The sequence below is a fragment of the Kribbella sp. NPDC050470 genome, assembly GCF_044458365.1.
In the GTDB taxonomy this organism is placed as follows: Bacteria; Actinomycetota; Actinomycetes; order Propionibacteriales; family Kribbellaceae; genus Kribbella.
In genome coordinates, this window is sequence record NZ_JBITHV010000007.1 from 557,567 (window position 1) to 601,652 (window position 44,086).

Annotated in this window: 43 protein-coding genes (1 of these 43 only partly in view); 26 read left to right on the forward strand and 17 right to left on the reverse strand. The window is 69.7% G+C overall.

What is annotated here, in order from left to right; genetic code table 11:
* Together ACIBGM_RS23780 and ACIBGM_RS23785 are read right to left on the reverse strand one after the other, a co-directional pair.
* A protein-coding gene (locus ACIBGM_RS23780) for a serine protease (RefSeq protein ID WP_360534831.1) crosses the window boundary here: on the reverse strand, positions 1-760 show its 5' portion. Its footprint begins 53 nt before the window's first position; the window shows 760 of its 813 coding nt (coding positions 1-760); its start codon is at positions 758-760; its stop codon lies beyond the left edge, outside the window.
* Between the two features lie 145 nt (positions 761-905).
* Positions 906-1,697 (reverse strand): hypothetical protein, encoded by a 792-nt coding sequence (locus ACIBGM_RS23785; protein ID WP_360534829.1) that lies wholly within the window; start codon positions 1,695-1,697, stop codon positions 906-908.
* A gap of 246 nt (positions 1,698-1,943) precedes the next feature.
* Between ACIBGM_RS23785 and ACIBGM_RS23790 the strand changes: the two genes are divergently transcribed.
* The 10 genes from ACIBGM_RS23790 to ACIBGM_RS23835 all read left to right on the forward strand — a co-directional run bounded on the left by ACIBGM_RS23790 (position 1,944) and on the right by ACIBGM_RS23835 (position 16,081).
* Complete coding sequence (locus tag ACIBGM_RS23790) at positions 1,944-3,425, forward strand: BTAD domain-containing putative transcriptional regulator (protein WP_360534827.1); 1,482 nt, start codon at positions 1,944-1,946, stop codon at positions 3,423-3,425.
* Positions 3,426-3,518: 93 nt separating this feature from the next.
* The gene (locus ACIBGM_RS23795; RefSeq protein WP_360534867.1) at positions 3,519-4,685 is read left to right on the forward strand and encodes a DNA glycosylase AlkZ-like family protein; all 1,167 of its coding nucleotides are present in this window, start codon (positions 3,519-3,521) and stop codon (positions 4,683-4,685) included.
* 204 nt (positions 4,686-4,889) lie between these two features.
* Positions 4,890-7,808, forward strand: a complete 2,919-nt coding sequence (secA, locus tag ACIBGM_RS23800) for a preprotein translocase subunit SecA (protein ID WP_360534825.1) — start codon at positions 4,890-4,892, stop codon at positions 7,806-7,808.
* 170 nt (positions 7,809-7,978) lie between these two features.
* Positions 7,979-8,869 (forward strand): NAD(P)H-dependent flavin oxidoreductase, encoded by an 891-nt coding sequence (locus tag ACIBGM_RS23805; protein WP_396386789.1) that lies wholly within the window; start codon positions 7,979-7,981, stop codon positions 8,867-8,869.
* 128 nt (positions 8,870-8,997) lie between these two features.
* A complete protein-coding gene (locus tag ACIBGM_RS23810; protein ID WP_360534821.1) occupies positions 8,998-10,026 on the forward strand; it encodes a LacI family DNA-binding transcriptional regulator in 1,029 nt (342 codons plus the stop codon).
* A gap of 29 nt (positions 10,027-10,055) precedes the next feature.
* A complete protein-coding gene (locus ACIBGM_RS23815) occupies positions 10,056-11,345 on the forward strand; it encodes an extracellular solute-binding protein (RefSeq protein ID WP_396386790.1) in 1,290 nt (429 codons plus the stop codon).
* Positions 11,342-12,277, forward strand: a complete 936-nt coding sequence (locus ACIBGM_RS23820) for a sugar ABC transporter permease (RefSeq protein WP_360534817.1) — start codon at positions 11,342-11,344, stop codon at positions 12,275-12,277. The genes ACIBGM_RS23815 and ACIBGM_RS23820 overlap by 4 nt, the downstream gene beginning before the upstream one ends.
* The gene (locus ACIBGM_RS23825) at positions 12,277-13,095 is read left to right on the forward strand and encodes a carbohydrate ABC transporter permease (RefSeq protein WP_396386791.1); all 819 of its coding nucleotides are present in this window, start codon (positions 12,277-12,279) and stop codon (positions 13,093-13,095) included. The genes ACIBGM_RS23820 and ACIBGM_RS23825 overlap by 1 nt, the downstream gene beginning before the upstream one ends.
* Before the next feature lie 17 nt (positions 13,096-13,112).
* Positions 13,113-14,171 (forward strand): glycosidase, encoded by a 1,059-nt coding sequence (locus ACIBGM_RS23830; RefSeq protein ID WP_396386792.1) that lies wholly within the window; start codon positions 13,113-13,115, stop codon positions 14,169-14,171.
* A complete protein-coding gene (locus tag ACIBGM_RS23835; protein ID WP_396386793.1) occupies positions 14,168-16,081 on the forward strand; it encodes a hypothetical protein in 1,914 nt (637 codons plus the stop codon). The genes ACIBGM_RS23830 and ACIBGM_RS23835 overlap by 4 nt, the downstream gene beginning before the upstream one ends.
* On the opposite strand, the gene ACIBGM_RS23840 is transcribed toward ACIBGM_RS23835, so the two are convergent.
* Positions 16,065-17,090 (reverse strand): aminoglycoside phosphotransferase family protein, encoded by a 1,026-nt coding sequence (locus ACIBGM_RS23840; RefSeq protein ID WP_396386794.1) that lies wholly within the window; start codon positions 17,088-17,090, stop codon positions 16,065-16,067. The two genes, ACIBGM_RS23835 and ACIBGM_RS23840, sit on opposite strands and share 17 nt — an antisense overlap.
* Positions 17,091-17,111: 21 nt before the next feature.
* Complete coding sequence (locus ACIBGM_RS23845) at positions 17,112-17,816, reverse strand: helix-turn-helix domain-containing protein (protein WP_396386795.1); 705 nt, start codon at positions 17,814-17,816, stop codon at positions 17,112-17,114.
* A gap of 65 nt (positions 17,817-17,881) precedes the next feature.
* Between ACIBGM_RS23845 and ACIBGM_RS23850 the strand changes: the two genes are divergently transcribed.
* Positions 17,882-18,238: a YciI family protein gene (locus ACIBGM_RS23850; protein WP_396386796.1), complete on the forward strand. Its 357-nt coding sequence runs from the start codon at positions 17,882-17,884 to the stop codon at positions 18,236-18,238.
* Between the two features lie 464 nt (positions 18,239-18,702).
* Here the strand turns inward: ACIBGM_RS23850 and ACIBGM_RS23855 are convergent, their stop codons facing one another.
* Both ACIBGM_RS23855 and ACIBGM_RS23860 read right to left on the reverse strand, forming a co-directional pair.
* Positions 18,703-19,320, reverse strand: coding sequence for an Rv3235 family protein (locus ACIBGM_RS23855; RefSeq protein ID WP_360534802.1), 618 nt, complete (start codon positions 19,318-19,320; stop codon positions 18,703-18,705).
* 1 nt (position 19,321) lies between these two features.
* Positions 19,322-20,479 carry a LysM peptidoglycan-binding domain-containing protein gene (locus ACIBGM_RS23860; RefSeq protein ID WP_360534800.1) on the reverse strand — a complete coding sequence of 386 codons (1,158 nt, stop codon included), beginning with the start codon at positions 20,477-20,479 and terminating at the stop codon, positions 19,322-19,324.
* Positions 20,480-20,636: 157 nt separating this feature from the next.
* Here ACIBGM_RS23860 and ACIBGM_RS23865 point away from each other — a divergent pair, with 157 nt between their 5' ends.
* Complete coding sequence (locus ACIBGM_RS23865) at positions 20,637-21,182, forward strand: hypothetical protein (RefSeq protein WP_360534798.1); 546 nt, start codon at positions 20,637-20,639, stop codon at positions 21,180-21,182.
* A 12-nt stretch (positions 21,183-21,194) separates the two neighbouring features.
* On the opposite strand, the gene ACIBGM_RS23870 is transcribed toward ACIBGM_RS23865, so the two are convergent.
* A complete protein-coding gene (locus ACIBGM_RS23870; protein ID WP_360534796.1) occupies positions 21,195-21,443 on the reverse strand; it encodes a helix-turn-helix domain-containing protein in 249 nt (82 codons plus the stop codon).
* Between the two features lie 170 nt (positions 21,444-21,613).
* Between ACIBGM_RS23870 and ACIBGM_RS23875 the strand changes: the two genes are divergently transcribed.
* From ACIBGM_RS23875 to ACIBGM_RS23895, 5 genes are all read left to right on the forward strand, one after another.
* The gene (locus ACIBGM_RS23875; RefSeq protein ID WP_360534794.1) at positions 21,614-22,273 is read left to right on the forward strand and encodes an SAF domain-containing protein; all 660 of its coding nucleotides are present in this window, start codon (positions 21,614-21,616) and stop codon (positions 22,271-22,273) included.
* The gene (locus ACIBGM_RS23880; protein WP_360534792.1) at positions 22,273-23,532 is read left to right on the forward strand and encodes a hypothetical protein; all 1,260 of its coding nucleotides are present in this window, start codon (positions 22,273-22,275) and stop codon (positions 23,530-23,532) included. Before ACIBGM_RS23875 ends, ACIBGM_RS23880 begins: the two co-directional genes overlap by 1 nt.
* A 110-nt stretch (positions 23,533-23,642) precedes the next feature.
* Positions 23,643-24,431, forward strand: coding sequence for a DUF4097 family beta strand repeat-containing protein (locus tag ACIBGM_RS23885; protein WP_360534790.1), 789 nt, complete (start codon positions 23,643-23,645; stop codon positions 24,429-24,431).
* Between the two features lie 169 nt (positions 24,432-24,600).
* Entirely contained in the window at positions 24,601-25,272 is a 672-nt protein-coding gene (locus tag ACIBGM_RS23890) for an HAD family phosphatase (RefSeq protein ID WP_360534788.1), read from the forward strand.
* Between the two features lie 5 nt (positions 25,273-25,277).
* On the forward strand, positions 25,278-26,498 hold the full coding sequence (locus tag ACIBGM_RS23895) for a glycosyltransferase 87 family protein (RefSeq protein WP_396386797.1): 1,221 nt from the start codon (positions 25,278-25,280) through the stop codon (positions 26,496-26,498).
* Here the strand turns inward: ACIBGM_RS23895 and ACIBGM_RS23900 are convergent.
* From ACIBGM_RS23900 to ACIBGM_RS23910, 3 genes are read right to left on the reverse strand one after another with little or no spacing between them, the layout of a single operon-like run.
* The gene (locus ACIBGM_RS23900; protein WP_396386817.1) at positions 26,464-27,201 is read right to left on the reverse strand and encodes a nucleotidyltransferase domain-containing protein; all 738 of its coding nucleotides are present in this window, start codon (positions 27,199-27,201) and stop codon (positions 26,464-26,466) included. The genes ACIBGM_RS23895 and ACIBGM_RS23900 overlap by 35 nt on opposite strands.
* Complete coding sequence (locus tag ACIBGM_RS23905) at positions 27,201-28,532, reverse strand: hypothetical protein (protein ID WP_360534784.1); 1,332 nt, start codon at positions 28,530-28,532, stop codon at positions 27,201-27,203. The genes ACIBGM_RS23900 and ACIBGM_RS23905 overlap by 1 nt, the downstream gene beginning before the upstream one ends.
* The gene (locus ACIBGM_RS23910) at positions 28,529-29,020 is read right to left on the reverse strand and encodes a cupredoxin domain-containing protein (protein WP_360534782.1); all 492 of its coding nucleotides are present in this window, start codon (positions 29,018-29,020) and stop codon (positions 28,529-28,531) included. Before ACIBGM_RS23910 ends, ACIBGM_RS23905 begins: the two co-directional genes overlap by 4 nt.
* 172 nt (positions 29,021-29,192) lie before the next feature.
* Here ACIBGM_RS23910 and ACIBGM_RS23915 point away from each other — a divergent pair, with 172 nt between their 5' ends.
* Genes ACIBGM_RS23915 through ACIBGM_RS23930 form a run of 4 tightly spaced genes read left to right on the forward strand, consistent with a single transcriptional unit; the run spans position 29,193 to position 32,667 of the window.
* Complete coding sequence (locus tag ACIBGM_RS23915) at positions 29,193-30,653, forward strand: wax ester/triacylglycerol synthase family O-acyltransferase (RefSeq protein WP_396386798.1); 1,461 nt, start codon at positions 29,193-29,195, stop codon at positions 30,651-30,653.
* A complete protein-coding gene (locus tag ACIBGM_RS23920) occupies positions 30,650-31,180 on the forward strand; it encodes a DUF6912 family protein (RefSeq protein ID WP_396386799.1) in 531 nt (176 codons plus the stop codon). The genes ACIBGM_RS23915 and ACIBGM_RS23920 overlap by 4 nt, the downstream gene beginning before the upstream one ends.
* Positions 31,181-31,199: 19 nt before the next feature.
* A complete protein-coding gene (locus tag ACIBGM_RS23925) occupies positions 31,200-32,126 on the forward strand; it encodes a Ku protein (protein WP_360534863.1) in 927 nt (308 codons plus the stop codon).
* A gap of 55 nt (positions 32,127-32,181) precedes the next feature.
* On the forward strand, positions 32,182-32,667 hold the full coding sequence (locus tag ACIBGM_RS23930) for a VOC family protein (RefSeq protein WP_360534776.1): 486 nt from the start codon (positions 32,182-32,184) through the stop codon (positions 32,665-32,667).
* On the opposite strand, the gene ACIBGM_RS23935 is transcribed toward ACIBGM_RS23930, so the two are convergent.
* Positions 32,668-32,979 carry a hypothetical protein gene (locus tag ACIBGM_RS23935; protein WP_360534774.1) on the reverse strand — a complete coding sequence of 104 codons (312 nt, stop codon included), beginning with the start codon at positions 32,977-32,979 and terminating at the stop codon, positions 32,668-32,670.
* A gap of 139 nt (positions 32,980-33,118) precedes the next feature.
* On the opposite strand from ACIBGM_RS23935, the gene pruA reads away from it, so the two are divergent.
* Positions 33,119-34,846, forward strand: coding sequence for an L-glutamate gamma-semialdehyde dehydrogenase (gene pruA / locus ACIBGM_RS23940; protein ID WP_396386800.1), 1,728 nt, complete (start codon positions 33,119-33,121; stop codon positions 34,844-34,846).
* A gap of 74 nt (positions 34,847-34,920) precedes the next feature.
* Positions 34,921-35,988, forward strand: coding sequence for a hypothetical protein (locus tag ACIBGM_RS23945; RefSeq protein WP_396386801.1), 1,068 nt, complete (start codon positions 34,921-34,923; stop codon positions 35,986-35,988).
* Here the strand turns inward: ACIBGM_RS23945 and ACIBGM_RS23950 are convergent.
* The 4 genes from ACIBGM_RS23950 to ACIBGM_RS23965 all read right to left on the reverse strand — a co-directional run bounded on the left by ACIBGM_RS23950 (position 35,985) and on the right by ACIBGM_RS23965 (position 37,607).
* Entirely contained in the window at positions 35,985-36,128 is a 144-nt protein-coding gene (locus tag ACIBGM_RS23950) for a hypothetical protein (protein ID WP_396386802.1), read from the reverse strand. The two genes, ACIBGM_RS23945 and ACIBGM_RS23950, sit on opposite strands and share 4 nt — an antisense overlap.
* A 35-nt stretch (positions 36,129-36,163) precedes the next feature.
* Entirely contained in the window at positions 36,164-36,361 is a 198-nt protein-coding gene (locus tag ACIBGM_RS23955; RefSeq protein WP_360534766.1) for a hypothetical protein, read from the reverse strand.
* 122 nt (positions 36,362-36,483) lie between these two features.
* Positions 36,484-36,972, reverse strand: a complete 489-nt coding sequence (locus tag ACIBGM_RS23960; protein ID WP_360530772.1) for a DUF2505 domain-containing protein — start codon at positions 36,970-36,972, stop codon at positions 36,484-36,486.
* 35 nt (positions 36,973-37,007) lie between these two features.
* Positions 37,008-37,607 (reverse strand): hypothetical protein, encoded by a 600-nt coding sequence (locus ACIBGM_RS23965; protein WP_360530775.1) that lies wholly within the window; start codon positions 37,605-37,607, stop codon positions 37,008-37,010.
* Positions 37,608-37,779: 172 nt separating this feature from the next.
* On the opposite strand from ACIBGM_RS23965, the gene ACIBGM_RS23970 reads away from it, so the two are divergent.
* Together ACIBGM_RS23970 and ACIBGM_RS23975 are read left to right on the forward strand one after the other, a co-directional pair.
* Positions 37,780-39,516 carry a heparinase gene (locus ACIBGM_RS23970; RefSeq protein ID WP_396386803.1) on the forward strand — a complete coding sequence of 579 codons (1,737 nt, stop codon included), beginning with the start codon at positions 37,780-37,782 and terminating at the stop codon, positions 39,514-39,516.
* On the forward strand, positions 39,513-41,378 hold the full coding sequence (locus tag ACIBGM_RS23975; protein WP_396386804.1) for a DUF2264 domain-containing protein: 1,866 nt from the start codon (positions 39,513-39,515) through the stop codon (positions 41,376-41,378). The genes ACIBGM_RS23970 and ACIBGM_RS23975 overlap by 4 nt, the downstream gene beginning before the upstream one ends.
* A gap of 10 nt (positions 41,379-41,388) precedes the next feature.
* On the opposite strand, the gene ACIBGM_RS23980 is transcribed toward ACIBGM_RS23975, so the two are convergent.
* Positions 41,389-41,820 carry a PPOX class F420-dependent oxidoreductase gene (locus ACIBGM_RS23980; RefSeq protein WP_396386805.1) on the reverse strand — a complete coding sequence of 144 codons (432 nt, stop codon included), beginning with the start codon at positions 41,818-41,820 and terminating at the stop codon, positions 41,389-41,391.
* 99 nt (positions 41,821-41,919) lie between these two features.
* On the opposite strand from ACIBGM_RS23980, the gene ACIBGM_RS23985 reads away from it, so the two are divergent.
* A complete protein-coding gene (locus ACIBGM_RS23985) occupies positions 41,920-42,582 on the forward strand; it encodes a TetR/AcrR family transcriptional regulator (protein ID WP_360530787.1) in 663 nt (220 codons plus the stop codon).
* On the opposite strand, the gene ACIBGM_RS23990 is transcribed toward ACIBGM_RS23985, so the two are convergent.
* Positions 42,579-43,682, reverse strand: a complete 1,104-nt coding sequence (locus ACIBGM_RS23990; protein ID WP_396386806.1) for a substrate-binding domain-containing protein — start codon at positions 43,680-43,682, stop codon at positions 42,579-42,581. The genes ACIBGM_RS23985 and ACIBGM_RS23990 overlap by 4 nt on opposite strands.
* Positions 43,683-44,086: the final 404 nt, after the last annotated feature.

The following is a 44,086-nucleotide window of genomic DNA, read 5'->3' on the forward strand; positions in this document are numbered from 1 at the left end:
AGACGCCCGGGTCGCCGGCGTCGGCGCAGCCCACGCCCCAGGAGACGACGCCGAAGAGCCGGCCGTTGAGGACCAGCGGACCGCCGGAGTCACCCTGGCAGGAGTCCTTGCCGCCGTCCTCGAACCCGGCGCAGATCTCGCCGTCCGCGGTGTACCCCTCGCTCGCGTACGCCTGCTCGCAGTACGCGTCACCCAGCACCGGCACGTCGACCTTCTGGAAGGTGTCCGCCGGCCCGGTGCCCTCGGTCTCACCCCAGCCGTACACGACCGACGCCGCACCCGCCGCGTCCGCCGCCTTGTCGGTCTCCAGCGCCAGCGTCGGCACACCGTCGAACGGCGTGGCCAGCGTCATCACGGCGACATCATGACCAGGCTCCTTGCCGTACGCCGGGTCCACCCAGATGCTGCTGATCTTCGACTCCTTGCCACCGGACTCGGTCAGCACGTCCCGGCCCTGGATCGCCGTGTAGGTGCCGGCCGCCTCCTGCGCGCAGTGCGCGGCGGTGACGATCTTGTTCGCGGCGACCAGCGTCGACCCGCACCACTGGCCGCTCGGCGACGGCGAGCCGCTGTTGTTGAGGGCAATCGCCCAGGGGGTGTCCGCGGTCTTGGCGACCGTGCCGCCGACGATCCGGGTCTTCGGCCCGTCCGGCGACTGCGCGGCCGACGCGGAGCCGGCTACGGCCACCGCACCGAGGGACGCCACGGCCAGCACACCGGCCGCCAGGGCGGCTCGGACCAACTGCACTCTTCCTGTCATGCCTCACTCCAGGTTGATAGGGGCCACGCGGGCGGCGCGGCCTCTCTGGAGCGTCTCCCGAACACCGTTCGTAGCGCACCTCCCACTTGCGGTAACTCCCGAGTTATGGCCGCCGGCCGGTCCCCCGATCCGGCCGGCGTGCCGGTCAGAGCCCCATCGCCTTGCCGTCGAGCACCTGGCTCTTCGCGGGAGCCTTCGGCGTCGGCGCCGTGCCGTAGGCGCTGAAGCTGAACTGGTTCTTGCCATCGGTCATCCGGATCACCCGGGCGGTCTCGGTGTCGATCCACAGCGCGGCGCCGTCGTCGGTGAGCCCGACGCACCGGACACCGTCGACCATCCGCGCCGTGACCTTGCGGGGCAGGGCGGCCGTGGCCGTGTCGTCCTCGCCGAAGACCGTCGCGAAGAACCTGCCGGGGGTGACCAGGTCGACCATGTCCTGGGTGTCCTTGTCGACCTTCGACAACTTGATCCACTTGTTCTTCAGCAGCCGGACGGTCCGCGCGGTCTCGGCCGGGCTGCTCTTCTCGGCCTTCGCCTGCGCGCGGATCGCCGACTCGGACAACTGCAGGTAGACGGTCTTGCCGATCGCACGGACCCGGTACGACGCGCCCGCGACGGTGAAGTTGCCCTCGCCGCCGCCTTTGGTCAGGGTGATGTCGAAGGTCATCGGCCCGCTGGTGTCGTCGATGGTGCCGCGCATCCGCAGGTTGGTCGCCGCCAGCGACGCAGCCCGGGTCTTCTGCATGATCGTCCGGACCGGCAGGTTCTCCAGCCCTGCTGCGGTCGGCGACGCGACCGGGCTGGTGGGAGGCGCCGTCGCCGCGGCGGTGGCGGCAGGCTTGTTGTCGCCGGCGGAGTCGGCGCCGGGGCCGCAACTGGTGGTGACCAGCGCGATCATGGCGACCGCCGCGGCGGTGCGGATCCAGGGGAAGGACATGGCTCGGACTCACCTTTCGGTACGCCGGCCCAGCGGCCGGGGCTCGTTCTCGTTCGTCCAAGAGCCTGCGTGCGCGCACTGCCGTCCCGCGGCGGTTCGACTGCGCGCGACTGCGGTCCGCCTGCCGACCCGCTGCTGGATAGACTGCCGTCGGGCTGAGGGCAGCTCGGTCTGAGCGGATCGGGAGGGTGCAGACCAGTGCCAGGGGCGGTGAGCGACTCTGTCCGGTTTACGCTGCTCGGACCGGTGCGAGCCCATCGTGGGTCGCGCGAGCTGGATCTCGGTCCGGCCAAGCAGCGCGCCGTACTGGCGAGTCTTCTGCTCTCCGCCAACCGGCCGGTCCCACCGAGCCGGATCATCGATCTCGTCTGGGGCGACGACCCGCCGGAGAACGGCCCGAACGTCGTACAGAAGTACGTCGCCGGCCTGCGCCGGGTGCTGGAGCCGGAGCGGGAACCGAGATCGTCCGGCCGGCTGCTGACCCTGACCGATGGCGGCTACCGGCTCGCCGTCGCACCTGGCGACTCCGACGTCGACCTGTTCAGCCAGCACGTCCGCACGGCAGGCCGGCTGCGTGCCGAGGGGCGCCTGGCGGAGACCGCAGCGGAGCTTCAGACAGCGCTGTCGTTGTGGCAGGCGGAGCCGTTGGCCGGCCTGACCGGCGTGTACTTCGAGGCCACCCGCGCTCGGCTCGCTGACGACCGCGCCGCGGCTGTGGAGGAGTGGGCCGAGGTGGAGCTCGAACAGGGGCACCTGCAGAGCCTGCTGCCGGAGCTGTCCCGCCTGGTTGCCGAGTTCCCGCTGCGCGAGCGACTGCGCGGCGTGCAGATGCTTGCCCTGTACCGCGCCGGCCGCCAGGCCGAGGCCCTGGCCGCCTACCGCGAGATTCGCAGCCTGTTGGTCACCACCCACGGCGTGGACCCGAGCCGCCCCCTCCAAGACCTTCACCAGCGGATCCTTCAAAACGATCCCACTCTCACCGCCCCCGTCCCCGCCCCACCCGTCCCCGCCCCACCCGCAGCCGACCCCGCGCCGTGGTCGCCCACTCCCGCCGCGCCGTTCGTTCCGTCGGCGCCGCACGGGGAGGGGTTGCAGTTGCGGGACTGGGTGCTGAAGTTCCTGGTCGCGGCGGTCCCGATTCTGACGGTCGGGCTGCTGGGTGGTCCGGCGATGGGCGTCGTGGCGGTCCGGCGACGCAGTACCCGTCTCGGGCTGGCAGCCGCGGGGTATCTGGGTGCGACGATCGCCGGCGCCCTGATGATCGACACGAGCAGCGACGAGATCACCGGCACCAAGGACGGTCTCGGCGTCACGCTGGTGATCGTCTCCGCGCTGGTCTGCGCAGTGCACCTGGCGGTGATCGTGCCGAGGCAGACCCGGCAGGCTCCGGGGGACGAGACGCGCCGGCAGTACGGGCGTCAACTCGCAGCCGAGCACCCGGTGATCGCCCGCCAGCTCGGGATCGGGCGCCCCGACCTGCCGAACCAGTTCGAGGACGGCGGGCTGATCGACATCAACGATGCGCCCGAGGCGGTCCTGCGGACGCTGCCCGGCGTCTCCGCCGAGCACGCCGCGCTGATCGCCGCCGACCGGACCCACCGCGGCCCGTTCCGCTCTCTGGAGGATCTGGCCGCGCGCGGCCTGTTCCCGTGGCCGATCCCGCCGCAGGTGGCCGAGATCGTGCTGATCATCCGGGTCCAGGACACCGTTGACGGCGACCGGCGGTAATTGTCGGTGGGCCCCGGCAGAATCGCTGCCGTGAGTACACAGGTGTTGTCGACGGCTCAGGCTCGGCGGGTGGCGCTGGCGGCTCAGGGGTTCATGGACCCGCGGCCGAAGGGCGTGCCGGACATGCGGGCGCTGGCTCGTGTGCTCGGCCGGATCGGGCTGATCCAGATCGACTCGGTGAACGTCGTCAGCCGCGCGCAGTACCTGCCGCTGTACTCCCGCCTCGGTCCGTACCCGCGCGACCTGCTCGACCGCGCCTCCGGAAAGGCGCCCCGCCGCCTCGTGGAGTACTGGGCCCACGAGGCGTCGCTGATCCCGGTCGAGACCCACTCGCTGATGCGCTGGCGGATGGCCCGCGCCGCGACCGAGGCCTGGGGTGGGCCACGGTCGATCGCGAAGGAGCGACCTGACCTGGTCAAGCAGGTGCTGGCCGACGTCCGCGACCACGGTCCGCTGACGGCGCGCGAGATCGACGACGACGTCGAGCGCTCGAAGGAGAACTGGGGCTGGAACTGGTCCGACGTGAAGCGGGCCCTGGAGTTCCTCTTCTTCGCCGGCGAGATCACGGTCGCCCGGCGCAACCAGCAGTTCGAGCGGATGTACGACATACCCGAGCGGGTGCTGCCGAGCGCCGTGCTGGACACTCCGACGCCGTCGTTGGACGAGGCGCACCGCGGGCTGGTGTCGATCGCGGCGCGGGCGCACGGGGTGTCGACCGCGCAGTGTCTGAAGGACTATTTCCGGACGGCACCGGAGCCGACAGCGCTGGCGATCCAGGAGCTCGTCGAGGAAGGTGAGCTGATCCCGGTCCAGATCGACGGCTGGAAGCGGCAGGCGTACCTGCACCGAGACGCGCGGCTGCCGCGGCGGGTCAACGCCCGGGCGCTGGTCAGCCCGTTCGACTCGCTGGTGTTCGAGCGGACCCGGACCGAGGTCCTGTTCGACTTCCGGTACCGGATCGAGATCTACGTGCCGGCCGAGAAACGCATCTACGGGTACTACGTGCTGCCCTTCCTGCTCGGGGACCGGCTGGTCGCCCGCGTGGACCTGAAGTCCGACCGGGCCGCCGGGGTGCTGCTGGTCCAGTCGGCGCACGCCGAGCCGAAGGCGCCGGTGGAGACCGCGGACGAGCTGGCCGCCGAGCTGGTCCAGCTCGCGGGGTTCCTGGGGCTGGACCAGGTCAAGGTGGCCGGTGGCGGTGACCTGTCGCCAGCGCTGAGTGACGCCCTGACCGGGGCGGTGGGGCGGGGAAGGAGTTAGCACAGCGAGGATACTGACGGCGCGGCCGGGAACTTTCCGGCGCGGCCGAGCGTGGGTCCGTTGGGGCCTGAGGCACGCTGCGGGCGTGGCTTGGCACACCTGGCCCCGTACGATGGGGGACGCACGCCCTTCCCGTCGGGTCGGCCGTGCCCTGTCGGCGTCGGCCGCAACGAGGCTTCAGCAGCAAGGAGAGAACTCCCCACCATGAAGGTGATCGACAAGGTCCTGCGGATCGGCGAGGGCAAGATCCTGCGTCAGCTCCAGGGCATCGCGAAGATGGTCAACTCGATCGAGGACGACTTCGTCGGGATGTCCGACGAGGAGCTCCGCGGTCAGACCGCGGAGTTCAAGCAGCGGCACGAGAACGGGGAGTCGCTCGACGCGCTGCTGCCGGAGGCGTTCGCGGTCGTCCGGGAGGCGGCCAAGCGGACCCTGCACCAGCGGCACTACGACGTCCAGATCATGGGCGGCGCCGCGCTGCACCTGGGCAACATCGCCGAGATGAAGACCGGTGAGGGCAAGACGCTGGTCGGCACGCTGCCGACGTACCTGAACGCCCTGTCCGGCAAGGGCGTGCACGTGGTCACGGTGAACGACTACCTGGCCAAGTACCAGGCCGAGTGGATGGGCCGGGTGTACCACTTCCTCGGCCTCGACTACGGCGTGATCCTGCCGCAGATGACGCCGGCCGAGCGCCGGGTCGCCTACGCCAAGGACATCACCTACGGCACCAACAACGAGTTCGGCTTCGACTACCTGCGCGACAACATGGCGCAGAGCATCGACGACTGCGTCCAGCGCGAGCACAACTACGCGATCGTGGACGAGGTGGACTCGATCCTGGTCGACGAGGCGCGGACCCCGCTGATCATCTCCGGCCCGGCCGAGGACTCCCAGCGCTGGTACGTCGAGATGGCCCGGATCGCTTCCACGCTGAAGCCCCGGATCGCCGACGACAAGGTGCCGGAGGAGCAGCGCCCGGTCGCCGACTACGAGGTGGACGAGAAGAAGCGCACCGTCGCGATCCTCGAGCGCGGGATCGAGAAGGTCGAGGACCGGCTCGGCATCGACAACCTGTACGAGTCGGCCAACACCCCGCTGATCAGCTACCTGAACAACGCGCTGAAGGCGAAGGACCTGTTCCGCCGCGACAAGGACTACGTGGTCGTCGACAACGAGGTGCTGATCGTCGACGAGCACACCGGCCGGACGCTGCACGGCCGTCGCTACAACGAGGGACTCCACCAGGCGATCGAGGCCAAGGAAGGCGTCGAGATCAAGGAGGAGTACCAGACGTTGGCGACGATCACGCTGCAGAACTACTTCCGCCTCTACGAGAAGCTGGCCGGCATGACCGGTACGGCGATGACGGAGGCGGCCGAGTTCCAGAAGATCTACGGCCTCGGCGTCGTGCCGATCCCGACCAACAAGCCGATGATCCGCGCCGACGAGCGGGACCTGATCTTCCGCACCGAGGACGCCAAGTTCGACGCGGTGGTCAAGGACATCGTCGAGGTGCACCGGACCGGCCAGCCGATCCTGGTCGGCACCACCAGCGTGGAGAAGTCCGAGCGGCTGTCCACCCAGCTCCGCAAGGAGAACATCGCGCACGAGGTGCTGAACGCGAAGCAGCACGCGCGGGAGGCGGCGATCGTCGCCGAGGCCGGCCGCAAGGGCGCGGTCACGGTGGCCACCAACATGGCCGGCCGCGGTACCGACATCATCCTCGGCGGCAACCCCGAGTTCCTGGCCGACAAGGAGCTGCGCGCCCGCGGCATCGACCCGGCCGAGGCGATCGAGGAGTACGAGACGGAGTACCCGACCGTCCTCGAGCAGTTCGAGAAGCAGGTCAAGGACGAGCAGGAAGAGGTCCGCGAGGCCGGCGGCCTGTACGTGCTCGGCACCGAGCGGCACGAGTCCCGCCGGATCGACAACCAGCTGCGCGGCCGGTCCGGCCGGCAGGGCGACCCGGGCAAGTCCCGGTTCTACCTGTCCCTGGAGGACGACCTGATGCGGCTGTTCAAGCGCGAGATGGTCGACTGGGCGATGTCGCGCAACAACGACGACAGCCAGCCGCTGGAGAACAAGGTCGTCACCAAGGCGATCGCGTCGGCGCAGTCCCAGGTCGAGGCGCAGAACTTCGAGACCCGGAAGAACATCCTCAAGTACGACGACGTGATGAACCGCCAGCGCCACGTCGTGTACGACGAGCGCCGCCGGGTGCTCGAGGGCGCCGACCTGCGTGACCAGGTGCAGGACATGCTCGAGGAGACCGTCACCGGCTACGTGCAGGGCGCGACCGCGGACGGGTTCGCCGAGGACTGGGACCTGGACGCGCTGTTCACCGCGATGAAGACGCTGTACTCGACCGAGCTGACCGAGGAGCAGCTGGTCGAGGAGGCCGGTGGCGACAAGGCCGGCCTGACCCAGGACTTCCTGATCGAGGCGTTCGTCGCCGACGCCAAGGCGGCGTACGACCGGCGCGAGGAGTCGCTGAGCTCGGACGCGATGCGCGAGCTGGAGCGCCAGGTCGTGCTGAGCGTGCTGGACCGCAAGTGGCGCGAGCACCTGTACGAGATGGACTACCTGCGCGAGGGCATCGGCCTGCGCGCGATGGCGCAGCGCGACCCGCTGGTCGAGTACCAGCGCGAGGGCTACGACATGTTCGCGGCGATGATGGAGTCGATCAAGGAGGAGTCGGTCGCCTTCATCTTCAACGTCGAGGTCAACGTCGAGGCGATTCAGGCCGAGGCCGCCACCCAGGCCCCGGAGGCCGAGAGCCTCGAGGGGCGCCGGATCGAGGACATCCTCACCCCGGGCGCGCCGGTGGCGGAGTTCCCCGGCCGGGACCAGGGCGAGGAGCGGCCGCAGGACACGCCGCGTCCGCGCGACATCCCGCGGCTGCGCGCCAAGGGCCTGACCGGCGACAGCCGCCCGCAGCGGCTGTCCTACTCGGCGCCGACGATCGACGGTGACGAGGAGGTCGCGGTCCACCAGGACGGCGCCGACGAGAACGGCCTGATGTACGCCGGCACCCCGCGCAACGTGGCCTGCCCGTGCGGCTCCGGCAAGAAGTACAAGCGCTGCCACGGCGACCCGCAGTCGGACGTCTACAAGTTCTGAGTTCACCTACTGGGGACCTCGGACATCTGACCAGATGTCCGAGGTCCCTTTGCGTTGTCCGAGCTCCGGCTGTGCGGCGCGTCATGGCCAGGGAGTGGGGGATGTGGTGGTGTGGGGGGATGTGGCTGACGGAGAAGTTTGGATTGTCCGTTCCGCTGGTGGGTGCGCCGATGGCGAACGTGAGCGGCGGTCGGCTGACCGCCGCGATCTCCGCAGCCGGTGGGCTGGGGATGCTCGGCGCCGGGTCCGCGGTGAGCGCCGACTGGATCCGGGCCGAGGGCGCGGTCGCGGCTGAGGGCGGCAAGCCGTACGGCGTCGGCCTGATGGCGTGGTCCGTCAAGGATCACCCGGAGCACCTCGACGCCGTGCTCGAGCTCAAGCCTGCCCTCGTGTCGCTCAGCTTCGGCGACTATGCGCCGTACGTCGGGGCGCTGCACGAGGAAGGCATCGTCGTCGCGATGCAGGCCGGGACGGTGGCCGACGCGCGGGAGGCGATCGACGCCGGGGTGGATGCGATCGTCGCCCGTGGCGCTGAGGCCGGCGGTCACGGGCGCAACGCGGTCGCCACACTTCCTTTGCTGCAAGCGATTCTCGACCTCACCAACCTCCCGGTGCTCGCGGCCGGAGGCATCTCCGGTCCGCGCGGGCTGGCCGCCGTACTGGCTGCTGGGGCGGCCGGCGGTTGGGTCGGTACGGCGTTCCTCACCTGTGCCGAGGCCCTGACGCCGGACTCGGTGCGGGCGCGGGTGATCGAGGCGGACGAGACCGACACGGTGTACGGCACCGTGTTCGACGCGGCCTCACGGGCGGGGTGGCCGGACGAGTTCGGCGGCCGGGCGCTCCGGAACGCCTACTTCGACTCGTGGGAAGGTCGCGAGGAGGAGCTCAAGGCCGACGACGCCGGCCACGACGACTACGTGACCGGGGTCCGCTCCGCCGACCCGGCACGCGCGTCCATCTACGCAGGCCAAGGCGTCGGCGCGCTCACCGCCCAGTCGACCGCCGACGAGGTCGTGCGCTCCTTCGCCGGCTACCGCAGGTACCTCGACGCCGCGCGTTGACCGCCGGCTACCTCCCGCCGCGCTGCGCCCTGAACCACATCACAACCATCGCTGAGATCTTGACGTCCGGCGTTTTAACCGGTTTAGATGTCGTCTAAACCGGTTTAAAGCGTGTCGAGCGAGGTGTGATGAGCAAGCAGCGGCCGACGATCGCCGATGTGGCGAGCCGGGCAGGTGTGTCCAAGGGCGCGGTGTCGTTCGCGCTCAACGGGCGGCCCGGACTGGCCCAGGCGACCGTCGACAAGATCCTCGCCGCGGCCGACGAGCTGGGCTGGCGGCCGAGCAACCGGGCCCGGTCGCTGTCGGTCTCGAAGGCGTTCGCGCTCGGCCTGGTGATCACCCGGGACCCGGATGTGCTGTCCTCGGACCCGTTCTTCTCCGCCTTCATTGCCGGTGTCGAGAGTGTGCTGTCCACCCGCGGGCAGGCCCTGGTCCTGCAGGTCGTCACAGCCGGCGAGGAAGAGGAGGCCGGGTACCGGCGGCTGGCCCAAGACGGCCGCGTCGACGGCGTCTTCCTGTCCGACCTCCGGCACGAGGACCCCCGGATCGACCTGCTGGTCGAGCTCGGGATGCCCGCGGTGACCCTGAACCGGCCGGACGGCACGTCGCCGTTCCCGGCCGTCGTCCTGGACGACCGCCCGGGCACCCGCGCGGTCGTCGAGCACCTCGTCGCGCTCGGCCACACCCGGATCGCGCACGTCGCGGGCCCGCCCGCCTTCGTGCACGCGACCGCGCGGTCGACCGCCTTCGTGGCGGCCCTGGCCGACGCCGGGCTGCAGCCGGCCGCGATCGAGACCGGAGACTTCACCGCCGCGGCCGGGATCGAGGCCACCCGGCGGCTGCTCGCGCTGCCCGAGCCGCCGACCGCGATCGTCTACGCGAACGACCGGATGGCGATCGCCGGCCTCGGTGCCGCCCAGGCAGCCGGGCTGACCGTCCCGGACGACCTGAGCATCGCCGGCTTCGACGACAGCGAACTGGCCGAGTACGTCCACCCCGGCCTGACCACCGTGCGCGCCGACCCGTTCCGCTTCGGCGAGGCGGCCGCCCAGACCCTCAACCAGGTCGTCGACGGCGAGTCCGACGTACCTGATGCCGAGCTGGCGCCCGCCGAGCTCGTCGTACGGCGCTCCACCGCCGCACCACCCCCCGCATAGCGCTATCCCCTGGCGCACTTGGAGGAACCATGAAGTTGCAAGCAGGACTGCTGGCCCTGGTACTGGCCGGCTCGCTCGCCGCGTGTGGCGACGGCGGGGGCGGCGCTGGTGACGCCGACGCCGCGGCCAAGGCCACCGGGCCGATCACCATCTGGTACTCGAACAACAAGGAAGAAGTGGCCTGGGGCAAGCAGATGGTCACGGCCTGGAACACCGCGCACCCGGACCAGAAGGTGACCGCCCAGGAGATCCCGACCGGGAAGAGCTCCGAGGAGGTGATCGGGGCCGCGATCACGGCCGGCAACGCGCCGTGCCTGATCTTCAACACCTCGCCGGCCTCGGTCTCGCAGTTCCAGAAGCAGGGCGGCCTGGTGCCGCTGGACACGTTCAGCGACGGCAAGTCGTACATCGAGGACCGTTCCGGTGACGTGGCCCAGCAGTACAAGTCGACCGACGGCAAGTACTACCAGCTGCCGTGGAAGTCGAACCCGGTGATGATCTTCTACAACAAGAAGGCGTTCGCCAAGGCCGGGATCGACACCGCGAAGCCGCCGCTGGCGACGTACGACGAGTTCCTCGACACCTCGCGCAAGCTGGTCGCCGCGAAGGCCGCGAAGTTCGCCATCTACCCGGCGCCGAGCAACGAGTTCTTCCAGTCCTGGTTCGACTTCTACCCGCTGTACGCGGCCGAGAGCGGCGGCAAGCAGCTGGTCGCCGACGGCAAGGCGACGTTCAACTCCGACGAGGGCAAGAAGGTCGCGCAGTTCTGGCGGACCATGTACGCCGACAAGCTGGCGTCGCAGGAGAAGTACACCGGTGACGCGTTCGTGGACGGCACCGCCGCGATGGCCGTGGTGGGTCCGTGGGCGATCGCGACGTACAAGGGCAAGGTCGACTGGGGCGTGGTCCCGGTGCCGACCTCGGGCGGCAAGCCGGCGAACGAGATCCACACCTTCTCGGACGCGAAGAACGTGGGGATGTACTCGGCCTGCAAGAACCGCGGCACCGCGTGGGAGGTGCTGAAGTTCGCCACCAGCCAGGAGCAGGACGGCAAGTTCCTCGAGGCGACCGGCCAGATGCCGCTGCGCAAGGACGTGGCGTCGGCGTACGCGGACTACTTCGCCAAGAACCCGGACTACAAGACGTTCGCGGACCAGGCGGCCCGCACCGTCGAGGTGCCGAACGTGCCGAACTCGATCACCATCTGGCAGACCTTCCGGGACGCCTACTCCAAGTCGGTCATCTTCGGCCAGGAGGACCCGGGTGCGGCGCTGGACGGCGCGGCGCAGAAGGTCGATCAGCTCGCCGCGCAGTCATGACCCGACTGGCCTCGACCGGCGCAGGGCGGCGGCCCGGCGCCCGGGGTGGGATCCTCGGCCGGATCCTCGGTGAGCATCCGGCCGGGACCGCCTTCGTCACGCCGTACGTCGTGTTCCTGGCGGCCGTGTTCGCCTACCCGCTCGGGTTCGCGGTGTACATGGCGTTCCACGACTACTTCTTCACCGCGCCGGGCGCGATCGTGGAACGGCCGTTCGTCGGGTTCGACAACTTCGTCACGGTGCTCTCGGATCCCGCGGTACGGCGTTCCTTCGTCAACGTGGCCATCTTCCTGGTGATCAACGTGCCGCTGACCGTGGTGCTGGCGCTCGGACTGGCGACCGCGTTGAACGGGGCGATCCGGTGGCGGACGTTCTTCCGGGTCTCGTACTACGTCCCGTACGTGACCGCGAGCGTCGCGGTGGTCGGGGTCTGGCTGTTCCTGTTCAACTCGAACGGGCTGGTGAACTCGATCCTCGGGCCGCTCGCGCCGGACCCGTCCTGGCTGGTGAACTCGGCGCTGGCGATGCCGACCATCGCGGTCTACGTGACCTGGAAACAGCTCGGGTTCTTCATCCTGCTGTACCTGGCGGCGTTGCAGAACGTGTCGAAGGACCTGTACGAGGCGGCGTCGATGGACGGCGCCGGCCGGTGGAAGTCGTTCCTGAACGTGACCGTGCCCGGCGTGCGGCCGGCGACGACCCTCGTCGTACTGCTGGCGACGGTGACCGGGGCGAACCTGTTCACCGAGCCGTACCTGCTGACCGGCGGTGGCGGTCCGGACGGGGCGTCGGCGTCACCGGTGCTGGTGATGTACCAGAAGGGCATCGAGCAGGGGAACCCGGACCTCGGGGCCGCGATCGGGGTGCTGCTCGTGATCGGCGTACTGATCCTGGCGCTGATCGAACGGCGCTTCGTGGGGAGGGAGGACTGATGCGGCTGCGGTTCGTCGCGCTGCTCGCCGGCGCGTTCGTGTTCCTGTTCCCCTTCTACTACATGCTGATCGGATCGCTGCAGGCCGAGCCGGATCCATCGGTCAGTGGGGCGTTCCCGTCGCCGGGGAACCTGACCGGCCACAACTACGTGGAGATCAACAACGAGATCAACCTCGGCCGGTCGCTGATCAACTCGGGGATCTTCACCGGCGGGGTGATCTTCGGGACGCTGGTGTTCGGTGTGCTCGCCGGGTACGCGCTCGCGCGGTTGCGGTTCCGCGGTCGCGGGCTGGTGTTCAACCTGATGCTGCTGGTCCAGGTGGTGCCGTTCCAGCTGCTGACGATTCCGCTGTACGTGCTGATCGTGCGCAGCTACGGGCTGGCCGACTCCTACCTCGGCATGATCCTGCCTTTCGCGATCAACTCCACCGCGGTGTTCGTGTTCCGGCAGTACTTCCTCCAGCTTCCGCAGGAGCTCTTCGACGCGGCCCGGATCGACGGCGCCGGCGAGCTGGGCATCCTGTGGCGGGTGGCGATCCCGTTGGTGAAACCCGCGCTGCTGACTGGTGTGCTGCTGACCTTCATCGGGCCGTGGAACGAGTTCCTCTGGCCGTTCCTGATCACCAAGCAGCAGGACCTGCAACCGCTGGCGGTCTCGTTGTCGAACTACCTGACCACGGTGTCGTCGCGGGCCGCGAACCCGTTCGGCGCGGTGCTCGCCGGGGCGTGCGTGCTGGCCGCGCCCGCGGTGACGTTGTTCCTGATCTTCCAGCGCCGGTTCATCTCCACGAACCTCTCGTCCGGCGTCAAAGGCTAATCCTGAAAGGCTTTGTTGTGACTGTTCCTTACACCCTTACTCGTGTCGGCGTGCTGATGACGCCCGAGCCGGGCAACGAGCTCGAGGCCGAAGGGGTGCTGAACCCGGCCACCGGCCACACCCCGGACGGCACGCTGTACCTGCTGCCCCGGCTGGTTGCTCCGGGCAACGTGTCCCGGGTCGGCCTGGCCGAGGTCGAGCTGGCCGACGGCGTCCCGGTCGGCATCCGGCGCGAAGGCGTCGTACTCGCCCCGGACGAGGGCTGGGAGCGCGGGCTGAACAACGCCGGCGTCGAGGACCCGCGGGTGACCTGGATCCCGTCGCTCGGCACCCACGTGATGACGTACGTCGCTTACGGCCCGCTCGGCCCCAAACCCGCGCTGGCCACCTCGGTCGACCTGCGCTCCTGGGAACGGCTCGGGCCGCTGCACTTCGAGTACCAGCCCGACCTCGACACCGACCTGAACCTGTTCCCCAACAAGGACACCGTGTTCTTCCCCGAACCGGTCACCGGCCCGGACGGTGAGCCGTCGTACGCGATGCTGCACCGGCCGATGTGGGATCTTGGCTGGTTCCGCGAAGGCGAAGGGGTCCACCTTCCGGCCGGCATCAAGGACGACCGGCCCGGGATCTGGGTCTCGTTCGTGCCGGTCGCCGACGTCGAGCGCGATGTGCGCAACCTCGTGCACCTGCGCAACCACCGGCTCGTCGCGATGTCGGAGTACCCCTTCGAGGAGCTCAAGATCGGCGCCGGCCCGGCGCCGCTGCGAGTGCCCGAGGGCTGGCTCGTGATTCACCACGGGGTGACCGGCGAGCAGCCGCAAGGCTTCGACCCCACCACGCAGAAGGTCAGCTACGCGGCCGGCGCGCTGCTGCTCGACGCCACCGACGTGACCAAGGTGATCGCCCGGACCGAGGAGCCGATGCTCGTGCCGGAGACCGACGAGGAGCGGATCGGGACCGTCGGGAACGTGGTGTTCCCGACCGCCATCGAGGAGGTCGACGGAGTGCACTACGTCTTCTACGGAATGGCCGACGCCGCCATCGGCGTGGCCAGATTGGATCGGGTGTCATGAGGATCCGCCGCCGAACCGTCCTCGGCGGCGCCCTCGCTCTGGGCGCTGCGTCTGCGGTCACGTCGCCTGCCTCGGCCACGGGCCGGTTGACCAACCTCGCGCATCTCGACTACCTGCGTACGACGGTGACGCCGCCGGCCGCACCTGGTCACAGCACTTACGGCTCGGGGCCGTTGGGCGTCCTGTGGACCTACGCGGATCGGCAAGCCGACGGCTCGTACAAGCGGATCGGCGGTGGGACCTACGACCCGGTGACCGACACCTACAGTCAGGGTGCGTTCAACGCGGACGACATCTCGCGTGCGGCCGTGGTCTACCTGCGCAGTGGTCGGCTCGACGTTGCCCGGGATCTGCTCCGGGGTCTCACCTACCTGCAGTCGCCCAACGGCAACGTCGTTCTGTGGATGCAGCCGGACGGGAGGCTCAACCCCAGCGCGGAGCCGGTCGAGCTTCCGGATCCGTCGGACTCCGGGCCGTCGTACTGGCTCGCTCGTACGGTCTGGGCGCTGGGGGAGGGGTACGCCGCCTTCCGCCGGGTGGACCGCGGGTTTGCCGAGTTCCTTCGGGATCGGCTCGAGTTGGCGCTGGCCGCGTTGGTGCGGCAGGTGCTGGTTCGGTACGGCGAGTGGCACATCGTCGACGGTCGCCGGGTCCCTGCGTGGCTGATCGTGAACGGTGCTGACGCGACGTCGGAGGCCGTGCTCGGGTTGGCGGCGTACGTGCGTGCTGGTGGGTCTGCGCGGGCTCGGAGGGCGCTGACGCAGTTCGCTTCGGGGATCGCTGCACTGAGTGCCGGGTCGTCGCGCGAGTGGCCGTTCCGGGCGCTGCTGCCTTGGGGTGAGTCGATCGCGGTCTGGCATGCGTGGGGCGTGCAGATGCCGTCAGCGTTGGCTGCTGCCGCGTCCGTCGTGGGCACTCCGGTCGGGCCCGCGATCGGGGACACGGCTGGGTTCACTCCGCTGCTGCTGACCGCGGGCGGGCCGGACAATGGCTGGCTGCCGGCGCCGATCGACCGTACCCAGATCGCTTATGGCGTCGACGCTCGACTGCAGGGCTTGCTGGCTGTCGGACTGGCTGGGACTCGGCAGGTCGCTGCGTTCGTCGCCGCCTGGTACTTCGGCGCGAACCGTGCCGGCGAGGCGATGTACGACGCTGCGACCGGGCGCACGTACGACGGGATCTCGGGCGACGGCGTGATCAACCGCAACTCCGGCGCCGAGTCCACCATCCACGGCCAGCTCTCGATGCTGGCCCTCGACGCCAACCCCGCCCTCGCCGCCCTCGCCCAGCAGTTGGGTGCCGGGCCGCTTGCCCGCTCGGGCCTGCAGGTCGTCGAAGGTGAGTCCGCCTCCGGCGGCAATGTCGTCACTCCGCCGTCCGCGTGGACCGGCGAATCCCAGTGGAGCAACGGTTCCTACGTTGCGCTGACCTCCGGATCATCGGCTGTCTGGACGTTGGAGCCGTCGCCGCAACTGCGTTTGGTGCTCCCGGTCGTCAACCTGCTCGACCCCGGTACGACGAGCTGGACGTCCGGCTCGTCCACCCTGGGAGAGATCGACCACAGCGCTCCTGGGCCGCAAGGCATCTCCGCGGCCCCGGGTGTGCTGCAGCCGATCACGTTGGGTCGACCGCTTCCGCCGTACGCGACGAGCCTCGAGGCGGTTGCCACTACCGGCACGGCTCAGATCGACGCGCTGCTGCTCATCCCCAGCATCAGCACGCTGCAGCTCGGCTCCGCCGTGCTGCTGTCCAGCGTCGACCCGCATCCGCGGACGTTCTCTGTGCGCAGCCAGCCGGGCGCCATCGCGTACAGCTACACGGCTCAGGGCACTCTGCACTCGCGGCGCCAGTTGGCTGGTGGGACCGGCAGTGTTCTCGTCCAGCCGGGTGGATTCACCGTCGTGCTTTGAGTGCTTCGGCGCACCAGTCGGCGACGAAGGCCAGCGCCTGGCCGCGTTGCTGGAAGAGGTGGTGGCTGTCGGCTTGCTGGTGGTAGGCATTGTGGGACGCGTCGGAGGCGGTGGCGAGCAGGCGGGGGAGAAGCCAGGCGTACTTGACGCCGGACGCCATCACGGCGAGGCGAACCAGATCGGGTTCGCCTCGCCAGCCGGCTTCACGCAGGCCCTCCAGATAGTTGTCGATGCACGTCTCGGCAAGCTCGGGCAGTCGTTCGGCCGGCCAGAACAAGTCGAACACGGCATCCGGGATGTGGTTGCCGATGTCCTCACCCAGCGCGCCGTCGCCCATGAACGCCCAGTCGAGCAACGCAAGCTCGCCGGTCGGCCGCTGGATGACGTTGGACACCCAGAGATCGAGGTGGCAACGGGCCCGCGGCAACCGCTCGGTCAGCTCGAGCAGTTCGTTGCGATGGGCAAGCAGGTGTCGCCAGCTCTCGCGCAGTCGGTCCGGCCAGGTGTCTGCGACCAACGGCTGCTGCCAGGCCGCATCGTCGTCGGCCAGGTCCATCGGCACGTCCCGCGTCGTCGAGTAGTCCCGCAGGAAGCCGATCGACGTCCACGGCCGGTGGGTTGGCGGCCGCCCCTGCCACCGCCCCACAGCACGCGCCAACGCGGCATGCCCGGCCAGCGTCAGCTCGGTCCCGGGCGTCCCTTGGATGTCCTCCATCATCAGCACTGCCCTGGGTTCCCCTGCTTCGTTCGGGAGATCGACAACCTCCGCCTCGGGCAGGACCAGGCCGGCGGCGGCGAGTTGCTTGCGGAGTTCGTCGTCGCGATAGACCTCGACCTCGCGACGCCAGTAGTTCCAGTGCCGCGGGTCGTCCGATGCGGCCCACGGCCCGGTTGACGTTGTCGGCTTCCGCAGTACCTTCCGGACTGCCGTGCGTCCGTCCGCGTAGGACACGCGCTCGACGGTCTCGGTCACCGCGTTGAGTGGGTTGTGTCGCAGCGTCTCACTCACAAGCAGCTATGGTGACACGCCCTAGCTGAGGAGCAGGCGTGGCGGCAGACCAGTCAGCGCTTTGACGTCCCGCGTGAAGTGGGCTTGGTCGGCGTACCCGGTGAGTACGGCGACGTCCGCGAGCGCGAGCCCGGTCCGCGCGTGGTCGAGCGCGATGTTCATCCGCAGCACGCGGTCGAGCATCTTCGGCCCGTAGCCGAACGCATGCAGGCACCGCCGGTGCAGCTGGCGCTCGCTCAGCCCGACGCTCCCGGCCAACGAGAGCACGCCGGCTCCGCCGCGAAGCATCCCGCTTCGGACGGCCCGCAGTACCTGTGTGATCAAGCGATCCGGCGGCTCCTCGATCAGGTCCGCCACCGCCAGCTCCAGCGCCAACGCCGGGATCTCGGCCAGTCGCACCTGATCCGCCAGTCGCCGGCTCCGCGTTGGTGACCAGAGATCGACGAGCGGCACGCGTTCGTTGAGGAGCTCCTTCGCCGGTACGCCGAGGAATCGCGGAGCCGTCCCCGGTGCGAACCGGATCCCGGCGTACCGAGTCCCCGCCTCCGCCGAGCCGATCCACGCGCGGCTGTCCGGGCCCGCGATGACCAGTTGGTCGTCCATCAGGAGCAGGTCCATGCAGCCGTCCGGGAGAACGCGGTACTCGCCGCCTTCCGCCGTACGCGTCCACAAAGCCGCGCCCGGCACCCGCGCGGGGCGCTCCCGATACGGCTCGAACTCAGTCACGACCTCAGTCTGTAACCCGCCACCGACAATTCCACACGTGCACGCCGTTCAGCTAGCGTCGGCGCATGCAGTTCGACCGGTACACCGTGATCCTGCTGACGCTCCGGCCGGACGCGCCCGCGATGACCGACGCGGACGCGACCGCCCTCCAGGACCGCCACCTGGCCCACGGCGCGGATATGCAAGAGCGTGGCCTGGTCCTCGCCCGCGGCCCGCTCACCGACCAGGACGACGAACGCTACCGAGGCTTCTCCGTCTGGTCCGTGGACCAGGAAACCGCCCGAACCTACGCCGAAGCCGACCCCGCAGTCCGAGCGGGCCGCCTGGCTGTCACGGTGATGACCTGGATGATGCCCGCCGGCAACCTGAGCTTCGCCAAGGTCCATCCACCCCGGTCGATCGCCGAGGCAACCGCCGACTGAGCACAGCAATCCGATCGTGCTGCTGCTGTCATCCGGTTGCGGCAGCTGGCGGCGTACGTTGGCCGAATCGATCGATCGGATCGGTCTTCGTCGTTCGGGGGAACGAATGCCAGAGAACACCGCGCTGATTCCAGCCCACCAGACAACCGGCTGCCCGGCGACCACTGGGGTGCCGCCGGCCCAGCCGGTCCCACCCAGCGAGTCGATAGCGCAGCAAGCAGCGAAGGAACTCGCCGCCGCCGGTCAACGCGCCGGGGCGACCCGCCCCACACCTCCGCCAGTCTCCGCACCGCTCGCGCGCCACAGCGCCGAGCGGCCTCTGGTCGCGTCGTCAACCACACGGGTTGGCACGCTGCGGTTCACACCTCTGCCCGCTGCCGTCTGCCCACCGCAGCCCCACGCCACCCTGTGGACACGCATCCGATCCCTGTGGAAACGCAGCTGACGATCGCCGACCCGCACCCTCAGCCGAGTTCCAGGGCGGTGCAGACCCAGCGGTTGCGGCGGATCTCGAGGCGGAGTGCGATCGCACGGGACCGATGACCATGCCGAACGTGGGCAGCCACCTCGGCAACGTCCGTCGCCGGACAACAAACCCGGACCGACCGAACCGCACTCCGCTCCTTGGCCCCACGCCCGGTCGCCGTGGTCGTCATCCCCAGCACCCGAACCCGCCGATTCAGCTCAGCGAACACCACATCATCCGTGAACCGCACCAACTGAGAAATCGGCCGATCCCCAGCCAACACCTCAGAAACCGCCTGAGCCAACCGCCCACCCCAAACCCGAACATCCGGCAGGGGGCTTGGGTCGTTGGGGGTTGTGGGGGCGATGCCGACGCGTTTGAGGGCTTGGTGGCGGAGGGCGAGGGTGTTGGTGGGCATGGTGCCGGCGTGGCGGACGGTTGCCGGTACGGCGTGCTGCGACGGGTCGACGTCAACCGCGCGGAGGCGTGGGGTTGCCACGTCGGACAGGCTCGAGTGGGAGTCGGCGGCCTCGGTGAGAGGTGGGACTGGGGCCAGCGTCGGACCGGTCTGGTCCGGGCGTTGGGTGGGGGCCGCGGGGAGGTTTTGCTGGCTCATGTCACTTCTCCTGGTGGGTGGGCGGCACGGGGTTGCCGGTCGCGGGCGGCGGGATACGCAGCACCTGGCCGGGACGAATCAGGTCGGGGTCGGGCCCGATCAGCTGGCGGTTGGCGGCGTACCAGGCCGGCCAACGAGAGGCGATGTCCTGCGGGGTCGCTTGCGGGCCGAGCTCGGTCGCGGCGATGCTCCAGAGCGTGTCGCCGGGTTTCACGACCACCCGGCGAGGCACCCGCACCGGCTGCCCCGACCGCACATCCGTATACCGAACCGCAGCCCCCGCAGTAGGCCGATCCGGCACCCCCACCCGCACCCGCCCATCCCCCGCCACACCCCGGCGACCCCGAGCCTCAGCCGGCCCACCGGTCTGGGGCTGGGAGTCAGCCGGCGCCCCGGCCTGGGACCGGGAGTTAGCCGCGGCACCGGGCTGAGGCAGGGAGTCGGCTGGCGCGCCGGTGTTGGTGCCAGTCCGTTTGGCTGACGGGTTGGGGTCGGGAGCGGCGGTCTGCGGCTGCGGCGCAGGGCGGCGCGGCTCAAGTGGTACAACCCCCTCGGTCCGACCGTCCCGCCGTAGGTCGTGCGGCGCGTGAGCATCCCGCGGCACGACGTCCTGCGGCCTAGCAGCCTGCGTGTGGGTGGTGGATAGGGCCGAGCCGGTCAGGCGGACGGTGGACGGCGGCTCGGTGGTGCGCCAGGTGCTTGCGTTCGGTGTGGTGCCGGTCAGCAGGGTGGAGCGGGGTTCGTTGGTTGGTGGGTGCTCGGTGGTGGGCTGCAGGGTGGAGCGGGGCTCGGTCCAGGGGCGGTTGATGGGGGCGTCGGCCGGCGTGGCGTGGGCGGTGGTGAGGGTCAAGGGGGTCGCGGCGGCCAGACCGAGGGTGGTGCGGAGGAGGGTCCGGGCGGTCCGGGTGGTGATTAGGGCGGCGAGGGCGGAGGCGGCGGCGCCGAGGACGCCTGGAAGCTGTTCCAGAGCGGTTGTCGTGACCGCCAGGGCGAGCCAGGCGTAGGCGATCCAGGCGACTGTGGCGACCGCCAGGACGGTCAGTGAGTCGAGGTCGTGGCTGGTGGCTGCGCCGTACGAACCGGCCGTTATCCAGCGCAATGCCAGGCCGAGGGCGGCCAGCGTCGCCAGGGCGAGCAGGCCCTTCAGTCCTCGGATCATCGCGTTCACCCCACTTAGCCTCTGATCTATGAGTTTGCGTAAGTTTGCGTCTGCTTGACCACTATAGACCGGTAGTGATGCCGGTTCGCAAGTGGAAATGTCACGCAGCGTCGGCTTGGCGCACGGAAGGTGAGCAGGATCGGGTAGGTTCGCCGCCATGCGGTGGGATGCGTTGTTCGCGGACCTGGAGTCGCAGTTCGACGCGCTCCAGGCGGAGGATCTGTACGGCGAAGTGGCGGACCGGATCCGCGCTGAGGTCGGCAAGATCACCGTGCTCGACCGGCTGCGAGGCGCCGTCGACACCGTCGTACGGGTGGAGCTGACGAACGCCGAGCCCGTGCAGGGTCAACTCACCCGGGTCGGGAAGGACTGCCTGCTGATCGAGGCCGAGCGCGCCGAGGAGTGGCTGATCCCGGTTGCCGCGCTGGTCGCCGTACATCGGCTGGGGCCGTGGGCCGAGCCGGCAGTCGGCGCGGTGGCGGGGAAGCTCGGCCTGACGCACCTGCTGCGCGGGATCGCGCGCGACCGCTCACCGGTGACGCTGTTCTGCGGCGGGGCGCCCGTCACCGGGACGATCGACCGGGTCGGGGCGGACTTCCTGGAGCTCGCGGAGCATCCGCTGGACGCGCCGCGGCGGCGGACCGAGGTCTACAACGTGCGCCTGGTGCCGACCCAGGCGCTCTGTGCGGTACGACGCCGCTAGCCCGAGCGCTCCCTAGTTGTGCACGTCCTCCGACTGCTCGGCGTCCTCGCCGAACGGGTGCGCGTCGATGAACTCGCGAGTCTCGGTGTAGAGCCGCTCGATGTACTTCTCCAGCTCACTCGCCTCGACCCGCCACTGCCCGCGCCCGCCGATCTTCACCGCGGGGATGTCACCGCGGCGGACCAGGGCGTACACCTGGTTCGCGGAGATGTTGAGCACCTCGGCGACGTCGGCGAGCTGGAGGAAGCGCGGAGTCGGCATCCGGTCTGCTCCTTCACGTAGTGGCTGGTTCCTTCAGTTTGCCATGGTTGGCGATCGGACGATCCCGTTTGTCCCCAGGCTGACAGCCTGTGGATAGCCGTTCACGGTGTGGTGCCCGGACACGGCAGAATGTCGGCTCAGATGGCGATCGATTGACTGGGGAGTTCGACGTGGTCGACACAGCAGTGCGCGGTACCGGGTTCGGGGCGTCGTCCGTCCCCGCGCAGCGCAACCGGCGGGCCCGGTGGAAGGATGGCCGGCTCGTGCTCGGCGTGCTGCTGGTCGCGATCACCGCGCTGGCCGGCGCCAAGCTGCTCTCGTCCGCCGACGACACCACCACGATCTGGGCGGCCAAACGGGACCTGCCGGCCGGGACCAAGCTGACCGGCGACGACCTCACGACCGCGCGGGTCCGCTTCACCAACGGCGAGGACGCGGGGAGGTATGTCGCTGCCGACGCCGATCTGAAGGGGCTCGTCGTCAGCCGCGCGGTCGACGTGGGCGAGTTCGTGCCCCGGGAAGCGGCCGTCTCCGAGTCGGACAACGACCGCACCGAGTTGCCGCTGTCGGTCGCGACCGGGCGCCTGCCGTCGGACATCGCGGCCGGTGACGACGTCGACATCTGGGTGGTCCCGAAGGACGCGTCGCAGGCGAAGTTGCTCTGGGCAAAGGTCCGGGTGCTCCAGGCCGACGCGGTGAAGGGCGTGGCGGGTGGGTCGGCCCGACGGCAGGTCCTGGTCGGGCTGGCGCCCGACGACCTGCAACGACTGCCGGCCGCGTTGTCCGCGATGAGCACGGGGGAGCCGGTCCTCGTCAGGCGAGGCAACTGATGTCGGTACCAGTCCTCCTGGCCGTGACCGGGGCTCCGTGGGAGGCAGACGTCGTACGGCGGGCCGAGCGTGCGCCCGGGATTCGAGTGGTACGGCGATGTGTCGACATTGCCGACGTGATGGCGGCAGCCGCGAGTGGGCAGGCGCGGGCGGTCCTGCTCGCGGACGATCTGCCCAGGCTCACGTCCGACGCGGTCGCCGCGCTGCATGCGCGCCGGATCGCGGTGGTCGCGCTCGTGGACCCGACCGAGAACGGCGAACCCTTCGGCACCGAGGACAGGCTGAGCCGGATGGGGATCGAGCGCATCCTGCCGGCCGATGTCAGTCCGGAGGATCTCGGCCGGGCGATCACCGACGCGGTCGAGTCGGGTCCGCCGATGTCGGTGTCGCACTTCGCCGGTGGGTTCGTGCCGACGACGCCGGAGACGATGGGCCAGCCGCCGCCGGTCTACAACCAGGGCAGCGGCCGGATGATCGCGGTCTGGGGGCCGACTGGTGCTCCGGGGCGTACGACGGTCGCCGTTGGGCTCGCGTGTGAGCTTGCAGTAAAGGGCGTGCCGACGTTGCTGGCCGATGCCGACGTGTACGGCGGGACGGTCGCGCAGCATCTCGGGATGCTCGATGAGACCTCGGGGCTGGCGGCCGCGGCGCGGTCGGCGGCGAGTGGTGCGCTGGACATGGCGATGCTGGCGAAACATGCGCGGCAGGTCGAGCCGCATCTGCTGGCGCTGACCGGGCTGAGCCGGGCGGACCGCTGGACGGAGCTGCGGCCGGCGGCGATCGAATCGGTCTGGTCGACTGCGCGGATGCTCGCGCCGTGCACAGTCGTGGACGTCGGGTTCTGCATCGAGAGCGACGAGGAGATCTCGTTCGACTCGCTGGCGCCCCGGCGCAACGGCGCGACACTGGCGACGCTCGAGGAGGCCGACGAGGTGGTCGTCGTCGGTACGGCGGACCCGGTCGGCCTCACGCGGTTGATCCGGGCGATCCACGAGCTGCGGTCGGTCGTGCCGTCGGTCAGCACACGGGTGGTGGTGAACCGGGTCCGGTCGGGTCCGCTCGGCAGTTCACCGTCCGATGCGATCGCGGAGGCGCTCGGGCGGTACGCGGGGGTCGAGGCAGCCGCGCAGCTCCCCTTCGACCAGCCGGCGGTGGATGCCGCGATCTCCCACGGTCGCAGCCTCGCCGAGGCCGCCAAGTCCAGCAAGCTCCGCAAGTCCCTCCAGCAGCTGGCGAACACGGTGACCAAAGACCTGTGACGGAAGGCGGGTCAGGGTTGGCTCGGTGGGGAATTGGGGGGAAACCCCACCGACAGCGACGTGGGGATGTGCCAGTGTTTGGGGAGTAGCCGACGCACCTAGGGGAACGTATGTCCGAGGTTCAGGGCCGGCCGGCCGGCACGATGAGTACCGAGCGGCGGTACGGGATCGCCATCTCGGTGGCGCTCATTCTGGGTGGCGTGTACTGGGCGCTGACCGGGCTGACCGAGGAGAGCAAGACGACCCAGGACAGCTACCCGGTCGAGGGGGACTCGCTGACGATCCAGACGACCTCGGTGGACGTCGAGGTGCGGTCCGGGGACGGGCCGGACGTGAAGGTCGAGCGGACGTTCGAGCGCAACGTGTTCGGGTCGGACCCGAAGGAGGACTACGAGGACGGGAAGTTGCAGCTGCGGGACAGCGGCTGCGGGTTCCTGTCGTTCGGGTGCGACACGAACTACGTCCTGACCGTGCCCAAGGACGTCAAGCTGACCGTCGAGAGCTCCAGCGGCGACATCAGGGTGTCCGGGCTGCCAGGCGGGGCGAACCTGAAGTCGAGCTCGGGCAGCATCGAGGCGGACGACGTCGGGGGATCGCTGTGGCTGGAGTCGAGCTCGGGCGATCTCGAGGCGCGGGGGCTGAGCGCGACCACGGTGAGCACGCAGAGCAGTTCGGGGAGCACCGAGCTGGACTTCATCTCCGCGCCGCAGTCGGTGGACGCCGAGTCGAGCTCGGGCGATGTGACGATCCGGATCCCGTCCGGGACCGAGACGTACAAGCTCGACACCGACACCTCCTCAGGGGACGAGACCGCCGACATCCGCAGCGACCCGTCCGCCACCCGCACCATCGACGCCAAGACCTCCTCCGGCGACCTGACCATCGAGTACAACCACTGATTCGCACCCCTGCGGGGTGCGGGAGGTCGGAGGCAGGCGACCGCAGCCGGTGACGCCTGGTGGGTGGGGTGGAGGAAGCTGCCATCGGTTGGGCAGCGGGGTGGTTACGGGGAGTTAGGGGGAGGGCCGCGAGGGTTAGCTCGGGTTTGTGCTGAGTAGGCTTGCGGGCATGTTGGTGGAGGCGGGTGTGCCGCGCGGGTTGCTGGTGGACTGGGGCGGTGTGCTCACTTCCGGGCTGGAGGATGCGCTGCGCCGGTGGGCCGAGGTGGACGGGTTCGACTTCGACTCGTACGTGCAGGCCGTGATGGCCTGGCTGCCCGCCGGGAACCCGGCCGAGGCGGTGGCGGAGGCCGAGCTGAACCCGATCCACGCGCTCGAGCGCGGCCAGCTCGCGGTCCCCGACTTCGAGCGCAAGCTCGCCTCGATCCTGGTCCGCCAAGACGGTTCGCCGGTCCCCGCGGAGGGCCTGATCGAGCGGATGTTCGCGCACTTCGAGCACCAGCCGGCGATGTCCGCGCTGGTCCGCCGGGCCCGCCAGCACGGCATCCGGACCGCCCTGCTGTCGAACTCCTGGGGCAACACCTACCCGCGCGACGCCTGGGACGGCATGTTCGACGACATCGTCATCTCCGGTGAGGTCGGGCTGCGCAAACCCGAGCCGGAGATCTTCCTGCTGGCCGCCCGCCGGCTGGACCTGAAGCCCGAGCAGTGCGTCTTCGTCGACGACCTCGAGCTCAACGTCGAGGGCGCGAAGGCCCTCGGCATGACCGCCGTCCTGCACACCTCGTACGACGACACCCTGAGTGCGCTGCAATCCCTGTTCGGAGTCGACCTGACGTGACCGTGATGTCCACCTCCTCCCCTGCGTCCCGCCCGCTCGTCTCTCGCCGCATCGTCATCGGGGTGGTCGCCTGCGCCGCTCTGGTGGCGCTGGGCGCCTGGGCGTACGGCCTGTTCGGCGGCATGATCGACCTCCGCGTGTACCGGATGGGCGGATCGGTGCTGCTCGACGGCGGTTCGCTGTACGACGCCAAGCTGCCGGGCTCAGGCCTGCCGTTCACCTACCCGCCGTTCGCGGCGATCGCGATGGTGCCGCTGGCCGCCGTACCGTGGAGTGCCGCGCTGGTCGTGTGGACCACGCTGTCGGTGCTGTGCATCACCGCGCTGTGGCGGACGAGCCTGCCGAAGACGGCCTGGTCGTTCTTCAACCAGCGCAAGCGCACCGCCGTGCTGGTCGCGCTCACTGCGCTGTCGCTGCTGCTCGAGCCGGTCTGGCAGACGATCCAGTTCGGCCAGATCAACCTGTTGCTGACCGCAATGATCCTGCTGGACCTGGTGCGGCCGCAGGACGCGCGGCTGCGTGGGTTCTGGCTCGGTGTGGCGATCGGCGTCAAGCTGACCCCGCTGCCGTTGCTGGCGCTGCTCGTGGTCACGAAGCAGTGGCGGGCGCTGCGGAACGCCGTACTGGGTCTGCTGGCGACGATGGCGGTCGGGTTCGCGATCGTGCCGAACCAGTCCTGGCGGTACTGGACCGAGGTGATCCTCGACGCCAACCGGGTCGGCGGTCTCGCCTACAGCGGCAACCAGTCGTTCAACGGCTTCCTGCACCGGCTGGGGAACGACGCGGGCTGGGTGCAGCCCACGTGGTTCCTGTTGTCGGCCGTGTTCGGCCTGCTGGTGCTGTGGATGGCCCGGCGGTACTGGCTCGCCGACGAGCGGGTCACCGCGATCGCCGTGATGGCGCTGGCCGTCCTGTACGCGTCGCCGGTGACTTGGAGCCACCACTGGGTGTGGATCATCCCGCTCGGTGTGAGCCTGATCCGCGCGGTCAACCGGGTCTGGGGTCTCAACCCGGCCGTGGTGACCGGTGTGCTGTTCTACGGCCTGTTCGTGCTGCGGTCGATCTGGTGGGTGCCATTCCGCGACGACCGCGAGCTGGACTGGACGTTCTGGCAGTCCATCCCCGGCAACTCGCACCTGATCCTCGGCATGATCGCGTTCATCGTCCTCGCGGTCACCAGCCGCAGTCTCCCTAAACCAGCGCCCGTAACGGCCGATCGAGCCTGACAGCCAACTCGGCGTCGACGTACGCCGCCTCAGTCAGCAGTACGTCGACACTCGCTCGAAACGCACGCTGCAGCTCAGCAGGCTCCAGCGACCGCACCAGCGTCGCCTCCACCGGAGCAGTGGTGGCGGAGGGCAACAGGTGAAGGCCACGCCCCTGCGAGTGCGGGACACCGTGCCGCAGGCAAGCCAGCATCAGCACGTGGTCCCGCACGCCGCTGATCATGTACTCCGCCTGCCACGCCTTGCCCCGCGCGATGCTGGAGCGCGCATGCAACGCGTACAGCCACGCCATACCGACCAGATCCACCGCAGCGGGGTGGCCCCACGGCGACTGGTCCACAGCCTCACCGAACAGCAGGCGGAAGCCAGGCCCGACTGCCCCGAACGAGCCCGCCGGCGCGAACGCAATGTCCACCTGCAACGTGGACTCAAGCAGGAACACCCGATAGACGGTGTCCCGCGACCACACGTCCGTGTGGTGCACAGCGCCGTACGACGCGTACATCCGGTCGGTCCAGTCAGCCAGTACGGCGTCCTGCGAAGCGCCGGCGGTCAGCCCAAGAGCGAGGTCCACATCGGACCACTCGTCCTCAGCACCCAGCGCAGCCGAGCCAGTCAGCGCAGCACCGGCGACACGCTCGTCGGCCCGGGCCGCTGCCACCAGCGCGTCCCGCAGTGCCTCGCGCTCGGCAACCGTGTACATCACGTGGAAAACAGTAGGAGCAGACCGCCCGTGGTGTAGCCGACCATGACGACGAGCAGCGGCACCTGACCGGCCAGCGCCTTGTTGCGTGGGAAGAGCGCGACGGCGCGGTCGTGGGCCGAGATCACGCCCGCTAGGTGACCGCAGACCACCGCCAGCACCTGGAGGACCGCGATCGTCCCGCTGTGGTTGGTAATGCCGGTGTTCACCGCGAGCAACCCGGTGCCGAACACGTTCGCCCCGTTGCTGAGCGGGTCACTCAGGTAGATGAGCGTCCGCTGCCCCTCGAGGATGAACAGGGTCAGGTAGTGCGCGACGACGTACCCGAGGGCGATCGGTACGACGGAGTGCGCGAACAGCCTGGGGAGCGCCCGGCGCGAGCTGTGCGACAGCCGCCCGGCCAGCAGCGTGGCGCCGGAGTACGTGACCAGCACGAACAGAATGAACCCGATCAGCGCCAGCGTGCCGAGCAGCGTCATCGAGTAGTCGGTGTTCTGCGCCCAGCCGATCCAGGCCGACGAGTTCGAGAAACCGTCGTACGCCGTCGAGCCGAGGAGGGCGGACACCATGCCGACGAGACCGGGCAGCGGCTTCAGGCCGTCCAGGTTCTCCAGCGGGCGGCGGACCACCAACAGTCCGTCGGTACGGCGGCCCCACGGCGACAACCGGGCCATCAGCGAGGCGTAGACCTCGAACGGGTCGCCGGTCGAGAACCAGCGGTCGCCGAACAGGATCGCGCCGAACAGCATGATCACGACGTACAGCGCCATCCAGGCCTGCAGCACCGGGATGGTGGCCCGGTCCGGGGCGACGAGCTCGAGCCAGGTGAAGGCGAAAATGCCCAGTGTCGCCGGCCAGAGGCCGAGCCAGGGCGGGAGCCGGAGCAGGCCCTTCGACGGGGGCTGGCGGAGGACCTTGCACAGCAGCAGGTGGACGGTGCGCAGCGGGTTCAGGGTCCGCCAGACCGGGCCGAGCAGCAGCGAGATCGGCACCAGGCCGACCCAGACCAGGATGTAGATGAAGCCGAAGATCGGGTTGGTCAGCCGGTCCACGCCGAACAGCAGCGCGACCATCGCGTAGCCGAAGATGGCCAGGCCGACCAGCCGGACGATCCAGCGGAACCAGCTCGCGTCGACGGTCCGCGTGATTGCGGCCGGCAACGGCTTTCCGGAGGCGTCGCCGCGGTACTTCGGGTTCCGCCAGGCCAGCGCGAGGACGACGAACGACAGCGCGATCGCGACCGCGGCGCCGCCCACGGCCAGCCCGAACGGGATCGGCAGGTCCTGCCGGCCACCGATCCCGTGCAGCGGGAGCAGAAGAGGAGTGGTCACGAGACGACGAGCTTGGCGACGAGCTTGCCGCTTTCGTGGGTCTCGATCTCGAAGGTGCCCTTCATGTTCGCGGTGAACTTGACCGAGGCGGGCTTGCCCGGGGTCAGCGGGAGCTCCTTGTCGTAGCCGTGGATGTGCAGCTCGTCCGGCGCGTCGCTGATCGCGGTGACCAGGACGGTCTGACCGGCCTTGACCTTGATGCTCGCGCCGCTCGGGTTGACCTTGCCGTTGGCAACGGTGACGTTGATGGTGACGTCGGCCTGCTCACCGGACGGGTCGGCGGTGTTCGACGGGCTGCTCGGGTTCGGCTTGCCCGGCGTCTGGGTCATCGTCGGCAGGTCGGTGGGGGTACTGGAGGGAGCGGTCGCCGACGGGGTCGTGCTCGGACTCGCGCCGCTGTCGGTTTCGTTCCCGCAGCCGGCCAGGACCAGCATGGCCAGGGCGGGGAGGAGAGCGGTGGCGGTGCCGCGAGTGAGCGTCGTACGCATCGGTCGAGGGGCCTTTCGAGGGATCTGTTCAGTTCTCGGGGTGCGGACACACCCTCTTGCCTGACGAACACCAATAGCTCAGTGTTCCCGTACGGCCAGTGTCGCAGCCCACTGTCGGTGGGGCGGGCTAGGGTGACCAGACAAGCTGATCGACTGAGAGGAAGGTGACCCGATGCCGGACCGGTTGACGTCGCTGGACCTCACCTTCCTCAAGGCCGAGTCGCCGGCCACCCCGATGCACGTCGGGACGGTCGACATCTTCGAGCCGCCGGTGCACGGGGACGACGGGTTCGACTACGAGAGCCTGGTCGCCCTGATCCGGGACCGGATCGCCTTCGTTCCGCGGTACCGGCAGCGGGTCCAGCAGGTGCCGGGCCGGTTCGCCGGCCCGGTCTGGGTGGACGACGAAGAGTTCGACATCACCTTCCACGTACGGCGCTCCGCCCTGCCGCGCCCGGGGACGCACGCCCAGCTGCTGGAACTGGTCGCCCGGATCATGTCCCGCCGACTGGACCGGGCCCGCCCGCTGTGGGAGATGTACCTGGTCGAGGGCCTGCAGGGCGACCGGTTCGCGATCATCTCCAAGTCCCACCAGGCCCTTGTCGACGGCAACAGTACGGTCGACATCGGCCAGGTCGTGCTGGACGCCACCGCGCACCCGCGGGACACCCCGACCGACACCTGGCAGCCGGCCCACCCGCCATCCGCGCTGGAGTTGCTGGCCGGCGTGTTCGCGGACGCCACGCGGCACCCGACCGCCGTGCTGGAGCTGGCCCGGGCCGAGATGGCCAGCCTGACCGGGTCCACCTCGGTCCGCGAGGTGCTCGGCGGCGTGGTCGGCTCTCTCGCTGCGCAGCGGCACGCACAGGAGAGCTCACTGCACGTGAAGACCTCCGGCCAGCGCCGGTTCACCACCGTGCAGACCGACCTGGAGGACTACCGGACCGTCCGCGCACTGCACGGCGGGACGGTGAACGACGTGGTCCTGGCCGTGGTCGCGGGTGCGTTCCGAGCCTGGATGATGACCCGCGGTGAGGGCGTCGGGCCGACCCGCAGCGTGCGGGCCGTGGTCCCGGTCAGCATCCGCGACGACGAGGACGAGGAGCCGACCTCGCTCGGGTCCAGCGTGATCGCCTCGACCGTGACCCTCCCGGTCGGCGAGAACTCCCCGGTCATGCGGCTGCACCAGATCTCGTACCAGACCAAGGTTCACAAGGACACCGGCCGCGCGGTCAGCGCCCGGTCGCTGGTCGGCATCGCCGGGTTCGCGCCGACCACGCTGCACGCGCTCGCCGCCCGGGTCGCGACCACGACGGTCCGGCCGATCGATGACGTGGTGATCACCAACGTGCCGGGTCCGCAGTTCCCGCTGTACGCGCAGGGTGCGCCGATGCTGGCGTCGTACCCGGTGGTCCCGCTGATGCCCGGACAGGGGTTGTCCGTCGGCGTCACGTCGTACGACGGGAAGGTGTCGTTCGGGCTGAACGCGGACCGCACCGCGATGCCCGACCTGGCCGTTTTCGCCCAATGTGTGACCGATGCGCTGGACGAGTTGCTGGAGACCACCAAGGGCAGCCGGAGCCGGGCCTCCCGTGGCCGGAAGCGCGGCACAACGAAGAAGGCGGGCTCATGAGGATCTACCTCCCATCCACGCTGCGGCGGCTCGACGACGCCTACCACGCCGGCGAGTTCGGCCCGCCGCCGCTGACGGCGTACGCGGTCACCCCGGCGCTGCGGGAGTGGTACGCCGAGGGCGACGACGAGGAGCTCGAGTACGCCGCGATGGCGCAGGCGGCCCGGGCTTCGGTGGGACTGCTGGCCGCCGATCCGGGCACTGCCCGCAGACGGGTGGTGATCGCGTGTGAGGTGAGCGCGATCCCGCCGGCGGACGGCACGGTCGAGCTGGGCGACGCCCGGCTCGAGCTGAACGTGGTGGTTCCGTGGTCCACGGTGGCCGCGGTGCACATGGACGCGCCCGACGCGGCGGCGGTGGTCGGGAAGGCCGCCGACCTGTGGGACGCGGCCCAGAGCGGTGACGACGACGCGGTGTTCGCCCTCGATTCGTGCGAGGGTGAAGACCTGATGTGGTACGCGACGCAGGAGATTCCCGATCTGCTGGCGGCGGAGGGGCCGCGCGGCGGGCTGAACGGCTCGAGCTGACCAAGGGGAGTTGGTGGCGATGCAGGCGATCTGGAAAGGTGCCATCTCGTTCGGGATGGTGACGATCCCCATCAAGGTGTTCTCGGCGACCGAGGAGAAGGACATCTCCTTCCGCCAGGTGCACGTCTCCGACGGTGGCCGGATCAAGTACAAGCGGGTCTGCTCGATCGACGGCGAGGAGGTGCCGTACTCCGACATCGCCAAGGGCTACGAGATGCCGGACGGCCGGATGATCGTGCTGGAGGCGGACGACTTCGCCGACCTGCCGCTGTCCAGCAAGAAGGTCATCGACGTGCTGGAGTTCGTGCCGTCGGACCAGGTCGACCCGCTGTACCTGGGCAAGTCCTACTACCTGCAGGCCGACGGCGGGCCGGGCGCCAAGCCGTACGTGCTGCTCCGGGACGCCCTCGACGGCTCCGAGCTGTACGCGCTGGTGAAGGTCGCGCTGCGGTCCCGGGAGAGCCTCGGGCTGCTCCGGACGGTCGGCGACATCCTGGTGCTGCAGGTCATGCTGTGGCCGGACGAGGTCCGGGACGCGTCCTTCGCGGCGCCGGCCGAGGACGTCGAGATCCGGTCCCAGGAGAAGGCGATGGCGGCGTCGTACATCGACACGCTGCGTGGCGAGTTCGACCCGGACCAGTACCACGACGAGTACCGCGTGGCGCTGGAGAAGGTGGTCGAGGCGAAGGCGGCCGGGGTGCCGCTGCCGGAGACCGAGGAGGAGGAGCCGGAGGGCGCCGAGGTCGTCGACCTGGTCGCCGCGCTGCGCGCCTCGGTCGAGGCCGCGAAGGCGCGCCGAGCCGGTGGTGGTGAGGCCGATGCGCCGGCCAAGAAGGCCCCGGCGAAGAAGGCGGCCGCCAAGAAGGCACCGGCCAAGAAGGCCGCGGCTGCGAAGAAGGCCCCGGCGAAGAAGACCGCCAAGAAGACCACGAAGAAGTCGGCATGACCGAGCGTGGCCAGGAGCGTGCCGGCCACAGCCGGCGGGCGGTCGAGGTGAAGGCATGAGCGATCAGCCTCCGGACCTGCCGACTCCTCCGCCGACCACGACCGAGATTCCCCAGGACGCCTCCGAGATCCCGGCCGACCCGACCGCCGCGCCGGTCCGCCCTGGTGCGTTCCTGCTCGAGCTGATCCCGGTGCCGGTGTCGGACATCGACCGGGCGAAGCGGTTCTACTCCGAGCAGTGCGGGTTCCACGTCGACGTGGACGTCTCCCCGGCGGACGGCGTCCGCGTCGTCCAGCTGACGCCGCCGGGCTCGTACTGCTCGATCAGCCTTCTGCAAGGCCTGCCGATGGCCGACATGGAGCCGGGCTCGCTGCGGGCCCTGCACCTGGTCGTCAAGGACATCGAGGCGGCTCGCCAGGAGCTGATCGGGCGCGGTGTCGACGTCGGCGAGACCGAGGACCTCGGCGGCGTCTACTACGCCTGGTTCAAGGACCCCGACGGCAACACCTGGACCCTCCAGCACATGCCCTGGCGCGCCTAGCTAGTGTCCTGAGCCGGCGAGGAGCTCGAGCAACCGCTCGTTGAACTGCTCGGGGAACTCGGCCGGCTTCATCCGGTAGTCGCGCAAGCCCGCCATCACCAGGCGCCCGGCCGGCTGCTCGATCGGCACCCGTCCGGCAACCCACTGCAGGTAGCGCGACCCGAGCCTGTCCGGCAGCCCGGGCACCCGCCCGTACGTCGTACTCACCTCGAGGGACTCCTGCTGACCCGGAATCTCCATCAGCGTCACGTCGTACAAGCGCAGGTACGCCGCCTGCGCGTCAGCGCTCACGAAATGCCCGACCCCACCCATGCAGCCGAACCTACCGTCTCATCGGCCGACGCCGGGCGAGCACTTGTTGGCGTGAAACGTATGCTACAAATGAGTGGCCGGTCGCCGAGCGGACCAGTCGGGCTTGTGGTCAGGTTGCTGGTCAGGTTCGTTTCCGGTGGTGAGTCATGGCACCATGCTGGTGTCACCAGCGAGCGCGCCGCCCACCCGCACCGGCGTACCAGCACGATCCACAACCCTGATCGAGGAGCACCGCACGATGGATGCCGTCACCGCTGTACCTACTCCCGCCAACGAGCCCGTCAAGGGGTATGCGCCTGGATCGTCGGAGCGGGCGAGTCTGGAGGCGAAGCTCAAGGAGTTCACTGCGGCGGGGGCGATCGACCTGACCTGCACGATCGGTGGTGAGCAGCGGGTCGGTGGTGGTGCGCCGATCGAGGTGGTGCAGCCGCACAAGCACCGGCATGTGCTCGGCACGCTGGGTAATGCGACCGAGGCGGACGGCCGGGAGGCTGTGATCGCGGCGCTGGGCGCGGCGAAGTCGTGGCGTGCGTTGTCGTTCGACGACCGGGCGGCGATCTTCTTGAAGGCGGCCGATCTGCTGGCCGGCCCGTGGCGCGACACGCTGAACGCGGCGACGATGCTGGGTCAGTCCAAGACGGTGCAGCAGGCCGAGATCGACGCCGCGTGTGAGCTGATCGACTTCCTCCGGTTCAACGTGGCGTTCGCGCGGCAGATCGTGAGTGACCAGCCGATCTCGTCGCCGGGGGTGTGGAACCGGGTCGACTACCGGCCGCTGGAGGGGTTCGTCTACGCGATCACGCCGTTCAACTTCACCGCGATCGCGGGCAACCTGCCGACCGCGCCGGCGTTGATGGGGAACACGGTGGTGTGGAAGCCGTCGCCGACTCAGCAGTTCGCGGCGCACTGGACGATGCGGCTGCTGGAGGCGGCGGGGCTGCCGGCGGGTGTGATCAACCTGGTGACCGGTGACGGTATCGAGGTGTCCAAGGCTGCGCTGACGCATCCGGATCTGGCCGGGATTCACTTCACCGGGTCGACGAAGACGTTCCAGTCGTTGTGGTCGGCGGTGGGTGCGAACATCGCGTCGTACAAGACCTATCCGCGGCTGGTCGGTGAGACCGGTGGCAAGGACTTCATCCTGGCGCATCCGTCGGCGGATCCGGCGGTGCTGAAGACCGCGATGGTGCGGGGTGCGTTCGAGTACCAGGGTCAGAAGTGCTCGGCGGCGTCTCGGTCGTACGTCGCGCGCAGTGTGTGGGACCGGATCCGGGACGACATCGTGGCCGAGACCGAGTCGCTCACGATGGGTGATGTGACCGACCTGTCGAACTTCATCGGTGCGGTGATCGACGAGCGGGCGTTCGCCAAGCACAAGGTGGCGCTGGACCGGGCCCGGCGGGCCGACGGGCTCGAGGTGGTTGCCGGTGGCACCTACGACGACAGCGAGGGGTACTTCGTCCGGCCGACGCTGATCGTGTCCGACGACCCGACCGACGAGATCTTCACCACCGAGTACTTCGGCCCGATCCTCGGCGTGCACGTGTACGACGACGCCGACTACGACACGGTGCTGCAGCAGATGGAGAGCGCGGCGCCGTACGGGCTGACGGGTGCTGTGATCGCGCAGGACCGGCATGCGGTGGCTGCGGCCAGTGACTACCTGCGGTTTGCGGCTGGGAACTTCTACGTGAACGACAAGCCGACCGGTGCGGTGGTCGGGCAGCAGCCGTTCGGTGGGTCGCGGGCGTCGGGGACGAACGACAAGGCCGGGTCGATGTGGAACCTGATCCGCTGGGCCAGCCCGCGCTCGATGAAGGAGACCTTCGCCCCGCCGACCGACTACCGGTACCCGCATCAGGGTTGATCAGGGAAGGTCGGGGTTTACCCGGGAATCGGCGGGATCGGGAGTAGGTGGGCCCGTTGCGACGTTTCCCGGGTATGCATGAAACCGACCTGCACCTCGAGCCCAACGAAGCGTCCGACCTCTGCCGTGTGTTCGGGCCGGACGTCCTCGACCGCCACGGCTGGGACCGCGCGTTCGTGACGGTGCTGGACGAGGCGACCGCCGAGGACGCGCTGGCGCTGCTCGTCCACACCGCCGGGGCGCCGCTCGACGACGAGTGGTCGGCGATGCGTGTGTTCGCGGACGCCGGGGTGCACGCGGGCAAGACCGAGGACGCCGAGGCGTGCGCCTCGCGGGACGGCTACGTCTACGTCGTCGGCTCGCAGTTCGGGAAGAAGGCGGGACCGCTCGCGGCCAAGCGTTCCTGGATCGCCCGGGTCAGCGAGCAGTCGCTGGCGGACGCGGTCGACACCGGTGGCCGCGCGACGCTGGAGGTCGTCAGGCTGCGGTTCACGCTGCACCGGGCGATCAACGACGCCCTGGCCGACGTCGAGCTGCTGCCGATGGGCGAGCTCGAGCGCCAGGCGTACGTCGATGCCACCATCGCGATCGGTGAGCAGAAGGCCAAGCGCTGGGCCGGGACCGTCCTCCCGACCGACCGCCCGGTCAACATCGAGGCCGCCGAGTTCCGCGCCGACGGCCGGCTGCTGCTCGGCCTGCGCTACCCGGTGACCGCCGACGGCCACCCGATCCTGGTCGAGCTCGAGAACGTCGAGGAGCTCTTCGACGACCCGAACGCCGTACCGCGGTGTGGCAACGTCTGGGTGCTCGGCGATGTCGGCAGCGTCGATGCGCCGGCCGGGTTCCGCGGTCTCGACACCCATGGCGGCGACCGCTTCGACGCGGTGATCGGCGACCTGGACGCGTCCGGCAAGTCGGCCACCGTCCTCGAGGACCACCCGGAGGGCGCCAACGCCGCCTCCGAGCACGTCCGGTTCGAGCTCCCGGACGACAGCGCCGGCGGCGTGGTCAGCGCCAAGGTCGTTCACCACTTCGGCGACATCCGCCGGGTCGAAGGCGTCGCCGTCGACCACGAAGGCCACGCCCACTACGTGATCGACGAGGAAGGCCACGTGGCCCTCAGGACGCTGGTTTTCGACTAGGTGTACTGACCCGGGAGGTTGTTGATTGAGGGCGAGACCTCCGGGCCGGTGGGCGCTCCGTCGTACTGGTCCCAGAGCAACTCCAGGAAGCCCGCGGCCCAGCGGCGGTTGGTCCGGCGCTGGCGTTCGACCCCGCACACGCCAGGCCGGTGGTGTGCGTGTTCGGACCACCGCTCTAGGCGGTGCGGTTGAGCTCCTGCAGGGGCGGGTCGACCAGGAGGGCGGATCCGCACTTGACGCAGATCCACTCGTCGGGCTCGTCGACCAGGTGGTCGGCGGCTTCGATCCGCTCGAACGGCATCACGGTCGCGCAGAACACGCAGTACTGCGAGTCCTCGCCGGCCGGTTCCGCGCGCTGACGCTTCTTCCGCATGACGGGCTCACCTCCGGAGCAACACTTCCCTTCAGGTTGCCACCGCAGGTGAGCCCATCAGCGGAGCGACACACCGCCTCGATCCGTGACCCCGGCCGCGGGCCGGGATCACGGATCGAGGCTCAGTGGGTCCAGTCCCGCGCGAGCTCGTGCTCCTTCTGCAGGCCGGAGCGGATGGCGCCGACCACGAAGGGCTCGATCTTCTTGCCGATCAGCGGGACGGCGACCTTCACGTCCAGGTCGATCGCCTGCACCGTGCTCGCGCCGGTGGGGGTGATCTCGGCGTTGCCCTTCAGGGTGACCGGCGTGTTGCTGATCTCGCCGCTGACGTCGGCCTTGCGGGACCCGTCGGCGGCGGCCGGGTGCCAGGTCTCGGTCTGTACGACGGTCAGGGTCTGGCCGACGAACTTCCGGGCGATGTCCGGCACGTCATCCGACGGCATCTCGCGCTGCACCTTGACGATCGTGTCGCCGCCGGACTCGGTCACCTCGACGGAGTACGACAGCGCCTTGGTCTTCTGGCACGCCTGCTCGCGGAAGGTGGCGTCCGTGACGATCGCGAACACTTCCTCGGGTGTGGCGTCGTACGACGCCGACAGCTTCAGCTCCATGCCGGACATCATGGCACTACCGCTCGGTCACCCGACTACCCCCGAGGCGCGAGCAGCAGGCTGACGGTCCGGTTCTGTGCCGCCGTATGGAACGGTGCGACGCGCTGGTCGCCCGACTGCAGCGTGAAGGCGGTGAGCGGCAACCCGGACGCCTGGCTGAGCTGCTGGGTCGCGGTCCGTGCCCGGAGCAACGCCGTACGGGAGCCACCCGACGAGCTGCTCCCCGGTACGACGACCGAGTGGCCAATGACCGTGATCGCGGCGTCGAGGCCCTTCAGCCGCTTGCCGAGCACAACCAAGTCGTCCCGCCCGGCCGGCGTGAGCTCACCGCCGCGCGAGAACACCCCTTCCTCGAAAAGGATCCGGACAGCTCGCGACTGCCGCTGAACGATCAGACCGTCTCCTGCGACCTTCGTCTCGATCGCGTCCAGCCGGGCGTCGAGCGCAGCCGCAGCGGCCCGCCGTTGCGCCTCGAGCGCCGCCAACTGCCGAGCCAGCCGATCCGCACGCTCCTGAGCGCTCGTACCCACCGCCGGCACAGGTGCAGGCGTCGCAGTCGCCACCGGCGGCTCAGACCCATCCAGCCGAACCACCGCACCCACACCCAGTACGGCGACCGCCACAACCCCAGCCACCGCGCCCACTGGCGTCAGCGAAGCAGCTGGTCGCGAGCGGCGGTCATGCCGACTGGCTGATGGGGAAGCGTTTGCTCGTAGGGTGGGTGGGGTGAGGTTGGTGGAGCGGTGGGCTGCGGTGGGGGGTGTAGGGCGTGAGGAGGCGGTCAGGGCGGCACGGGCGCGGTCCGGGGTGGCTGACCTCACGCGGCGAGAGGTGTGGGGTGACCGGCCGCCGGAACTCACCCAGGCGATCCTCGACGACGCAGACGTGGATCGCGCCCGCCCCTGGCCGCAGACGCTGCTGTCCGACTACGCGCGCTACTGGCGCGACGGCGTACGCACGGCCTACGAAGACCCCGCCGGTGAGCTCCGCCGCCGTACGTCGACCGCCGTCCTGGCGGCCGCACTCACAGCAGACCAGGCATACGTCGACGCAGCCGCCGACGGACTGATGTTGCTCTGTGAGCAGACCACCTGGTGCTGGGCGGCGCACGAGTCCTTCGCGACCGCCCGCAGCGAGGTGGTCGGCGATCCCGACGAGCCGTACCTGGACCTAGGCGCAGCTGAGACCGCAGAGATCCTCGCCTGGGCCGACCTCGTCCTCGGACCCGCACTGGACGAGAGAGTGCCCGGCCTGCGTCGGCGGATGCGGCGGGAGACGCGGCACCGAGTCACCCAACCGTTCCGCACCGACCGTCGCTGGCACTGGCTCGGTCTCGACGGACGCCTGCACAACTGGAACCCGTGGATCCACGGCCACGTCCTCGCCGTCGCGTTGTTCCTCGAGGACGACCCGCAGGTCCAGCTGGAAGTCACCGACCTCGTGGTCGACGGTCTCAGCCGCTATCTCGACGCGATGCCGGCCGACGGCGGCTGCGACGAGGGCTACGCCTACTGGTGGAACGGCCCGGCCCGACTCGCGCTGGCCCTCGACCTCCTCGACCGCGTCACCGACGGCGCGTTCGCACCATGGTCCTGTACGCCGCTAGCGGAGATGGTCCGCTATCCGCAGCGGGTCGCGCTCGGCGACGGCTGGTACGTCAACGTCGCAGACGGTTCCGCCCGTCCCGACCCGAACCAGCCGTGGCATGTCCTCCATCGCTGGGCCCGCTACCACCAGGACGCCGAGGCGATGGCACAAGCCGCCGCCGCGCACCGCGACCTGCCGATCGCTCCGGCCGCCGGGCTCGGGCGCGCGGTGCTGGGGCTCACCGACGACACCTGGTGGAACGCCGGCAAGGCCGACCTGCCGCTTCCGAAGTCGACGTGGCTTCCGGACGTGCAACTGTTTGTTGCCCGCGACAACGGTGGTCTGACCCTGGCGATCAAGGGCGGGCACAACGATGAGAACCACAACCACAACGACGTCGGCTCGTTCATCGTGGCCCTCGACTCCACACCGGTGCTGATCGACTTGGGCCAGCCGACGTACACGGCGCTGTCGTTCTCCGATCGGCGCTACGAGCAGTGGGTGGTCCAGAGCGGCTGGCACAACGTGCCGGTGATCAGCGGCCACGAGCAGCAGCCCGGCCCGGAACACCGAGCGACGGATCTCGTCGTACGGGAGAACTCGCTGGCGCTCGACCTCACGCATGCGTATCCGGAGGCGCCACGCTGCCGCCGCGTCGCGACTGTGGCGGACGGCGCGATCACGATCGCCGACGAGTGGGAAGGGTCGGCCGCCGAGCACTTCGTCATCGCCGGTACGCCGATCAGCCACGACGCCGGCCGGTTGACGATCAACACGTTGGGCGGCGGCTGCGCAGAACTGACCTGGAACGCCGACCTGGGCGCCGGACACCTTGAGGAGCGGGCAGTCGACGACGCGCTGCTCGAACGCGTGTGGGGCCCGACCGTGCACCGGCTGGTCGTCGACTGCCCGGGCAAATCCTTCCGCCTGACCGTCCGCAGAGGAGAGCGACCGTGACTGACGCGCCGTACACCGGCATGACCCGGGAGTCCTGGGCGGCGACCGCGGACGGGCTGTTGCTGGCGCTGCGCCCGTGGGCGTCGCCGGATCACGCGCGCATCGAGTTGCCCGGCCAGCCGAGTGCGTACGGTCCCGACAGCGATTCGCTGGAGGCGTTCGCGCGGTCGTTCCTGCTGGCCGCGATCCGGTTGCACGGTGAGCACGGCAACGATCCGCACGGGGTCGCCGAGTGGTACGCCGCCGGTCTGCGCGCCGGCACCGACCCGGCCTCGCCGCATGCCTGGCCGCGTCCGGACCGGCTCGGGCAGGCGAAGGTAGAGGCGTGCTCGATCGCACTCGGTCTGCATCTCAGCCGGCCCTGGTTGTGGGACCGCCTCGGCGAGGCCGACCGCGAGCGGATCGTGGACTGGTTGGGGACCGTGGTCGGCGAGGAGTACCCGCCGATCAACTGGGTCTGGTTCCAGATCGTCGTCGAGACGTTCCTCAAATCGGTGGGCGGCCCGTGGTCGAGCGCCGATATCGAGAGCGGGCTGGCGGTGCACGAGTCGCTGTACCGCGACCACGGCTGGTACGCCGACGGGCCGGAGCGCGCGTTCGATCACTACAACGGGTGGGCGCTGCACGTCTATCCCTTGCTCTGGGCAACCATGGATCCGTCGGCCGACCCGAAGCTGGTGTCCGCGTGGCGTGAACGACTTGCGCAGTACGTCGAGACCGCCGTCCACCTGATCGGCGGCAACGGCTCGCCGTTGGTCCAGGGCCGCAGTCTGACGTACCGGTTCGCGGCGGCTGCTCCCTTGTGGATGGGGGCTGTCACGGGTGCGACCGACGTACCTCCGGGGCTGCTGCGGCGCGCGGCCTCCGGGATGCTCGCGCACTTCCTCGATCACGGTGTGCCGGACGACCGGGGTCTGCTGAACCTTGGCTGGTACGGCGAGTGGCCGCGGATCGCGCAGTCGTACTCCGGGCCGGGATCGCCGTACTGGGCAGTCAAAGGCATGCTCGGCCTGATGTTGCCGGCCGATCATCCGGTGTGGACCGCGACCGAGGAACCGCTGCCGGTCGAGACCGGCGACTTCACGCTCGAGATCGCGGAGCCGGGGTGGATCGTCAGCGGCACGAAGGCCGACGGCGTCGTCCGGATCGCCAACCACGGCACCGATCACTCGGTCCCGGGCGACCAGCGGGCCGACTCGCCGCTTTACGCGCGGCTCGGCTACTCGACCCACACCATGCCGCCGCTCGACCGGGAGGCGTGGTCGGGTGCGATCGAGAACAGCGTGGCTCTCGTGCATCCCGAGTTCGGCCCGAGCCATCGCAACGGGTTCACCACGGTGCGCTCTGGTGTTTCGGTGACGTCCGCGCACTGGGTGCGGACCGACGAGGACCACGGGCCCGAGCACGGCTCGGGTCGCGGCGGCAGTGTGGTCGAGGGCCCGCGGCTGGTGGTTGGTTCTGTACTGCGCGGCAGCCACGAGGTGCGGGCCGTGGTCGTCGAGGGTGACGTGGATCCCTCGTGGCGGCTCGAGTTCAGCGGCTGGCCGCTGTCCGCCGACGAGCCGCCGCTCGACACGCTCGAGGGCAACAAAGCCAAGGTCGCGTCCGACGGTCTCGTGTCATGCGTTGCCAGCAGCAACGTTTTCGAGTACGACGTACGGCGGCTGACCGATGCCAGTCCGGTAGGCACCCACACCGCGATCCCTTGTGCCCGGGTGCAGCCGGAGGCCGGGGTGCTGTACGTGGCCGTCGTCGGTCTGGGTGGACCGCCCGACCAGGCGCCCCACGTGTCCGGCGAGGGCCGCGCCGTTCGCGTCGAGTGGGAGGACGGCTGGGTCGACTACCTGCGTCTGGACACGTGAGGCAGCGGCGTCAGGCCGCCGTACGGACGTTGTGGACCGTCCGCCTCGGCTCGAACTCGCGGTCGTTGGAGCCGTCGAACGGCAGGGCCTCGAGGTTCCAGCTCCATGACACCGTGGGCGTGACCCGCAGGTACTTGCCGGTCCCGAACATGCCGGTGTGCTCGACGAAGTCAGCCGTGCCGTAGACCCGGAGGAACCGCGGTGTCCACGGCGACGTGGTGACCACGTCGTCCCACAGCAGCGCCACCTTGGTGTTGCCGGCGCCGACGTTCAGGTACTTCCTGGTCTTCTCCGGGTGGTGTCCGCCGCTCAGGTAGAAGTACGTCCCGTCGTACTCGATGCCGACCGGGACCGCGTCCGGCTGGCCGTCGGAGGCGACGGTCGCGATGCGGCCGACCGGCTGGGTGTGCATGTACTCGATCTCGTCCTGGGTGAAGGACATCTGCTGTCGCTCCCTTCGAGGGTGTGCATCTCGGCTAAAGTACTACGTAGATGGCAACTAGTAAAACGCTGGTTGTATTCCGGCGGAGAGGAAGTTTCGGTGACCGGCAGATCGGACAAGCGGCGGGCGATCCTCGACGGCGCGCTCGAGGAGTTCGCCCGGGACGGGTACGCGCGGGCCGGGATGGACGCGATCGCCGCGGCTGCGGCGGTGTCCACGCGGACGATCTACGCCCACTTCGGCAACAAGGCCAAGCTTTTCGAGGCCGTGATCCAGGACAGCGCGACCCGGGTCGCCGACACCCAGATCGCGATCATCGAGCGGCACCTCGGCAAGATCGTCGACCTCGAGGACGACCTCGAGGCGTTCGGCCGGGACCTGGCCAGGCCGATGACCGGCTACCAGAGTCACTTCGCGCTGGTGCGGCACGTCAACGCCGACCTCGACCACATCCCGCCGGCGGCGGTCGAGGCCTGGCAGCAGGCCGGACCGCGGCGAGTGGTCGCGGCACTCGCCGGGTGTTTGGGTGCGATAGCCGATCGCGGCCTGCTGACCCTCGACCCCTCGGAAGAGCCGAAGGCCGCCGCGGAGCTGGCCGCGACCCACCTCATGCTCCTGGTGCAAGGGGCAGTGCCGTTCCACCACGGAGCCGGCGCGAACCGGGAGGCGGATCTGGACCGGATCGTCCGGGCCGGCGTGCGGGTCTTCCTCCGCGGTTACGCGCCCGCGAGCGGCCGGGGAGTTGCCGGAAAGCGGCGCTAGCGGACGCGAAGCGGAATCGACGAGTCGCGGATGATCAGCTCGGGAGTGACCAGGATCCGCTGGGCCGGGCGCCGGTTGCCCTCGATCAGCCGGGCCACCATCAGCTCGACCGCGGTCCGTCCGACCATCGGCTTCGGCGGCCGGATCGCGGTCATGGCCGGCTCGGCGAGTCGGGCGACCTCGTCGTCGTACGCGACGATCGCGAGGTCGTCCGGGATGGTGATGCCGCGCTCGGTGCAGTACTGGGCGATCGACATCGCGTCCGGGTCGGAGTGCACGACGAGGGCCGTCGCACCGGCGGCGCGGCAGCGTTCCAGCAGTTGGGCGATCGTCTCGCGGTAGCCGGGTTCGACCATCCGGATCGACTCGCGGATGATCAGGTCGGGGGAGATGCCGAGTTCCGCGCAGACCAGCTCCCAGCCGCGCTCGAGGTGCATTGACGTCGGGCTGCCCTTGGACAGCACCAGGCCGATGCTGCGGTGCCCGTGCTCATGCAGGTGCCGTACGGCGATCTCCAGTCCGAGCGCGTGGTCGCTGCGAACCCACTCCAACTGGCGCTTCGTCGGCGTCCAGCGTGGCGGGTGCCGCTCGACCAGGACCACCGGGACCGGCAGGTCGCCGATCCACTGGATCATCTCCCCGACGTCGTCACCGTCCAGATTCGGCGCGAGCAGCAGGCCTTGCACCTGCTGCGACTCGATCAGCCGGGTGATCTGCCGCTGGTCCTCGGCCCAGTCGTACGTCGACCCGCGCAGCTGGACCTGGACGTCCTGAGCCGCGGCCGCCGAGCGTGCACCGGACACGATCGCCGGCCAGTAGTAGTCCAGCGACGGCACCACCATCCCGATCGTGAACCGCGGCGGCCCAGTACCCCGCCGCCGAATCTGTGTCGCCGGCCCGAGATCCGTGGGCAGCGTCGCCCCACCGTGCACCTTGGTCAGCAGGTTCTGCGCCGCCAGCGCCGCGATATCCCGCCGTACGGTCAACTCACTCACCCCGAGCAGCCCCGCAAACTCCCGCACCCGAATCGCCCCATGCCGCCGCAGCTCACCCATCAACCGCTCCCGCCGCTGCACCCCGAACAACTTCTCCTCACTCACCACAACCACCCCCGCCCTCGACTGGTAGGACCGCCAGCGGCGGCTGTCCTTCCACCGCCTCCGGCGGGCGCCGGATCTGGCTCAGGCTGAACGCCACCGTCGCCCAGACTGCTCGCCGGCGGCCGCCGGCCGCTGTCCCGCGTGGATGTGCCCGACGGACGACCTGCCCGTCGGCACACAACAACCCGAACGGATGACACGACCACTCTCCTCACCTGCCGCCTTGCTCAGCAGCAACTGTCAGTCGCCGAATCACAGCACCCTCCGCGGCTCTCGCCGGAGGCTCGTCCAACGGACGTGACCGGCCGGGGTCAAGCCCCTGGAAGTGGTGTAGTGCTGCGTGATCCTGGGGTGAGGTTAGGCGGTGAGTGCGGGTAGGTCGTCGGTTTCGATCTCGGTTTGGG

Coding starts and splice junctions, on each gene's coding strand:
- ACIBGM_RS23890 (WP_360534788.1), top strand. CDS start 24,601: ATGTTGGTGGAGGCGGGTGTGCCGCGCGGGTTGCTGGTGGACTGGGGC.
- ACIBGM_RS23930 (WP_360534776.1), top strand. CDS start 32,182: ATGAGCGATCAGCCTCCGGACCTGCCGACTCCTCCGCCGACCACGACC.
- secA (WP_360534825.1), top strand. CDS start 4,890: ATGAAGGTGATCGACAAGGTCCTGCGGATCGGCGAGGGCAAGATCCTG.
- ACIBGM_RS23870 (WP_360534796.1), bottom strand. CDS start 21,443: ATGCCGACTCCGCGCTTCCTCCAGCTCGCCGACGTCGCCGAGGTGCTC.
- ACIBGM_RS23980 (WP_396386805.1), bottom strand. CDS start 41,820: ATGTCCTTCACCCAGGACGAGATCGAGTACATGCACACCCAGCCGGTC.
- ACIBGM_RS23815 (WP_396386790.1), top strand. CDS start 10,056: ATGAAGTTGCAAGCAGGACTGCTGGCCCTGGTACTGGCCGGCTCGCTC.
- ACIBGM_RS23825 (WP_396386791.1), top strand. CDS start 12,277: ATGCGGCTGCGGTTCGTCGCGCTGCTCGCCGGCGCGTTCGTGTTCCTG.
- ACIBGM_RS23865 (WP_360534798.1), top strand. CDS start 20,637: ATGCGGTGGGATGCGTTGTTCGCGGACCTGGAGTCGCAGTTCGACGCG.
- ACIBGM_RS23910 (WP_360534782.1), bottom strand. CDS start 29,020: ATGCGTACGACGCTCACTCGCGGCACCGCCACCGCTCTCCTCCCCGCC.
- ACIBGM_RS23895 (WP_396386797.1), top strand. CDS start 25,278: ATGTCCACCTCCTCCCCTGCGTCCCGCCCGCTCGTCTCTCGCCGCATC.
- ACIBGM_RS23915 (WP_396386798.1), top strand. CDS start 29,193: ATGCCGGACCGGTTGACGTCGCTGGACCTCACCTTCCTCAAGGCCGAG.
- ACIBGM_RS23835 (WP_396386793.1), top strand. CDS start 14,168: ATGAGGATCCGCCGCCGAACCGTCCTCGGCGGCGCCCTCGCTCTGGGC.
- ACIBGM_RS23945 (WP_396386801.1), top strand. CDS start 34,921: ATGCATGAAACCGACCTGCACCTCGAGCCCAACGAAGCGTCCGACCTC.
- ACIBGM_RS23900 (WP_396386817.1), bottom strand. CDS start 27,201: ATGTACACGGTTGCCGAGCGCGAGGCACTGCGGGACGCGCTGGTGGCA.
- ACIBGM_RS23810 (WP_360534821.1), top strand. CDS start 8,998: ATGAGCAAGCAGCGGCCGACGATCGCCGATGTGGCGAGCCGGGCAGGT.
- ACIBGM_RS23920 (WP_396386799.1), top strand. CDS start 30,650: ATGAGGATCTACCTCCCATCCACGCTGCGGCGGCTCGACGACGCCTAC.
- ACIBGM_RS23850 (WP_396386796.1), top strand. CDS start 17,882: ATGCAGTTCGACCGGTACACCGTGATCCTGCTGACGCTCCGGCCGGAC.
- ACIBGM_RS23955 (WP_360534766.1), bottom strand. CDS start 36,361: ATGCGGAAGAAGCGTCAGCGCGCGGAACCGGCCGGCGAGGACTCGCAG.
- ACIBGM_RS23805 (WP_396386789.1), top strand. CDS start 7,979: ATGGCGAACGTGAGCGGCGGTCGGCTGACCGCCGCGATCTCCGCAGCC.
- ACIBGM_RS23925 (WP_360534863.1), top strand. CDS start 31,200: ATGCAGGCGATCTGGAAAGGTGCCATCTCGTTCGGGATGGTGACGATC.
- ACIBGM_RS23960 (WP_360530772.1), bottom strand. CDS start 36,972: ATGGAGCTGAAGCTGTCGGCGTCGTACGACGCCACACCCGAGGAAGTG.
- ACIBGM_RS23855 (WP_360534802.1), bottom strand. CDS start 19,320: ATGAGCCAGCAAAACCTCCCCGCGGCCCCCACCCAACGCCCGGACCAG.
- ACIBGM_RS23880 (WP_360534792.1), top strand. CDS start 22,273: ATGTCGGTACCAGTCCTCCTGGCCGTGACCGGGGCTCCGTGGGAGGCA.
- ACIBGM_RS23860 (WP_360534800.1), bottom strand. CDS start 20,479: ATGATCCGAGGACTGAAGGGCCTGCTCGCCCTGGCGACGCTGGCCGCC.
- ACIBGM_RS23935 (WP_360534774.1), bottom strand. CDS start 32,979: ATGGGTGGGGTCGGGCATTTCGTGAGCGCTGACGCGCAGGCGGCGTAC.
- ACIBGM_RS23885 (WP_360534790.1), top strand. CDS start 23,643: ATGTCCGAGGTTCAGGGCCGGCCGGCCGGCACGATGAGTACCGAGCGG.
- ACIBGM_RS23795 (WP_360534867.1), top strand. CDS start 3,519: ATGGACCCGCGGCCGAAGGGCGTGCCGGACATGCGGGCGCTGGCTCGT.
- ACIBGM_RS23785 (WP_360534829.1), bottom strand. CDS start 1,697: ATGTCCTTCCCCTGGATCCGCACCGCCGCGGCGGTCGCCATGATCGCG.
- ACIBGM_RS23820 (WP_360534817.1), top strand. CDS start 11,342: ATGACCCGACTGGCCTCGACCGGCGCAGGGCGGCGGCCCGGCGCCCGG.